General features: G+C 67.5%; 54 protein-coding genes and 3 pseudogenes (1 of these 57 cut by a window edge). 27 read left to right on the forward strand and 30 right to left on the reverse strand.

The genetic code is table 11. From position 1 onward, the window contains the following. Positions 1-2,053, reverse strand: a 2,053-nt coding sequence (locus tag VMD50_RS03530) for a glutamine synthetase III family protein (RefSeq protein ID WP_325424908.1), incomplete at its 3' end; no start/stop codon positions are given. A 252-nt stretch (positions 2,054-2,305) separates the two neighbouring features. Here VMD50_RS03530 and VMD50_RS03535 point away from each other — a divergent pair. Then, positions 2,306-2,974 (forward strand): annotated as a pseudogene (locus VMD50_RS03535) (DUF2293 domain-containing protein); the annotation flags it as partial. A 53-nt stretch (positions 2,975-3,027) separates the two neighbouring features. On the opposite strand, the pseudogene VMD50_RS03540 reads toward VMD50_RS03535, so the two are convergent. Then, a pseudogene (locus VMD50_RS03540) lies at positions 3,028-3,135 on the reverse strand (PIN domain nuclease); the annotation flags it as partial. An 88-nt stretch (positions 3,136-3,223) separates the two neighbouring features. Here VMD50_RS03540 and VMD50_RS03545 point away from each other — a divergent pair. Continuing rightward, the gene (locus VMD50_RS03545; protein WP_325424910.1) at positions 3,224-4,474 is read left to right on the forward strand and encodes an HNH endonuclease signature motif containing protein; all 1,251 of its coding nucleotides are present in this window, start codon (positions 3,224-3,226) and stop codon (positions 4,472-4,474) included. 692 nt (positions 4,475-5,166) lie between these two features. Here VMD50_RS03545 and eccA read toward each other — a convergent pair. From eccA to VMD50_RS03610, 13 genes and pseudogenes are all read right to left on the reverse strand, one after another. Continuing rightward, the gene (gene eccA, locus VMD50_RS03550; protein ID WP_325424912.1) at positions 5,167-7,017 is read right to left on the reverse strand and encodes a type VII secretion AAA-ATPase EccA; all 1,851 of its coding nucleotides are present in this window, start codon (positions 7,015-7,017) and stop codon (positions 5,167-5,169) included. 8 nt (positions 7,018-7,025) lie between these two features. Then, a complete protein-coding gene (gene eccE, locus VMD50_RS03555) occupies positions 7,026-8,609 on the reverse strand; it encodes a type VII secretion protein EccE (RefSeq protein ID WP_325424914.1) in 1,584 nt (527 codons plus the stop codon). Next, positions 8,606-10,276: a type VII secretion-associated serine protease mycosin gene (gene mycP, locus VMD50_RS03560; RefSeq protein WP_325424916.1), complete on the reverse strand. Its 1,671-nt coding sequence runs from the start codon at positions 10,274-10,276 to the stop codon at positions 8,606-8,608. Before mycP ends, eccE begins: the two co-directional genes overlap by 4 nt. Continuing rightward, positions 10,261-11,790 carry a type VII secretion integral membrane protein EccD gene (gene eccD / locus VMD50_RS03565; protein ID WP_325424919.1) on the reverse strand — a complete coding sequence of 510 codons (1,530 nt, stop codon included), beginning with the start codon at positions 11,788-11,790 and terminating at the stop codon, positions 10,261-10,263. The genes mycP and eccD overlap by 16 nt, the downstream gene beginning before the upstream one ends. Further along, positions 11,787-12,815, reverse strand: coding sequence for a MinD/ParA family ATP-binding protein (locus VMD50_RS03570; RefSeq protein WP_325424920.1), 1,029 nt, complete (start codon positions 12,813-12,815; stop codon positions 11,787-11,789). Before VMD50_RS03570 ends, eccD begins: the two co-directional genes overlap by 4 nt. A gap of 127 nt (positions 12,816-12,942) precedes the next feature. Beyond that, positions 12,943-13,773 (reverse strand): ESX secretion-associated protein EspG, encoded by an 831-nt coding sequence (locus VMD50_RS03575; protein ID WP_325424922.1) that lies wholly within the window; start codon positions 13,771-13,773, stop codon positions 12,943-12,945. Positions 13,774-13,890: 117 nt separating this feature from the next. Next, positions 13,891-14,178 (reverse strand): WXG100 family type VII secretion target, encoded by a 288-nt coding sequence (locus VMD50_RS03580; protein ID WP_325424924.1) that lies wholly within the window; start codon positions 14,176-14,178, stop codon positions 13,891-13,893. A 34-nt stretch (positions 14,179-14,212) separates the two neighbouring features. Continuing rightward, positions 14,213-14,536 (reverse strand): WXG100 family type VII secretion target, encoded by a 324-nt coding sequence (locus VMD50_RS03585; protein WP_067879691.1) that lies wholly within the window; start codon positions 14,534-14,536, stop codon positions 14,213-14,215. Between the two features lie 127 nt (positions 14,537-14,663). Continuing rightward, positions 14,664-15,860: a PPE family protein gene (locus VMD50_RS03590; protein ID WP_325424930.1), complete on the reverse strand. Its 1,197-nt coding sequence runs from the start codon at positions 15,858-15,860 to the stop codon at positions 14,664-14,666. 9 nt (positions 15,861-15,869) lie between these two features. Further along, on the reverse strand, positions 15,870-16,169 hold the full coding sequence (locus VMD50_RS03595) for a PE domain-containing protein (RefSeq protein WP_325424932.1): 300 nt from the start codon (positions 16,167-16,169) through the stop codon (positions 15,870-15,872). A gap of 323 nt (positions 16,170-16,492) precedes the next feature. Then, a pseudogene (locus tag VMD50_RS03600) lies at positions 16,493-16,657 on the reverse strand (integrase catalytic domain-containing protein); the annotation flags it as partial. Positions 16,658-16,991: 334 nt separating this feature from the next. Beyond that, on the reverse strand, positions 16,992-17,441 hold the full coding sequence (locus VMD50_RS03605) for a hypothetical protein (protein WP_325424934.1): 450 nt from the start codon (positions 17,439-17,441) through the stop codon (positions 16,992-16,994). A gap of 5 nt (positions 17,442-17,446) precedes the next feature. After that, the gene (locus VMD50_RS03610) at positions 17,447-18,604 is read right to left on the reverse strand and encodes a 3-ketosteroid-9-alpha-monooxygenase, oxygenase component (RefSeq protein ID WP_325424936.1); all 1,158 of its coding nucleotides are present in this window, start codon (positions 18,602-18,604) and stop codon (positions 17,447-17,449) included. A gap of 109 nt (positions 18,605-18,713) precedes the next feature. Between VMD50_RS03610 and VMD50_RS03615 the strand changes: the two genes are divergently transcribed. Then, on the forward strand, positions 18,714-19,238 hold the full coding sequence (locus VMD50_RS03615) for a gamma carbonic anhydrase family protein (protein ID WP_325424938.1): 525 nt from the start codon (positions 18,714-18,716) through the stop codon (positions 19,236-19,238). Here VMD50_RS03615 and VMD50_RS03620 read toward each other — a convergent pair. The 4 genes from VMD50_RS03620 to VMD50_RS03635 are packed head-to-tail and all read right to left on the reverse strand — an operon-like array spanning position 19,235 to position 22,919. Continuing rightward, the gene (locus tag VMD50_RS03620) at positions 19,235-19,645 is read right to left on the reverse strand and encodes a nuclear transport factor 2 family protein (RefSeq protein WP_325424940.1); all 411 of its coding nucleotides are present in this window, start codon (positions 19,643-19,645) and stop codon (positions 19,235-19,237) included. The two genes, VMD50_RS03615 and VMD50_RS03620, sit on opposite strands and share 4 nt — an antisense overlap. A gap of 2 nt (positions 19,646-19,647) precedes the next feature. After that, positions 19,648-20,844, reverse strand: coding sequence for a thiolase domain-containing protein (locus VMD50_RS03625; protein WP_325424942.1), 1,197 nt, complete (start codon positions 20,842-20,844; stop codon positions 19,648-19,650). Continuing rightward, positions 20,844-21,908: a thiolase domain-containing protein gene (locus VMD50_RS03630; RefSeq protein ID WP_325424944.1), complete on the reverse strand. Its 1,065-nt coding sequence runs from the start codon at positions 21,906-21,908 to the stop codon at positions 20,844-20,846. Before VMD50_RS03630 ends, VMD50_RS03625 begins: the two co-directional genes overlap by 1 nt. Before the next feature lie 15 nt (positions 21,909-21,923). Next, the gene (locus VMD50_RS03635) at positions 21,924-22,919 is read right to left on the reverse strand and encodes a Zn-ribbon domain-containing OB-fold protein (protein WP_325424946.1); all 996 of its coding nucleotides are present in this window, start codon (positions 22,917-22,919) and stop codon (positions 21,924-21,926) included. 75 nt (positions 22,920-22,994) lie between these two features. Here VMD50_RS03635 and VMD50_RS03640 point away from each other — a divergent pair, with 75 nt between their 5' ends. The 3 genes from VMD50_RS03640 to VMD50_RS03650 are packed head-to-tail and all read left to right on the forward strand — an operon-like array spanning position 22,995 to position 25,985. After that, entirely contained in the window at positions 22,995-24,026 is a 1,032-nt protein-coding gene (locus tag VMD50_RS03640; protein ID WP_325424948.1) for an LLM class F420-dependent oxidoreductase, read from the forward strand. Between the two features lie 43 nt (positions 24,027-24,069). Beyond that, positions 24,070-24,786, forward strand: coding sequence for an acetoacetate decarboxylase family protein (locus VMD50_RS03645; protein WP_325424950.1), 717 nt, complete (start codon positions 24,070-24,072; stop codon positions 24,784-24,786). Positions 24,787-24,788: 2 nt separating this feature from the next. Further along, positions 24,789-25,985, forward strand: coding sequence for a cytochrome P450 (locus tag VMD50_RS03650; RefSeq protein WP_414685993.1), 1,197 nt, complete (start codon positions 24,789-24,791; stop codon positions 25,983-25,985). A gap of 61 nt (positions 25,986-26,046) precedes the next feature. Here VMD50_RS03650 and VMD50_RS03655 read toward each other — a convergent pair whose 3' ends face one another. Then, the gene (locus VMD50_RS03655; protein ID WP_325424954.1) at positions 26,047-26,886 is read right to left on the reverse strand and encodes a hypothetical protein; all 840 of its coding nucleotides are present in this window, start codon (positions 26,884-26,886) and stop codon (positions 26,047-26,049) included. A 101-nt stretch (positions 26,887-26,987) separates the two neighbouring features. Further along, a complete protein-coding gene (locus VMD50_RS03660; protein WP_325424956.1) occupies positions 26,988-27,809 on the reverse strand; it encodes a crotonase/enoyl-CoA hydratase family protein in 822 nt (273 codons plus the stop codon). A 64-nt stretch (positions 27,810-27,873) separates the two neighbouring features. On the opposite strand from VMD50_RS03660, the gene VMD50_RS03665 reads away from it, so the two are divergent. The 4 genes from VMD50_RS03665 (at position 27,874) to VMD50_RS03680 (ending at position 32,790) form a co-directional block, all read left to right on the forward strand. After that, entirely contained in the window at positions 27,874-29,526 is a 1,653-nt protein-coding gene (locus VMD50_RS03665) for an acyl-CoA synthetase (RefSeq protein ID WP_325424958.1), read from the forward strand. An 18-nt stretch (positions 29,527-29,544) separates the two neighbouring features. Continuing rightward, positions 29,545-30,312 carry a fructosamine kinase family protein gene (locus VMD50_RS03670; protein WP_325424960.1) on the forward strand — a complete coding sequence of 256 codons (768 nt, stop codon included), beginning with the start codon at positions 29,545-29,547 and terminating at the stop codon, positions 30,310-30,312. Positions 30,313-30,418: 106 nt separating this feature from the next. After that, positions 30,419-31,243, forward strand: coding sequence for an amidohydrolase family protein (locus VMD50_RS03675; RefSeq protein WP_325424962.1), 825 nt, complete (start codon positions 30,419-30,421; stop codon positions 31,241-31,243). Then, positions 31,240-32,790, forward strand: a complete 1,551-nt coding sequence (locus VMD50_RS03680) for an acetolactate synthase large subunit (RefSeq protein ID WP_325424964.1) — start codon at positions 31,240-31,242, stop codon at positions 32,788-32,790. Before VMD50_RS03675 ends, VMD50_RS03680 begins: the two co-directional genes overlap by 4 nt. Here the strand turns inward: VMD50_RS03680 and VMD50_RS03685 are convergent. Genes VMD50_RS03685 through VMD50_RS03700 form a run of 4 tightly spaced genes read right to left on the reverse strand, consistent with a single transcriptional unit; the run spans position 32,756 to position 37,380 of the window. Beyond that, positions 32,756-33,487, reverse strand: a complete 732-nt coding sequence (locus tag VMD50_RS03685; protein WP_325425042.1) for a serine hydrolase — start codon at positions 33,485-33,487, stop codon at positions 32,756-32,758. The two genes, VMD50_RS03680 and VMD50_RS03685, sit on opposite strands and share 35 nt — an antisense overlap. Positions 33,488-33,501: 14 nt before the next feature. After that, complete coding sequence (fadD17, locus tag VMD50_RS03690; protein WP_325425044.1) at positions 33,502-35,019, reverse strand: long-chain-fatty-acid--CoA ligase FadD17; 1,518 nt, start codon at positions 35,017-35,019, stop codon at positions 33,502-33,504. Positions 35,020-35,073: 54 nt separating this feature from the next. Further along, positions 35,074-36,171, reverse strand: a complete 1,098-nt coding sequence (locus tag VMD50_RS03695; protein ID WP_325424966.1) for an acyl-CoA dehydrogenase family protein — start codon at positions 36,169-36,171, stop codon at positions 35,074-35,076. A gap of 27 nt (positions 36,172-36,198) precedes the next feature. Further along, positions 36,199-37,380, reverse strand: a complete 1,182-nt coding sequence (locus tag VMD50_RS03700; protein WP_325424968.1) for an acyl-CoA dehydrogenase — start codon at positions 37,378-37,380, stop codon at positions 36,199-36,201. Between the two features lie 216 nt (positions 37,381-37,596). On the opposite strand from VMD50_RS03700, the gene VMD50_RS03705 reads away from it, so the two are divergent. The 12 genes from VMD50_RS03705 (at position 37,597) to VMD50_RS03760 (ending at position 49,456) form a co-directional block, all read left to right on the forward strand. After that, positions 37,597-37,788 (forward strand): ferredoxin, encoded by a 192-nt coding sequence (locus tag VMD50_RS03705; RefSeq protein WP_325425046.1) that lies wholly within the window; start codon positions 37,597-37,599, stop codon positions 37,786-37,788. 13 nt (positions 37,789-37,801) lie between these two features. Beyond that, positions 37,802-38,716: a 3-oxoacyl-ACP reductase gene (locus VMD50_RS03710; RefSeq protein ID WP_325424970.1), complete on the forward strand. Its 915-nt coding sequence runs from the start codon at positions 37,802-37,804 to the stop codon at positions 38,714-38,716. A gap of 237 nt (positions 38,717-38,953) precedes the next feature. Beyond that, positions 38,954-39,718, forward strand: a complete 765-nt coding sequence (locus tag VMD50_RS03715; protein WP_325425048.1) for an MlaE family ABC transporter permease — start codon at positions 38,954-38,956, stop codon at positions 39,716-39,718. 16 nt (positions 39,719-39,734) lie between these two features. Then, positions 39,735-40,577: an MlaE family ABC transporter permease gene (locus VMD50_RS03720; RefSeq protein ID WP_325424972.1), complete on the forward strand. Its 843-nt coding sequence runs from the start codon at positions 39,735-39,737 to the stop codon at positions 40,575-40,577. 19 nt (positions 40,578-40,596) lie between these two features. Then, positions 40,597-41,799, forward strand: a complete 1,203-nt coding sequence (locus VMD50_RS03725; protein WP_325424974.1) for an MCE family protein — start codon at positions 40,597-40,599, stop codon at positions 41,797-41,799. After that, complete coding sequence (locus tag VMD50_RS03730; protein ID WP_325424976.1) at positions 41,799-42,851, forward strand: MCE family protein; 1,053 nt, start codon at positions 41,799-41,801, stop codon at positions 42,849-42,851. Before VMD50_RS03725 ends, VMD50_RS03730 begins: the two co-directional genes overlap by 1 nt. Beyond that, positions 42,841-43,905, forward strand: coding sequence for a virulence factor Mce family protein (locus VMD50_RS03735; RefSeq protein WP_414685990.1), 1,065 nt, complete (start codon positions 42,841-42,843; stop codon positions 43,903-43,905). The genes VMD50_RS03730 and VMD50_RS03735 overlap by 11 nt, the downstream gene beginning before the upstream one ends. Further along, a complete protein-coding gene (locus VMD50_RS03740; RefSeq protein WP_325424978.1) occupies positions 43,902-45,356 on the forward strand; it encodes a virulence factor Mce family protein in 1,455 nt (484 codons plus the stop codon). Before VMD50_RS03735 ends, VMD50_RS03740 begins: the two co-directional genes overlap by 4 nt. After that, positions 45,353-46,519 carry a virulence factor Mce family protein gene (locus VMD50_RS03745; protein ID WP_325424980.1) on the forward strand — a complete coding sequence of 389 codons (1,167 nt, stop codon included), beginning with the start codon at positions 45,353-45,355 and terminating at the stop codon, positions 46,517-46,519. Before VMD50_RS03740 ends, VMD50_RS03745 begins: the two co-directional genes overlap by 4 nt. 11 nt (positions 46,520-46,530) lie before the next feature. Beyond that, positions 46,531-48,255 (forward strand): virulence factor Mce family protein, encoded by a 1,725-nt coding sequence (locus tag VMD50_RS03750; protein WP_325424982.1) that lies wholly within the window; start codon positions 46,531-46,533, stop codon positions 48,253-48,255. Between the two features lie 11 nt (positions 48,256-48,266). Beyond that, positions 48,267-48,974: a mammalian cell entry protein gene (locus VMD50_RS03755; RefSeq protein ID WP_414685992.1), complete on the forward strand. Its 708-nt coding sequence runs from the start codon at positions 48,267-48,269 to the stop codon at positions 48,972-48,974. Next, positions 48,974-49,456, forward strand: a complete 483-nt coding sequence (locus VMD50_RS03760; RefSeq protein WP_325424986.1) for a mammalian cell entry protein — start codon at positions 48,974-48,976, stop codon at positions 49,454-49,456. The genes VMD50_RS03755 and VMD50_RS03760 overlap by 1 nt, the downstream gene beginning before the upstream one ends. Before the next feature lie 25 nt (positions 49,457-49,481). Here VMD50_RS03760 and VMD50_RS03765 read toward each other — a convergent pair whose 3' ends face one another. From VMD50_RS03765 to VMD50_RS03775, 3 genes are read right to left on the reverse strand one after another with little or no spacing between them, the layout of a single operon-like run. Then, on the reverse strand, positions 49,482-50,060 hold the full coding sequence (locus VMD50_RS03765; RefSeq protein WP_325424988.1) for a hypothetical protein: 579 nt from the start codon (positions 50,058-50,060) through the stop codon (positions 49,482-49,484). Positions 50,061-50,118: 58 nt separating this feature from the next. Then, on the reverse strand, positions 50,119-51,612 hold the full coding sequence (locus VMD50_RS03770; RefSeq protein ID WP_325424990.1) for an alpha,alpha-trehalose-phosphate synthase (UDP-forming): 1,494 nt from the start codon (positions 51,610-51,612) through the stop codon (positions 50,119-50,121). Next, the gene (locus tag VMD50_RS03775; RefSeq protein WP_325424992.1) at positions 51,613-51,777 is read right to left on the reverse strand and encodes a hypothetical protein; all 165 of its coding nucleotides are present in this window, start codon (positions 51,775-51,777) and stop codon (positions 51,613-51,615) included. Positions 51,778-51,883: 106 nt separating this feature from the next. Here VMD50_RS03775 and VMD50_RS03780 point away from each other — a divergent pair, with 106 nt between their 5' ends. The 4 genes from VMD50_RS03780 to VMD50_RS03795 all read left to right on the forward strand — a co-directional run bounded on the left by VMD50_RS03780 (position 51,884) and on the right by VMD50_RS03795 (position 55,360). Continuing rightward, positions 51,884-52,558 carry an ABC transporter ATP-binding protein gene (locus tag VMD50_RS03780; protein ID WP_414685994.1) on the forward strand — a complete coding sequence of 225 codons (675 nt, stop codon included), beginning with the start codon at positions 51,884-51,886 and terminating at the stop codon, positions 52,556-52,558. Between the two features lie 5 nt (positions 52,559-52,563). Next, a complete protein-coding gene (locus VMD50_RS03785; protein ID WP_325425052.1) occupies positions 52,564-53,361 on the forward strand; it encodes an ABC transporter permease in 798 nt (265 codons plus the stop codon). A gap of 78 nt (positions 53,362-53,439) precedes the next feature. Next, positions 53,440-54,363: an enoyl-CoA hydratase gene (locus VMD50_RS03790; RefSeq protein ID WP_325424996.1), complete on the forward strand. Its 924-nt coding sequence runs from the start codon at positions 53,440-53,442 to the stop codon at positions 54,361-54,363. Between the two features lie 166 nt (positions 54,364-54,529). Further along, positions 54,530-55,360, forward strand: coding sequence for an SDR family oxidoreductase (locus VMD50_RS03795; RefSeq protein ID WP_325424998.1), 831 nt, complete (start codon positions 54,530-54,532; stop codon positions 55,358-55,360). Here the strand turns inward: VMD50_RS03795 and VMD50_RS03800 are convergent. Further along, the gene (locus tag VMD50_RS03800) at positions 55,343-56,233 is read right to left on the reverse strand and encodes an NAD(P)-dependent oxidoreductase (protein ID WP_325425000.1); all 891 of its coding nucleotides are present in this window, start codon (positions 56,231-56,233) and stop codon (positions 55,343-55,345) included. The two genes, VMD50_RS03795 and VMD50_RS03800, sit on opposite strands and share 18 nt — an antisense overlap. A 46-nt stretch (positions 56,234-56,279) precedes the next feature. On the opposite strand from VMD50_RS03800, the gene VMD50_RS03805 reads away from it, so the two are divergent. After that, positions 56,280-57,071, forward strand: coding sequence for an SDR family NAD(P)-dependent oxidoreductase (locus VMD50_RS03805; RefSeq protein ID WP_325425002.1), 792 nt, complete (start codon positions 56,280-56,282; stop codon positions 57,069-57,071). Positions 57,072-57,083: 12 nt separating this feature from the next. Here VMD50_RS03805 and VMD50_RS03810 read toward each other — a convergent pair whose 3' ends face one another. Then, positions 57,084-57,205, reverse strand: partial view of an LCP family protein gene (locus VMD50_RS03810; protein WP_325425003.1) — the end only. 1,447 nt of this gene lie beyond the right edge of the window; 122 of the gene's 1,569 nt are visible here — the last part of the coding sequence; the start codon falls outside the window, past its right edge; its stop codon occupies positions 57,084-57,086.

Here is a 57,205-nt window from a genome sequence, read left to right on the forward strand (position 1 = left end):
GCTTCGCCTCGTCGAGGGGCGACGCCGCCGAATGATCGGACAGCGCCTCCTTCAGCGTCGCCAGCGCCGCGACCAGACCGTCAAGCGGGGCCGAAACGGCCTTCAGGGCGGCCGTGTTCGGCTCTATCCCCGCGGTCTTCAACGTCGCGACGTTCTGCGCCAGCTCGGTCTGGTAGCGGATCGCGGCCGGCAGGACGACCGTCGTCGCGATCTCCAGCGTCAGCTTGGCCTCGACCGCGATGGTCAGGGCGTACTGCTCCAGGCGCACCTCGTAGCGGCTGTGCAGCTCGCGTTCGTTGAAAACGCCGTATTTCTCGAAGACTTCGACCGCTTCCGGCTTGATCAGCTCCGGTATGGCATCCAGCGTGGTCTTGAGATTCGGCAAGCCCCGCTCGGCGGCCTCGATCTGCCAGTTCTCGGAATACCCGTCCCCGTTGAACACCACCGCACCGTGTTCGGTGATGACATCGGTGAGCAGCTTCTGCACTGCGACATCGAAGTCCTCACCGTCTTCGACAGCCTTCTCCAGGGTCGATGCCAGGTAGTCGAACGAGTCGGCCATGATCGTGTTGAGCACGATCATCGGCACGGCAACCGTCTGGCCGGAGCCGGGCGCGCGGAACTCGAACCTGTTGCCGGTGAAAGCGAAGGGGCTGGTGCGGTTGCGATCGCCCGGGTCGGTCGGCAGCGGAGGCAGGGTGTCGACACCGATGATCATGGTGCCCTTACCTTTTGACGACGTTGCCGCACCTTTGGTGATCTGCTCGAAGACATCGGCGAGCTGCTCACCGAGAAAGATCGAGATGATCGCCGGCGGTGCCTCGTTGGCGCCCAGGCGATGATCATTGGTGGCGGACGCGACCGAAACCCGCAGCAGGCCGGCGAACTTGTGCACGGCGCGGATCACCGCCGCGCAGAACACCAGGAACTGGGCGTTCTCGTGCGGGGTGTCGCCCGGGACCAGCAGCGAGCCCAGTTCGGCGTTGCCCACCGAGAAGTTGACGTGTTTACCCGATCCGTTCACGCCCGCGAACGGCTTCTCGTGGAACAGGCATTCCATGCCGTGCTTTCTGGCCAGCGTCTTGAAGACCGTCATCAGCAGTTGCTGGTGGTCGGAGGCGATGTTGGCCCGTTCGAACATCGGCGCCACCTCGAACTGGCCCGGGGCCACCTCGTTGTGCCGGGTCTTGGCCGGGATGCCCAGTTTGAACAGCTCCCGCTCGGTGTCCATCATGAAGCCGAGAACGCGTTCGGGCACAGCTCCGAAGTAGTGGTCGTCGAACTCCTGCCCTTTGGGCGGTTTGGCACCGAACACCGTGCGACCGGCGTTGACCAGGTCCGGTCGGGCCAAGAAGAAGTGCCGATCGACCAGGAAGTACTCCTGTTCCGGCCCGCAGAACGACACGACCTTGTCGGGGTCCTTGTGACCGAACAGCCTCAGGATGCGCTCGGCGTGGATGCCCATGGCTTGCTGGCTGCGCAACAGCGGCGTCTTGTAGTCCAGCGCCTCACCGGTCATGGACACGAAAACCGTTGGGATGCAGAGGGTGTTGCCGTTCGGATTCTCCAAGACGTAGGCCGGGCTGGTGACGTCCCAGCCGGTGTAGCCGCGCGCTTCGAAGGTGCTGCGCAGCCCGCCCGAGGGGAAGCTGGACGCATCGGGTTCCCCCTGGATGAGGGTTTTGCCGGCGAACTCGGCCAGCGTCTGCCCGTCCGAGATGGGTTCGAGGAAGCTGTCATGCTTTTCGGCGGTCAGGCCGGTCATCGGGTAGAAGACGTGGGCGTAGTGGGTGGCGCCCTTCTCCAGTGCCCAGTCCTTCATCGCCGCGGCGACGGAGTCGGCGATATCGGCGTCGAGCTTGGCGCCCTTCTCGATGGTCGCCGCGACGGACTTGTACACCGATTTGGGCAGCCGCGCTTGCATTTCCGCTTTGGTGAAGACATTCGAACCGAAGATCTCGCCCGGGGGTTCGCCGGGTACGAAGCTGATGGCCGGGGGGACATATGCCTCGACATTGTTGATCGCCTGCAGGCGGACGGCGTTTCCGCTCAATTGAATTCCTATCGCTGAGGGGGCCACGACTTGGACCGACTCACCTTAGGAACGTTCCATTCCAAACTTGTTACGCCGGCGTCAACGGTGGACCCTCAATGGTTGCGAACATGAGACGCTTGCGCGTCCGATTTGGGCGACCCGGGCCCGACTGGTTGGGTACCGCGTCCCGCGGCCGAACGCTATCGTGTTGCACGCACGCCCGCGATGGCAGCAGCCGAATGCGAGAAAGCCTTGACCGAGCCGCGTAACCGTTCACCGAACCTCGTCGTCGTGTCACCCGTGAAGAAGTGGACGTGCGCGTCGTGCCGGGGCACGGGTGACTTTCTGAGAATGGAAGACGGCGGTCCGCTATGCCTGGACTGCGCCGATCTCGGGCACCTCGTCTTCTTGCCGTCCGGGGATGCGGCTCTGACCAGGCGGGCGAAAAGAATCAGTGGCCTTTCGGCAGTTGTTGTGCGCTGGAGCCGTGCGCGCAACCGGTATGAACGGCAAGGGATTCTGGCGGAAGCGGACGCGATCGAACGCGCCGAGCAGGAATGCCTATCCGACGCCGAGGCCCGATCGCGGCGTCAAGAGCGGGATCAGGCAAGGCGCGCGTCCGCGGATGTCCAGTTCCAGGCGGAGTTCGCCACCGCCATCCGTGACCTGTTTCCGCACTGTCCGGCTCACAGGGCCGACGACATCGCACGACACGCGGCGATGCGCGGTAGCGGCCGAATCGGACGCAGCGCGGCCGGGAGGGCGCTTGACCCCGAGGCCGTTCACCTCGCGGTTGCGGCATCAGTCCGGCATCTCGACACAAACTACGACGAACTGCTGATGTCGGGTGTCAACCGGGCGGCGGCCCGAGATCGGGTCCGCTGGTGCGTCGAGGACGTGTTGAACGCTTGGCGAGAAGGAACCCCAACGGTCCATTAGCGATCCGCGAGAGCCACGCCGATGTCGGTGTGTGCGCGAAGTCGTCGCCCTTGGCGTCCCTTGCCGTACATGCGGTAGGCGACTCCGGCGGCGTCGGCCCGGGGGCCATCCACGCGGACAAGGTCGACTGCGGCTCGATGGAGCCACAGGTCCAATTCGCGACTGTCCCGCTTGGCCGATGATGACGGTCGTACCCCGGCGCGGGTTGGGCGGCCGGGATTTGTCGTAGGTGGCTGTGATGATGGGGTTATGTCTTCGACCGCATCGTCTGCCGTGGTGGTGAGCCCTAAAGAGCGCCTGGCGGTGTTGTTTGAGGAGTTGGCGGAGTTGGCCGGGCAGCGCAACGCCATCGATGGGCGCCTCGTGGACATCGTCGCTGAGATCGAGCACGACGAGCTGTGCGGGATGACCGGCGCACGCTCGGTGGCGGCGCTGGTGGCCTGGAAGCTGGGCGCGTCCTCGGCCAACGCCCACACCATCGCCACCATCGCGCGCCGGCGGGCGGAGTTCCCGCGCTGCGCGGCGGGCATGCGGGAGGGTCGGCTGTCGCTGGATCAAGTCGGCGTCATCGCCGCACGCGCCGGGGAGGGCTCCGATAAGCACTACGCACAGCTGGCGCAGGTCGCCACGGTCAACCAGCTGCGCACCGCGGTCAAACTCGAACCGCGACCCCACCCCGAGGCCGGGCCGCCACCGCAGCCTTCGATCACCACGACCCGCAGCGAGCAGGGCAGCTGCTACCGGATCACACTCGATCACCTGGGTGCGGCGAAGTTCGACGCCGCCTTGGCGTCTCATCGGGAGGCGCTGATCACCGAATGGAAACACGACCACGCCGATGGCCAGAGCGGGTCAGATCAGCGGCCCCCGCTGCCGGGCACCCTGGAGGCGTTTTGGCGCCTGGTCGAGACCGGCTGGGACACCGAGGCCACCCGGCGCCCCCACGGCCAGCACACCACCGTGGTGGTCCACCTCGACGTCGAGCGGCGCGCCGCGGCGCTGCACCGGGGTCCGCTGCTGTCCGAGGCCGAATGCCAATACCTGAGCTGTGATGCCACCTGCGAAGTCTGGTTCCAACGCGCCGGACAGCTCATCGGCGCCGGCCGCACAACCCGCGGAATCAACCGGCGGCTGCGCCGCGCGCTTGAGCACCGCCAGCCCAGCTGCGCAGTCCCTGGCTGCGGGGCCACCCGCGGCCTGCACGCCCACCACATCTGGCACTGGGAAGACGGCGGTGCCACCGAATTAGCCAACCTGGTCCTGGTCTGCCCCTATCACCACCGGGCACACCACCGCGGCCTGATCACCATCACCGGAACCGCCACCGCTCTGACCGTCACCGACAGCGCCGGGCGAGTCCTCAGCCCAGCATCGCTGGCGCGTCCACCCACCCAACCCTCACCCGCGGTGCCGCCGTGCCCCGGGCCCACCGGCGAACGCGCCGACTGGTGGTGGTACGAACCCTTCCAACCCCAACCACCACCACCCACCACCAACTAAGTTGGTCAGCAGCTATCGAAGCAACGGGTCGGGGCATACAGCGGATTTCGTTTGCGCCATCCGCTGCCACCGAATCGTGATAATCACGCCCGCACCACCACTGACCCGACACCGCGCCCCCATCACGGTTCCCGCTGACGTGCGCACAAATTCGAGCCAAGACATCCCTGGAAGTTGATTGTCAAGCAGCGGCGGTGTGTCGATGGGCCCATGCCGTGTTTCGGTCGTATCGGGTTCGCGCGTTGAGGCAGCCGTGGAGGACACCGACGAGCCGGTTGGCGACCTGGCAGAGAGCGGCGTTGTGCTTGGTGCCGCGGGCGCGGAGCTGGTCATAGTAGCCGCGGACTTCGGGGTCGTGCAGAATCGCGCAGGAGGCCTGGCTCACCCAGTGGCGGCTGCCAGCAGCCAAGTCTGCCGAACGCTGCCTTGGCTGCTGGCACTTCCCCATCAGTCGGGAAAGGATGCCGGAAGGCTGTCAGCTTCTGGAAGCTTATGCGAGCGCGAGCGGCCTTCAATGAGGTTGGCGCTCAGTCTGGTTCGTGCCGGAGAGCCGCCAGGCCCGACCCCATCCCATTGCAACATTGCTGACGAACTCGCCCACTTCCGGCTAGAGCGGCCCACCTCCGGAAACGGCGCACGGCGCTGCTACGTGCACTGCGTTTTGACCGCGACGGAGTCACCGCTCAGATTCGCTACCAGACGATGGCGGCCATGTCGCGGTTGTCCGAACACACGCTGCGCACCGCGGCCTCGACGTCGGCGGCGGTGATGATCTGCAAATCATCGATGGTCACCGGTCGGCCCGAGCGCTTTTGGGCGACCACTCGGGTATCGCGGAACCCCTCGGCGCGTTCGATGACGTTGCGGGCGAACCGGCCGTTCTGCATGGCGTCGATGCCGTGCTGACCACCGGGCGTGGTGTAGTTGCGGATGGTGGTGGCCGCATCCAGAAACGCGTCCCGGGCGCCGTCGTCGAGCAGGCTGGCCCGCGGTGCGGCGTACCGGTGTCCGATCTCGACGATCTCGGCCGGCGAGTACGACTCGAAACGCAACTTTCGGTTGAACCGGCCAGCCAAACCCGGATTAACTGTGAGGAATTCGTCCACCTGATCCTCGTAGCCGGCCCCGATGAAGCAGAAGTCGAACCGGTGGGCTTCCAACGCGACCAAGAGCTGGTTGACGGCCTCCATGCCGATCATGTCCGGCGTGCCGTCCTGGTGGCGTTCGATCAGTGAGTAGAACTCGTCCATGAAAATGATTCGGCCAAGGGACTTTTCGATCAGATCGTTCGTCTTCGGCCCGGATTCCCCGATGTAATGGCCGCAGAAATCCGACCGGCGGACCTCCCGGATCTCCGGGTGCCGCACGATGCCCATGCCCGCATAAATCTTGCCCAGCGCCTCGGCGGTGGTGGTCTTGCCCGTGCCGGGCGGTCCCACCAGCAGCATGTGGTTGGTCTGCCCCTCCACCGGCAGCCCGTGCTCGAGGCGCATCATGCGGACCTCGAGCTGGTCTTCCAGCGCCGACACCGCCTGCTTGACCGCAGCTAGGCCCACCTGTTTGGCCAGCAGCCGTCGGCCCTCGGCCAGCAGCTCGGCGCGCCGGTCGGCCGCGTCGTCGTCCTCCAGCTGCTCGCGGCTCTTTGCGGTCGAGACGTCCCACTTGTCGGTGCGGCTGGCGATGGTCTGTTCGTCGGTCACGACCAACTGCAGGTTCGGGTCCGCCAGCGCGACCTTGGCGGCGTCGGTCAGCACCCCGTTGATGGTGGCCTTTGACAGCCAGATCTGGGCTCGGTCCTCCTCGTGCAGTTGGCGGTGCACCATCCCCCGCACATACGCCAAGTCGGCGACGAGTAGCGGAATGTCAGCCGGGCCGATCGAGGCCGTCAACACCTCGGCGCCGAACCGGCTCGACGACGTGTTCTGGCCGATCACGTCGACGCGGTCCAGCCAGTCCAGCGCCACCCGGCCCTGCCCGAGATGCGCGGCGGCGTGGGCGGCCAGGCCGCAGATCGATGCGGTCACCGCGGACATGATGATGGCCTGCGGCGGCAGCTCCTCCGCGGCCGTTAGTAACAGGTCGGGCCAGCGCTGCGTGGCGTACATCAGAAACGCCCGGGCCAATTGGTGCCACTGGTAGTTGCCCCACGAATCGAGCAGCTCGTGGTTGGCCAAAAGCCGGTCGGCGTCGGCGTATTCACCGGCGATCGTCAGCGCCGACGACAGCGCCAGCCCCACCTGGGACGCGTCGGTAACGGTGATGCCGATGTAGGGGCCCAGCTGCATCTCGGCGGCCAGCGTCCGGCCGATCCGTGTGGTTTCGCGGTGCAGCCACTCGCGGTGATGGTTGAGCCGCTTCAGCGCGTTCAGGTCGTTGTCGCCGCAGGCGATGCGGCCCAGCCAGGCGTCGGCCATAGACGGATCGGCCTCGGTGGCGGCAATGAACTCCGGCAACGCCGCGACGCGCCCCTGCCGGTCCATGATTGCCATGGCGCGGTCGAAATGCCTACGCGCCGTGAGCAAATCCCCCATCGACTGCACCATCCTCGACGCTAAGTGGCGAATGACATCGCGACAGACTCAAGGTTGACATAGCGGTTCTCCGCACGGAACAGGTCCATGTCGACTAGCCAACTTTCCCCTGCAGCGGTGACTTTCACGGTTGCGCCGCCGACCTGCTCGATGGCCACCTCGAAAGCGTGGCCGTGTCCGTCGGGAAGCGGCGTGCCTGCCGGCGCGATCGTGATCACGGTGGCGGGCCGCGGCGCCGGCGAGATCGCGATGTCGCCACCTTTTGGCTGGGGGGCATGTTCGACCACGCTCACAGTGGTGCGGGGCGCCGGCCGTGAGGAACTGACGACGCTGACCAACGGCATCCGCACGCTGGCCCAGCGCTTCAGGTCACGGGTGTGCACGCTGACCCGCTCGCCGGCACCGGCGGTGCGAATCACGATCCGTTTGGCGATCGCGTCATTGGCGGCCACGAACACCCGGGACAGCTCGCCGGCATCGGTAATCGGGATCATCAGCCGGTCGCCATTGCCAAGCTTGCCCACCAACACCCCCGACGGCCCGATCTCGACGATCAGGTTGTCCGGCAACGGACTTCGACGCAACCCGCGTAGGAAGGGACGCGGACCGCACATGTTGGCCGCCGCCGCGGCGGCCTGCTCGCCGTTGAGGCGGCGCAGGACGACGCTCGGCGGGCTGGGCGCCTGCGTGGGTGTGCGAACGGTGACCGTTGCGGTGCAGGTCCCGTCCGGGTGGACCGTGACGTTCTGGATCACCTCGTCGACGCGCAGCGTCCAGGCCTGAGCGAGCACGCGGGAGTTGATCGCCTCCGTCGGGTAGGCATACGTCGTCATCCATCCGGCCTCCCCGCGGATTGCCTTCCACTTTTGCACCCTGCCCGACACCGCGTCCCAGCCGAGCCGGCGATCGAGCTCGATCAGCTCGGTGGTGGTGGCCACCTTGGCGCGCAATCCCTGGCAGCGCAGCTGCCCGGCGACCCGCTGGGCGGCCGAAATCGCCGTCGCGCCAAGGGTTGTGCGCCACCGCAGCGCCGAGGTGTTCTCGATCACCGCCAGCCGCAGGATCAACCAGGTTTCGCGGCGGCCCGCATAAGGCGGGGTGCCGATCTCGGCGTCATACACCCGCGGATAGTCGCCCACACCGCCGAACCGCGACCCGAACGACACGACGCTGATCGAGTCGAGCTCCAGCCCCAGCGGGTGCTGCAGCATCGGCACCAATTGGACGATGTCGACGACGTTCTCGGTCTCGACGCTCACCGAGCCGGTCACCGTGGTAGCCCGGTGCGCCCTGCCGAGCAGCTGCACCGCCACCACCGCGACGCCGTCTTGGACGCGCACCCCGCCGCCGGATCGGTTGCTGGCCACCGTGATCGGGTCCACCCAGCTGATCGGCCGCCGGCCCCGCAGCGCCAGGACCGCCCACGACCATGCCGGCTGCCCCCGCCACTGCACGAACACCAGCGCGATGCCCACCACGACGGCCGTCGCGGCGCCGACGTACCCGCCGACCGCCCAGCTCGCCAGCGCGAGCAGGAACACCAGCAAGGTCCCGACGACTCGCCGATTGCTGCCCGGGCCAAACCCGGTCAGCCGCGACCTCATCGCGCCCTCCGCAGCCGCATCCCGGTCGCCACCACCAGTACACCGGCGAGCACGGCACCCAGGAACCCGAGGGCGACGTTGCGCGCCCGGTGATCCGGCGGCGCCGGCGGCGCGGGCGGGGAGATCACCCGGCTTTGCGCACCCGGCGGCATCCGGTCGCCGGGCGGGATGTTGAATGTCAGCGCGGCGACCGGATCAACCAGGCCATAACCCACCCTGTTGTCGACGCCGGCCGCGGGGTTGTGCGCCGACTGCACGATCCGGTTGATCACCTGATGTGCGGTCAGCTGAGGGTATTTCGCGCGCACCAGCGCCGCGACTCCGCTGACATAGGCGGCCGAAAAGCTGGTGCCCCAGAAGGGCATGTTCTTCTCACCTGGCCGCGAGGGCGGGTAGGCGTTGACCGGCCCACCGCCCTGCGGCGACAGGCCCATGATGTGGGTCGCGGGCCCCGCCACGCCGACCCAGGGCCCCGACATGCTCTTGTCGATCGGCGCGCCCCCGGCGTCCACGCCGCCCACGGACAACACGTAGTCGGAAAACCAGGACGGCGAGGAGATGACCTTGACGTGGTGCCAGTCGCGGGGATCCGACGGGTCCAGCGGGTCATAGATCGGGTTGTTGTCGCAGCCGCCTTCCCCGTCGTTGCCGGCGGCGGCGACGACCACGGCGTCCTTCGCGGTCACCGCGTACCACAGAGCCGCGCCGAGCGCCCGCTGATCGGTGGAGGACGCGGCCGGCAGGCAGGAGGTCACCGAGATGTTGATCACCTTCGCGCCCATGTTCGCCGCGTGGACGACCGCCCGCGCCAAGGTGTTCAGCGTGCCGGCTTTGACCTTCTCGTCCGAGTTCGGGTCGGCCGGGGCCGGGTTGACCGGCTCGAAGGCCCGCGAGGACTGCCGGATCGAAATGATGGTCGCGTGCGGGGCCACGCCCACCACCCCGTCGGGCGCTCTCGGCGGGGGCGGCGGCACCGCGGGTTCGTCTTCGGTCTGTGGGTCCGGCGGCCCGTTCGAGGGGGCCATCGCGCCGGCCTCCGGGGGCGGGGGCGGTGGTGGCGGCGGAGGCGGGGGAACAAGGGTGATCGTCACCGGGGGTGGCGGCGGCGGGGGCGGTGCCGGCGGCGGGACTTCCACCGGTGGCGGGGGCGCCCCGGCGGCCGGCGGGGGCGCCGCCGGCGGCGGGAATGCGGGCGCGGGCGGGATGGGCCGCGGCATCGGGATAAGTCCTTGCGGCGCAGCGCCAATGATCGCGCCGACGACCGTTCCGTGCGCGTCGCAATCCGACAGGCCGTCCTCGCCCATGATGTAGTCGCCACCGGGCACGACGGGCAATCGCGGATTGGGAGAGATCCCGGTGTCGATGACGGCCACGGCCACGCCGTTGCCGGTGCTGTATTGCCACGCATTGCTGATGTTGAGCAGGTCGAAGCCGGGCGCCATCTGTGACACGTCCGGGGTTTTCACGGTGATCGGCACCGAGCAGCTGTTGGCGCGGCGCATCGGCTGGTCCGGCCGCGGCGGCGTGTCCGGCGGCACCGCCGCCGGATCGACCTTCGGTGGTGAAATGGCTTGGGCGGCAGGAATATTGCTGTTAGCCGCGATCAGGCTCAGGGTTGCGACGACCGTGGCGACCCGGGTGCATACTGGTTTCAGTGGCGAAGCCACGTGAACAGCCCTCCCAGCGCCGCGGCGGCCGGCAGCAACACGATCATGGCCAACACCTCGAGCCATTCCACGGTCAGCCGGATCAATGGCCGGAACCGCGTCGCAGGCACCAGAAGCGCTGCGGCCAAACCCAATGCGGCGAAGGCGACCACCAGCGCAACCGGCCAGACCAGGCCGGTCTCGAGATTTCTCGGCCCGGCCAACGCGTACTTGACTACACCGGCACATACCGCCGCGCACGCGCCGCATACCAGGGCGACCGCCTGGTACTTGGCAGCGAATCCGCGGCCCTGCGTGATGAAGATGCCCACCACGAGGCCGGCCACCACCAGCGCCAACCACGCCCAGTGACGAGCCGGCGCCAGGACGCCCCAGACCGCGACGGGCAGCACGACCGCCACCCCGACGCACAGGCCCACTTGAACCGCGTTGACCAACCGCGCCGAAGCGGCGATCGCGGCGCCGCGGGCGGTGATGTCGGTGAGTTCGTCGTCCTCGTCCTCGGTTTCGTTCGCGCTTACCGGCGATACCGTGTCCACCGGCATCCCCTCGCGGCGCGCGAACAGGTCGCGCCCCGTGATGGATCCGAAGTGCGGGGGCCGCACCCTCGCCACCCACAGCGCGATCGTCGGCGCCATGCGCACCAGCACGAGCACGCCGAACAGCACGCAGATCGACAGCACCTGCACCGACACCGGCCAAAACATCCGGGCGGCGGCCACCCCGGCCGTAATCCCGCACACCGTCACCACCGCGGTCACCGCCGCCGTCTGCCAGCGTTTCCGCGTCGTCGCGCTGATCGCGATGGCGCCCAGGATCACCACGACGAGGCCGATCAGCGCATGGGGGGCGCCCAGTTTCCCGGGCGGCGCGCAGCTTCCCGCAACCGCGACCAAAAGCACTGCTAGCCAAGCGAATCCGCTGAACATGTCGCGGCGCTGCGGCCATCCCGCGAACACCACGACCGCGGCGATCGCGAGGAGCGCCCCGACCCCGCCGGCCACAGCCGCCGGGATCAGGCTGTCGCTGAAGGTGCGTTCGCGCAGGGTCAGGCCCGCCACCGCACCGACCGCAATGGCCGCGATCGCGATCGCGGTGTGGGCGGCGGTCAGCGCCGTCACCGGAGCGAACATCCGGTCCCCGCCGTCGCGGCCGAGCCACTTGCCCATGGCCGCCAAGGCGGTCGACAGCGATTCAAACTGCGGTTCAAATGATTCCCCGTCGACCCGGGGCACCAGCACCAATGTGTCACCGTCTTGGACGCCGAGCTCGTCGAGGCTCTTGTTGATGTCCAGGCGCACCCCGTTGACCTTGTGCAGCTCGTAGCTGCCCGGCGGCAGCGCGATGCCGTCGAAACCCTTGCGCTTCAGGTCGTCGCTGAGCAGCTCGACCATGCCCTCGAAAAAGCCTTCCACAGGTGTTCCCGCGGGGAACACCTGTGAGCACAGGTGCTTGTCATAGGAAATGTTGACCGCGCACCGCGCCGGGAAGGCGACCTTGTGGGCCGACGTCACTGCTGCGCCCTCTCGGTGCCGGCCTCGGGCACGTATTTGTCGGCCAGCCCCGCGGTGATCTCAAACAGCCGCAGCCGCGACTTCTTCTTCAGCTCGTGGACCGTGTCGATGATCCCGCCTTTGGCGAGGTGTGGATCGAACGGCATCACTTCGACGGTCGCGCCGACCTTGGTGAACCGCTCGGTCAAGTAGGCCAGGGCGTCCTTGTCGACGGCGCGGTCGGTGTGGTTGGTGATCACGGTGCTGTGCGACACCAGCTCGTGATAGCCCTGCGCGCTGAGGAAGTCGATGGCACGCAGCACCGGCCGGGACCGGTCCGCGGTAATGCCGGAGACGAACACCAGGGTGTCGGTGTTGTCCAGGACGGTTTTCATGACAGGGTGTTCGAGGTCCGGGGCGGTGTCGACCACCATGACGTTGTGGGTCCGCCTCAGCCGCGCCAGCACCCCGGCGAACATCGCCGGCACCAGCGGCCTGGGCTGGTCGGACGTCCGGTTCCCGGCCAGCACGTCGAGCCCGACCACGTTTTGCCCCAGGTGTTCCCGGATGTCCGCGTAGCCTTGGACGTCTGTGTCGTTGATGATCGCGGTGTAGTCGCCGGGCGGCGACTCGTCGATCCGGTCAGCCAGGGTGCCGAAGCCCGGAACCGCGTCGATCGCGATCACGTTGGTCGGCCGGCATTCGCGGAAGACTCCACCGATGCATGCGGCCATCGTCGATACCCCGACCCCGCCCTTGCCGGACACCAACGTGATCACAAATTGCCGCCGGATGTGACGACGAATGCGTTCCTTTAATTCGCGATAATGGCGTTCGCCCGGTGATTCCCCGAGATTTATTTGGTGGAACGAAAGGTTGTAAATGAATTTCCGCCAGCCCGAGCCCGGTGGAATTTTTCGGGGCGCGGCTAAATCGGTGATACGCATGGTGTCCGATACCGAATCCCGGTGGCGCACCGCGGGCGGATCCCCCCGCCCCAGCCTCTCTTCGTCAAACATATTGGGGTCATTCCAAGGTGTCGTCACGACCGTCGATGCTAACACGATGCGCGATAGGCCGTTTCCGCCTTCACTAAACCGCGAAGCGCATTAGAGCCGGGTCCGGCTTTGTCATTCCCATGATTGGTGTAACGGATGCTTTTGCTTGCGTTGGTCAGACCACGCGCCGGTAGGAGTACCACTCTTCGCCCGCAGGCAGGTTTTTGATGAGCCGCTGCACCGCCGCACTGATGTCGCTGCGCGACCCCGGTGAGAGGACCTGGTAGCGCCGCCCGCCCGAACTAATGCCTTCCACGCACAGCCGGCCGGCAGCGGTGTCGACGATGGCCACCGCCGACTCCCCGATCGCGAGGCGAGCCGTTTTGTCCGGGCCGACACCGGCCTGCACCGCCACGATGGCCGCGGAGGCGGACCGCGCCGGGTCAGCGGCCATAGTGACGATGTGCAGCTGGTCGACATCCAAGCGCTGTCTGAGCAGAAACGCTTTCAGGCTGGCGGCGTCATGCGCCGACTCCAGCAGCTCGTTGGTGTCCACGGTGACCGGCCGGAGCGGCGCGGCTTCGGCCACCCCGCACAGCCGCTCGACTTGCCCCACCACGAGCTCGGTGGCCGTGGCCGCCTCGCTGGCGGTGCCGGCCGGATAGAGCCGCACCAGGTCGCCGTGGCGTTCCAAAACCACCCACCACGTCGCGAACCGGCAGATGGCCGCCCGCGTCGGGTCCCGGCCCGGCACGTTGATGTGCAGCAGCAAGCCCAGATCGCGCCGCAAGAGCACGGTCAGCCATTCCCGGATCATCGGGTCGGCGTTGCCGGTCGCGTCGAGCGCACCGCAGGCTGTCAGTTCTGCGACCACCGGGTGGCGCAGCGCCAACTCCGGGGTCTCCAGCCGAGGCAGCAATGGCCGGAGGCCCAGCTCGGGGCACAGCTGCTCCACCCCGGTTACCGCCTGCAATACCCACAGGCCGTCGATTGTCGTTGTCAGCACGCCACTTTCACCTCAGGCAGGTCGCCGGACACACCCAAGGTGGGGCACATGCATGGCATTGGCGCCCCACCTTGGTCTCAGCCCCTGGACGCGAAAGTTGCACTGGGGCACACGATTTTAGAAAAGGTGGCTGATGTTGTTGTCGGTCTGGATCGCCGCGTCGAGCACGTGACCGGTAGTCTGACCGTGCTGGCGCACAGTGTCGATGAGGCCCTGCAAGCCGGACAGCATTTGGTACTGCGCGTCGAAGAACCCCGTTGCACCGTGGCCCGCGAAGAACTCCTGGAGAGAGTTGGTCTTGTTCGCAACATCGGCGTGAATGGCGTCGAGCTGACCGGCGCGGGAACCGACATCGGTCGCGAAGTCGGCCACGGGGCCCGGGTTGTAAGCGATGGGGCCTGTCATGGTGATTCCTTTCTGAAGCGAAATGGGTTGGCAATTAAGCGAGGTTTTGCGCAGAGCCGCCGAACAGCGCGCGGAACGCGTGCTGCGAGTCGGCCTCATGGGCTTCCATCAGGGCCGCGGCCTGCTTGAGGCCCTCGGCCAGGCGGGTGCCGCCCGTCAAGACCTTGTTGAGGTCATTCGAAACTTCGGACGCCGTCATATGCGAGGCGACGACCGCGTCACCGGACCAGGTCGACGGGTTCATGACGTTTTCTTGGTTGGCCAGGTAGCCCTGGGCGATCGCAATCGCATGTTCCATGTGCGCTTGAATCGCATCGCTGGTGCTTCGCAGCACGTTTGCATCGACAACAATTGACACGGTTGATTTCTCCTTATCCGGTTAGGCGTGTTCCCTTTATTGTGTTGTTCCCGTTGATTTCTCGGGGGATGCGTCGAAGTGTATGGCGGCCGTTCCGATGTGTCGATTCACCCTCTGAGCAGCCCTTTCAGACTCTTTCATCGACCACGCGCACCGTGCCGGTCCGGTCGGACTTCTTGTGGGACCCGCCCGGGCCGCCGGCCGCTTGGCCCACCGGCATGCCGCCCACTCCGGTGCCGCCCGCCGTCGTTGTGGTTGTCGGGGACCGCACCGAGTCGGCGCCCAGCGCCCCACTGGGGCGTAGCCCCACCGGGCGGCCGCTGCCGCCGGGCTCGAACGCGCTGACCGGGCGAGTGAAGGTCGTCGCGGGCACACCGCTGCCACCGAGCGAGGCTCCGCCGCCGCCGACGCCGGCCGCCGCACTTGGCGCTGCGGATACCGCACTGACGGCCGAGGCCGGTGCCCCGGTGCCCGCACCCAGTGCGCCCGGGTTGGCGAACATCCCCATCATCGACTGCAGCGGCTGCATCGCGCTCATTGGTGCCTGCATCAGCTGCGAGGGAGCCTGCAGCGCCTGCGGGACCGCGCCCACCATCGACTGCAGCGGCTGCATGAAGGTGCCCAGCTGGCCGCCCATGTCCTGACCGCCCGATGCCGCCTGACCGGCACCCGTCGTACCCGTCTGAACTCCCTGGAATGCGGCGCGCATCCCGTCGCCGGCCGCGGCGTCGCCGGCCGCCTGGCCGACCGTCGCCGCCGCCTCCGCCGAGGCGGCCGGCGAGGCGCCCATGGTCGCCAACGGGGGCGGGATCGCCAGGCTTTCGGCCAGCCCGGCCAGGATGGCGCCGTAGCTGGCGCCGACTGCGGAGTTGTTGGGCCACATCACGCCGAAGTACTCCGTGTCGAGCGAGATGATTCGCGGGGTCAGCGTCCACAGCACGCTGGGGTTGGCGATGTTGTCGGCCGCCTCCTCGTCGCGGTTGGCGTTGCACTCGGGCGCCGGACGCATGGCGGCGTTGGCCGTCTCGTAGGCCGAGATCGCCGCCGCGACCACCGCGGGCTTGACGTCCACCCAGCCGGCCAACCCGTGCAGCGACGCGTTGAGTGCGGTGGCGCTCGCGGCCGAGCCCGCCGACCCCACCCCTAACCAGCTTGCGGAGGTTACGGCGGTGTTGATCATCGACGCGCCGGCCGAAGCATGGTGACTGGCGCCCAAGGCAGTCCAGGCAGCTTGATTGGCCAACATGGTGGCGACCCCGGTCCCGGTCTTGAGCAGAAGGTCGTTGGCTTCGGGTGGACGCGCCGCCCACCCTGGGTCGGGCATAAGGGCGGCTTACAACCCGAGCGTCAAGGCGCGGGCGGCCTCAGTGGCGGTGTAGACGCACGCCGCGATGCTCTGCGTTCCGGCGAACAATCCGCGCTGGACGGCGTGCTCCTGGACCACGCCCAAGTAGGAACCGCCGCACGCGTTCAGGGCCGTGGCGAAAAGAGCCGAGTCAGGGTCGTTGCCCATCGGCGTGGTACCCAGCAATGCCGGCGCGGCCGCCGCGGCCGTACCCTCGACTTCCGCGCTGACGGCGGATTCGGCTCCCGCTGAGCTCAAAACAGCTTCCGGCGGTACGACAAAGGACATGTTTCCCTCCGAGCGTTCTCGCAGCCGATCCCTGCGAATCTCGGCCAGTGTAGTGCCTGAGCGCAGATCGCGTATTCACAATTGTTATCCGCAGATCTCGCCGGTATCGAATTCGTCGACTGCGACGATTTCGGCTCAATTGCACTTGCGCCGAACTATTGCCACTGACGTCCCAGCCATCGCTGTTGCCACTCCTGCAACGGCGGTCACAACCGACGCGTTGACTCAGCAAAAATGCCCGTGTAGCGCTTTCGTTGCCTCATCTGTAAATGCCCGCGTGCGGCGTGTGGGCGCGGGCGGTGGGGTGGGGGCTGCGCGAACAATTCTGCGAATGTGTCATAGCGGTGGTAGCCGACGATGGTGCACACAGCGGTCCAGTTCTTCTGCTCGACGTGGCAGCCGTCGTTTTTGTTGCCCCGCCGCGAGCGGGTGAATGTGATGTGATTCGCGCGGCACCAGTCGAGCAGGTGAAAGTTGATGAACTCCGATATCGCCACGGGCCTTACCGATGACCTTTTGACCGTGACCACCGTTAAAGCAGGACCCAGGAAGAAAGCCCGGCTCAAGCGCCCACCACGACGCAGACACCGAACCAAACCCCGCGGGCATCTTCAAATGAGGCAACGAATCCGACGAACTGTCGCGGGCACATTGACATCAGGCAATGGGCCGTTTGCCCGGCTATGAGCGACAGCTCGCCGTCGTTGCCCGGTTGTCACTCACTGGTGGACAAACCTCATACCCGGTCCCCGGGCAGAGGCGCATGCGGCGGATGTGATCAGCCGCCGCTCGGCATCGACGCTTTCCGCGTCCATGACTGACTCAGTCGTGGTCCGGGTGGTCCAGGTAGCCCTCGGCGGCGGCGTGCTCGATGCTGTCGCTCAGCTTCGGGCAGGCGCGCGCACGCGCGGTATCCCCGCCGGACTCGCGTATTTCGGTGAAGTACGCGCAACGCTGCGTCGCCCGGGTGTTCCACTGCACCGCGGTGTGACCCGGGCCCAGCCTCCTGACGGTTACCGTGACGTGGCAGAACCGGCAATCCACCGGCAGCAGCCCCGACGTCAGATAGCGCTCGCGATCGGCGCGGCTCGCCTCGGCGACCGCCGCCGCGCGTTGCGGGTCGCTGGCGAAATCCCTTGACTTGGACCAGAAGTCACTGCCACCGTCTTCCCCGCGGGGACGCTCCTCGTGGTCGTGATGGTCGCCGTGCAGCAACAACATCGACCGGGCGAGCCGATCGACGTCGGGGACCGTCGGCTGATCGTCGCTCATGGTCGCTAGTGTTGCTCCGCCGGCACGTCTTCGTTCTCCCGCGCCTTCAGATTCTCCTCGACCTCGGCGTTCCAGTACTCGTTGGCCCGGGTGGTGTCGACCTCGATCTCGAAGCGCTCCACCATTTCCGGCATGATGTCGGCCACGTCGACGTAGAACTGCTGGTACCAGCGACGCAGCTGGTACACGGCGCCGTCCTCCTCGACCAGCAGCGGGTTGTCGATGCGGGTCTTGTGCTTCCAGATCTCGACGTCTTGCAGGAATCCCTTGCTGACGCCCTCGGTGAACACCCGCGACAGCTTGTCGGTCATCTCTTCGTCCATGCCCTTGGGCTTTTCGACGATGACACCCCACTGCAGCACGAAGGAGTTCTGGGTGACCGGGTAGTGGCAGTTGATCAGGATCGACTCGGCCTTGTAGCCGCCGTAGCTGTTGTGCAGCCAGTTGATCATGAACGACGGCCCGAAATAGGACGCCTCGGAATCCAAATGCGCTTCGCCGTAAGAGGTTCCGAGATCGTCCACGTCGGGCCGGCCGACATTGTGCAGGTATTGCGAGGCGATGTGGCCCTCGAAGACGTTCTTGAAGTACGTCGGCAGCCCGAAATGGATGTAGAAGAAGTGCGCCATGTCGGTGACGTTGTCGATGATGTCGCGGCAGTTGGAACCCTCGATGAGGATGCGGTTCCACCGCCAGTCGGTCCATTCGTCGCTGGCTGCCTCGGGAATCTGCGGGATCCTGACGGCCGGGTCCGGTGGATTGCCCTCGTGGTCGTGCCAGACGAACAGCAACCCCCCGCGGACGTCGGTGGTCCACGAGCGGGTGCGCGCCGTCTTGGGGGTTCGCTTCGCGTACGGGACCAGCTTGCAACGGCCGTCACCGCCCCAGCGCCAGTCGTGGAACGGGCAGGCGACCTCGTCGCCCTTGAGGGTGCCCTCGGACAGGTCGCCGCCCATGTGCCGGCAGTAGCCGTCGAGCACCTTGAGGTCATTGTGGGAATCGGCGAAAACCACCAGCTTGGTGCCGAAAGCCTGCACCGCGTGCGGCTTGCCGTCCTGGAAGTCCTTTGCGACGCCCAGGCAATGCCAACCGCGGGCGTACCTGGTCGGCAAGGCGCCGGGATCGATCTCCCGGATGCCGACCGCCTTGGTGTCGGTACTCACCTGTCACCTCCAAGTAGTTCCTAACTAGAACACGTTACAGTTTTGGGTCCCGGTGGGCAACGAAGGCTGCCCTGGCCACGACGTATTGACGCTGGGGTATATCTAGACGATGCCGCTGTTTGCTTTCGAGGGTCGATCGCCGCGGATCGATCCCACCGCGTTCGTGGCCCCGACCGCGACCCTGATCGGCGACGTCACCGTGGAGGCGGGCGCATCGGTCTGGTTCAACGCCGTGCTGCGCGGCGACTACGGGCCCATCGTGGTGCGCGAGGGCGCCAACGTCCAGGACGGATCGGTGTTGCACGCGCCGCCGGGCATCCCCGTCGACATCGGGCCAGGGGCGACGGTGGCGCACATGTGCGTCATCCACGGGGTGCACGTCGGTCCTGAGGCGCTGATCGCCAACCACGCAACGGTTTTGGACGGCGCGGTGATCGGCGCGCGCAGTCTGATCGCGGCCGGGTCCTTGGTGCTGGCCGGCACACAGATTCCGGCCGGGATGCTGGCGGTCGGGTCGCCGGCGCAGGTGAAAGGACCGGTCGCCGGAACCGGCGCCGAGATGTGGATCAACATCAACCCGCAGGCCTACCGCGAGCTGGCGCAGCGGCACATGGCGGGGCTGGAACCGATCTAGGGTTCGCCGACCTTTCGCGCGCTCGCGGCCGCGCGGTCCATCTCCCAGTACGCCCGCAACGCGACCAGCTTTCCCTCGTCATCGGCCCTATAGGTGAACACGCCTTCGGCGGTGACCTGGTAATCGCCCGTCGTGATGAGGATGTGCCCGACGTTGGCTTCCTCGTTGCCGCACTGATAGGTGTCGCGGAAGACGAATTCGATACGGTCGGTCGGGGCGATGGCGAGGTCCCAGAACGCCGAGATCGCGTCGCGCCCGCGGTGGCCCTTGCCTTCGGGGTCGAAAGCCGATGGCCCGATGGGGTCTTCGACGATGGCGTCGTCGGCGAACACCGCCAGCCAGGCTTCCTTGTCGCGAGCCTCGACCGCCGCGCGGGAACGCGCGCCGGCCTCGTGCGCATGGTGCATGCTCAGGCCTTCTCGGGCTTGGCAGGCTTGTCAGAGCCGACCACCCACATCGAGTAGTACTGTGAGCCGCCGCCGTAGGCGTGCCCCAACGCCTTTCGCGCGTTGGGCACCTGATGATCCCCGCCCTTGCCCATCACCTGGATCGCCGCTTCGGCGAAGCGGATCAGGCCCGAGGCCCCGATCGGGTTCGACGACAGCACTCCGCCCGACGGGTTCACCGGCAGCCGCCCGCCGATCTTGGTCTCGCCGGCCTCGGTGAGTTTCCAGCCCTCGCCCTCCGGGGCAAACCCGAGATTTTCCAACCACATCGGCTCGAACCACGAGAACGGCACGTAGATCTCCGCGGCGTCGATTTCGTCGATCGGGCTGGTGATGCCGGCGGCCTTCCACAGCGCGGCGGCCGCGTCGCGCCCGGCCTGCGGGCTGACCTGGTCGCGGCCGGAGAACTGGAGCGGCTCGGTGCGCAACGCGGTGGCATGGATCCAGGCGACCGGATTTCCCTGCGCCAGGCGGGCTTCGGCGATCTCCTCGTCGCCGATCACCACGGCGCAGGCGCCGTCCGACGACGGGCAGGTCTCGTCGTAGCGGATCGGGTCCCACAGCATCGGCGACTCCATCACCTTCTCCAGGGTGATGTCGGGCTGGTGCAGGTGGGCCAGCGGATTGCGCGCGCCGTTGAGCCGGTCCTTGACCGCGACCATGGCGCCGATGTTCGTCGGAGCACCGGATCGCCGGATGTACGACCGGACGTGCGGGGCGAAATAACCGCCCGCACCGGCGCCGACGGGCTTGATGAAGGGGATCGGAATCGACAACGCCCACATGGCATTTGATTCCGATTGCTTTTCCCAGGCCATCGCCAGCACGCGCCGGTACTTCCCCGACTGCACCAGGCTGGCGGCCACCACCCCGGTGGATCCGCCGACGGAACCCGCGGTGTGCACCCGGATGAGCGGCTTGCCGGTGGCCCCCATCGCGTCGGCCATGAACAGCTCGGGCATCATGACGCCCTCGAAGAAGTCGGGCGCCTTGCCCACCACGACGGCGTCGATGTCGTCGAACGTGGAACCGGAGTCACCCAGCGCCCGGTCGATGGCCTCGCGCACCAGGCCGTTCATCGAAACGTCCTGCCGCTTGGCGACGTACTTCGTCTGCCCGGTACCCAGTACCGCGGCGAGGTGTGCCCCTGCACCGGCCATCAGTTCTTTCCTTCCATGACCGCGACCAGGTTCTGTTGCAGGGCGGGCCCGCTGGTGGCGTGCGCAAGCACCCGCCCGGCCGAACCGTTCCAGATGTGTTGTGCCGCAAAGCCGATGCGCTCGAGGCCGGCGACGAACATGGGGTTGGCCGCCAGTGCGCCGCCGGACGGATTGACCTTCGTCGCCCCCGGTATGCTGATCGCCTCCGCGAGGATCAGGTGCTGGTGGGTGAACGGCGCGCAGATCTCGGCCACGTCGAGATTGCGGGTGTTCCCACCTGTGGCCGCCTTGGCCGCGGTGCTGGTCGACGGAGATTCGGTGAGATCCCGCACGCCCAGCGACGGGGATTCGATGCGGTGTTCGATGCCGGTAATCCAGGCCGGGTTTTCGCGCAACTCGCGCGCCCGGTCGTCGGCGGCGAGCACGATCGCGGCGGCGCCGTCGGTGATCGGGGCGATGTCGTGCCGGCGCAGCGGGTCGGCGAAGAACGGCCGCTCGAGCAGTTCGTCCAGGCTGACGGGAGGTTGCACGGAGTCCACCCGTTTTGCGCACGCGAAGGAATCGAACGCGACGCGCGCCATCTGTATGTCGGTCCACTTGCCGGTGTCCAGGCCGACGCGGGCCTGTAGCCCGGCCATCGACACCGAGTCCGGCCACAGCGGCGCGACGGTGTAGGGGTCGGTCTGCCGCGACAAGACGCGACGCAGGATTCCGGCGGAGGACTTGCCGAAGCCGTACACCAGCGCGGTGTCGACCTCGCCGGTCAGAATCTTGATGTAGGCCTCGTAAAGCGCCCACGCCGCATCCATCTCGACGTGCGATTCGTTGATCGGGGGGACCGCGCCGATGGAGTCGATCGCCGAGATGAACGAAAACGCCCGTCCCGCAAGGTAGTCGGACGAGCCCGAGCACCAGAAACCGATGTCGGCCTTGGTGATGCCGAGCTCCTCGTAGAGCTGGGCGAAGCACGGCATCAGCATCTCGACGCCGTTGGTGGTGCCGTCGGTGCGGCGGACATGCGGGGCGTGGGCAAAGCCGACGACCGCGACGTTGCGAGCGCTCATGTGCAAGTAAGCCCTTTACAGGTGGTGCTTGTAGGTGTCGTAGTCGGCGTCGGGTTCCCCGGTCGGCCGGAAGTACTCGATGTTGTCGATGCCAAATCCCCACTCCTCGCGGGGTTTCCACACCGCCTCGACGCGCATGCCCATCCGCACGTCATGCGCGTCGACGTCGGCGACCAGATGCAGGAACGGGATGTCGGCGCCGTCGAGCAGCACGTAGGCCGCCACGTAGGGCGGCTTGATGCGCTGGCCCTGGAACGGGATGTTGATGATCGCGAACGTCGTCACCGTGCCCTTGTCGGGCAGTTCGACGAATTCGGTGGTCGGCTGGCCGGTGGCCGGGTCGGCCCCGTGCGGCGGGAAATAAACCTTGCCGGCCTCACCGGTGCGCGCCCCCAACAGCTTCCCCTCGGCGATGGCGCGCAAATACGCGCTCTCCTCGTGCGAGGCGGTGTGCTGAATCGTCAGCGAGATCGGCGTGACGATCATGGTGACCGGTTCCCGCTCCCCCTCGGGCGATTCCGGGACCGGCTCGGCGTCGTCACCCAGCTTGAAGTAGGCGATGTCGGTGATGGCGCCGACCGGCTCGTCGGCCCAGTGCACGTGCACCCGGGCTCCGGTGCGGATCGCGTCGGATTCGCCTGCGTCCACGGCGTGCATCAGCAGCGTGTCGGCGCCGTCCAGCTTGATCAGCGCCCACGCGAACGGCCGGTCCAGCGGCTGACCCTCCAGCGGCTCGGGCTGCCAAGTCCAGGAGGCGACGGTGCCGACGGACGACACCGGTACCATCTCGCCCAGCGGCTCATAGGTAACCGGGTCATATTCCGCCGGCGGGACATGCACCCGGCCATCCGATCCGCGCACCCCGAGGATGCGGCGCTCACGCAACGCGGTGAAGAACTTGCCGAGCGTGGGGCCCACCGAACGGGTGTAGTCGAAGGACAACGTCAGTGGCGCGGAGAGTGGTGGCTCAGGGTGATCGATCAGGGTCGGGCTGCTCGAGCTGGCTGTCACGCCTTCGAGTAGAACAGGTTCTAAGAATCGTTTCAAATTTTTTCGGATCGGGACGGCCTAAGGAAGGCGGAGGCCATGAAGCTTGGGTTGCAGCTGGGGTATTGGGGCGCTCAACCGCCGGACAACACCGGGGAACTCGTCGCCGCGGCCGAGGCGGCCGGATTCGATGCCGTGTTCACCGCCGAGGCGTGGGGATCCGACGCCTACACGCCGCTGGCCTGGTACGGATCCTCGACGTCGCGGCTGAGGCTGGGCACGTCGGTGATCCAGCTGTCCGCACGCACGCCGACGGCCTGCGCCATGGCCGCCCTGACGCTCGACCACCTGTCCGGGGGCCGGCACATCCTCGGGCTGGGCGTGTCCGGCCCGCAGGTGGTCGAGGGCTGGTACGGCCAGCGGTTCCCCAAGCCGCTGGCCCGCACCCGCGAGTACATCGACATCCTGCGGCAGGTGTGGGCGCGGGAGAAGCCGGTGACCAGCGACGGCCCCCACTACCCGCTGCCGCTGACCGGCCCCGGGACGACCGGGCTGGGCAAGGCGCTCAAGCCCATCACCCATCCGCTGCGCGCCGACATCCCGATCATGCTGGGCGCCGAGGGCCCGAAGAACGTCGCGCTGGCCGCCGAGATCTGCGACGGCTGGCTGCCGATCTTCTACACGCCGCGGATGGCCGACACCTATAACGAATGGCTCGACGAGGGATTCGCCCGGCCCGGCGCGCGGCGCAGCCGCGAGGACTTCGAGATCTGCGCGACCGCCAACATCGTCATCACCGACGACCGCAGCGCCGCGTTCGCGGCGATGAAGCCCTATCTGGCCCTCTACATGGGCGGGATGGGCGCGGAGGACACCAACTTCCACGCCGACGTCTACCGCCGGATGGGCTACGCCGAGGTCGTCGACGACGTGACGAAGCTCTTTCGCAGCAACCAGAAGGACAAAGCCGCGACCATCATCCCCGACGAGCTCGTCGACGACGCCGCTATCGTCGGCGACATCGACTACGTCCGTAAGCAGGTCAAGGTCTGGGAAGCCGCGGGCGTCACCATGATGGTGATCTCCGGCCGCAGTACAGAGCAGATCAACGAAGTAGCCACGCTCATCTAGGCCGTCCTTGCCAGGGGATTAGAACGCGTTCTAGATTGACCGGATGACAGCCTCGCAGCACACCATCGCGGGCAGGGTGCTCACCATGCCGGTCGAGATCCGCAAGGCGACCCAGCACATGGCGATGTTCTCGGTGGACGCCGATGCCGCCCAGCACCTCATCGGCTATAGCGGCCTGCAGGTCTGCCGCTACCTGCCCGGGCGCGCGATCGTCGTCTTGATGCTGATGCACTACATCGACGGCGACCTGGGCCAGTACTACGAATTCGGCACCAGCGTGATGGTGAATCCTTGCGGGTCGAGCGCGAGCGGACCACGCGCACTGCAGTCGGCGGGAGCCTTCATCCACCACCTGCCCGTCGACCAGGCGTTCACGCTGGAAGCGGGAACGAAGATCTGGGGCTACCCGAAAGTCATGGCGGACTTCACCGTTCGGGAGGGCCGTGAATTCGGTTTCGACTGCACCGTCGACGGTCAACTGGTCATCGGCATGGAATTCCAGCGCGGCCTGCCGTTCCGGCTGACCCCGCGCCACCAGGCGCAGCGCAGCTACTCGTACCGCGACGGAGTCACCCGCGAGACGGCCTTCGAATACACGCTTGACGGCGTGCGCACCCGACTCGGCGGCGTGCGCGTCCGGCTGGGCGATCACCCCTACGCGAAAGAGCTGGCGTCGCTGGGCCTTCCGAAACGCGCGCTGCTTTCCAGCTCCGCTGAGAACGTGCAGATGACATTCGGCGACGCCCAGGAGATCTCATGACGATGACCTCGACGACGAGACCGGACGTCGACCTGACCGACGGAGCTTTCTACGCGGGTGACTCCCGCAGCGTCTACCGCTGGATGCGGGAGCACGAGCCGGTGTTTCGGGACCGCAACGGGCTGGCCGCGGCGTCGACGTACCAGGCGGTGATCGAGGCCGAGCGCAACCCCGAGCTGTTCTCCAATGCCGGCGGCATCCGACCCGACCAGGACGGCGTCGAGATGATGATCGAGATGGACGATCCGCAACATCTGTTGCGCCGCAAGCTCGTCAACTCCGGTTTCACCCGCAAGCGCGTGAAAGACCAGGAGTCCAAGATCGTTTCGCTGTGCGACACGCTGATCGACGCCGTGTGCGAACGCGGCCAGTGCGACTTCGTCTGGGACCTCGCCGCACCGCTGCCGATGGCGGTCATCGGCGACATGCTCGGGGTGCGCCCCGAGGAACGCAAGATGTTCCTCAAGTGGTCCGATGATCTGGTCAGCTTCCTGAGCAGCACTGCGGCGCAAGAGGATTTCCAGGTCAGCATGGATGCCTTCGCCGCCTACACCGAATACATGATGGGGATGATCGCGGCCCGCAAGGAGGAACCGACCGACGACCTGGTCAGCGTCCTCGTGCACGCGGAGGTCGAGGGATCACGCCTGGAGGACCACCAGATCGTCACCGAGGTGCTGCTGCTGCTGATCGGCGGCGACGAGACCACCCGTCACACGCTGTCCGGCGGAACCAGGCAGCTGCTGCTGCACCCCGATCAGCACCGGCGCCTGGTGAACGATTTGGGATTGCTGCCCAACGCGATCGAGGAGATGCTGCGCTGGACCGCGCCGGTGAAGAACATGGCGCGCACGATCACCGCCGACACCGACTTCCACGGCGCCCGGTTGAACAAGGGCGAGAAGATGATCCTGCTGTTCGAGTCGGCGAACTTCGACGAGAGGGTCTTCGACGATCCGGAGAGCTTCGACATCGAGCGTTACCCGAATAACCACCTCGCCTTCGGCTTCGGCACGCACTTCTGCCTCGGCAACCAGCTCGCCCGGCTGGAGCTGTCGATCATGCAGACGCGCCTGCTGCAACGGCTGCCGGACATGCGGCTGGCCTCCGACGCCGAACTGCCGCTCCGGCCGGCAAACTTCGTGTCCGGCCTCGAGAAGATGCCGGTGGCGTTCACCCCGGGCGCGCCTTCGCCCTGACTTTGTCCCTTCACCGAGCGTGAAACTGCCGCGAAATGCCGGCACGAAACTCGCGACAGTTTCACGCTCGGCGGTCCCATGCCGCTGATACCCGGCCGATGACCCCACCTGGAGTGTCTTCAGCCGTAACCCGGACGTCGATCCAGCCCAATTCTGCAATCGCTTCGGCGCGCCGGATGTCCTGGTTGAACCGCCGTCGGTCTGTGCGGTGGTGGTCGCCCTCGTAGTCCGCGGCGACCTTCACCTCCTCCCAGCCCATGTCGAGGACGGCGATCAGCTGGCCGTATCGGTCATGCACGGGTATTTGAGTGCGCGGACGTGGGAAGCCGGCCCGAATGAGTAAGAGGCGCAGCCAGGTTTCGCGAGGCGACTCCGCGCCGGCATCCACGAGATCCAGCGCGGCGAGCGCCCGCCGGATGCCTCGGCGCCCCCGGTAGCGCTCCGCAAGTAGCTCGACGTCTGCCATCTTGAGGCGGGTCGATCGGGCGAGGGCATCAATCAGCGCGACCGCCCTGTCTACTGGATAGCGCGACGCCAGGTCGAGGGCGGTGCGTACCGGCGTCGTCACCGCCATCCCCTTCAGCGTCGCGACCTCGTCGTCCTCGATGCGATCCGCCCACGTGCGGATCTGCACGGGCGCGTGCCGATTGTCGTAGATGAGTTCGGCGGGTGCCTTTCCATCGATCCATTTGGCGCCGTGCAACGCCGAGGCCGAGCGGCCAGCGATGACGCCTCGCCGCCGCGACCATAACCACGCCGCCTCGGCGCGCACCACGGCGGTGATCTCGGCATCCCGCGGTACGTACACGTCGCGGTGAAGCGCGACGAACCTGCTGCGCAGGGCATACGGCGTGACACGACCGGATGCGACGGCCTCACTACCTATGATTAGCGGTCCCACGCGCAGGAGTGTGCCGGGTAGGACCGACACTTCACCGAGTGTGAAACTGCCGAGAGAAAAATGCGGAAACTCGCAATAGCTTCACGCTCGGCGGCGGAAGGTCAGCGGTTTTTGAACTGCGGCTTGCGCTTCTCGGCGAACGCCCGCGGGCCTTCCTTGGCGTCGTCGGACAGGAACACCTTGATACCGATCTGGGTGTCGATCTTGAAGGCGTCGTTCTCGTTGAGGCCCTCGGTTTCGCGGATCGCCCGCAGGATCGCCTGCACGGCGAGGGGACCGTTGTTCTCGATCAACTCCGCGATCTCCAGCGCCTTGGTCAGCGCTTGGCCGTCGGGCACCAGATAGCCGATCAGGCCGATCTCCTTGGCCTCGGCGGCGGTGATGTGCCGGCCGGTCAGCAGCAGATCGCACGCGACGGTGTACGGAATCTGCCTGACGAGCCGCACGGCCGAGCCGCCCATCGGGTACAGGCTCCACTTGGCCTCGGAGATGCCGAACTTGGCGCTCTCGCCGGCGACCCGGATGTCGGTGCCCTGCAGGATCTCGGTGCCCCCGGCGATCGCGGGTCCCTCGACGGCCGCGATCAGCGGTTTGGTCAGCCGTCGACCCTTCAGCAGGGCGTCGATCCGTGACGGGTCGTAGCTGCCGTCCTTGAACGACTCACCCGGGGGCTTCTTGGTTGCCGCCTTGAGATCCATGCCGGCGCAGAAGTAGCCACCGGCCCCGGTGAGGATGCAGCAGCGGATGTCGTCGTCGTTGTCGACGCGGTCCCAGGCCTGCACCATGATTTCCATCATTTCGGTGCTCAGCGCGTTGCGCGCGTGCGGCCGGTTCAACGTGACGATCAGGGTGTGACCGCGCTGTTCGACGAGCGCATCCGGTTCCGAGGGGCCCGTTGATTCGTTTGCTGGAGCCTGAGCCACGGCTACCGCCTTTCGGTCGACGTCGGGGGCGAGCTTGTCAAGAAATGTAACACGTTCTAATTTGGTGGCCGTGGCCCTGAATATCGCCGACCTTGCCGAGCACGCCATCGACGCTGTGCCTGACCGTGTCGCCCTCATCTGCGGCGACGAGAAGCTGACCTACGCCCAACTGGAGGAGAAGGCCAACCGTCTCGCGCACTACCTGATCGACCAGGGCGTCAAGAAGGACGACAAGGTCGGGCTGTATTGCCGCAACCGCATCGAGATCGTGATCGCGATGCTCGGCATCGTCAAGGTCGGCGCCATCCTCGTCAACGTCAACTACCGCTACGTCGAGGGCGAGCTGCGCTACCTGTTCGACAACTCCGACATGGTGGCGCTGGTGCACGAGCGCCAATACTCAGACCGGGTCGCCAACGTGCTGCCGGACACCCCGAACCTCAAGACGATCCTGGTCGTCGAGGACGGCTCCGACGCCGACTACCAGCGCTACGGCGGTGTCGAGTTCTACTCGGCGATCGCGCAGGGCTCACCCGAGCGTGACTTCGGCGAGCTTCTAGGTAATCGCAGCGCCGACGACATTTATCTCTTGTACACCGGCGGCACCACCGGCTTCCCCAAGGGTGTGATGTGGCGCCACGAGGATATCTACCGGGTGCTGTTGGGTGGGACCGACTTTGCCACGGGCGAATTCGTCAAGGACGAGTACGACCTGGCCAAGGGCGCGAGCGCCAATCCGCCGATGATCCGCTACCCGATTCCGCCGATGATCCACGGTGCCACCCAGTCGGCGACCTGGATGTCGATCTTCTCGGGCCAAACCACCGTGCTGGCACCGGAATTCAACGCCGAAGAGGTATGGCGCACAATCCACGAACACAAGGTGAACCTGCTGTTCTTCACCGGTGACGCCATGGCGCGGCCGCTGCTCGACGCGCTGGACAAGGACCACGGATACGACCTGTCGTCGCTGTTCCTGCTGGCCAGCACCGCGGCGCTGTTCTCGCCGAGCATCAAGGAGAGGCTGCTGGAGCTGCTGCCCAACCGGGTCATCACCGACTCAATCGGTTCCTCCGAGACCGGTTTTGGTGGCACCAGCGTCGTCGCCGCGGGTGCGCCACACAGCGGTGGCCCCCGCGTCACCATCGACCACCGCACCGTCGTGCTCGACGAGGAGGGCAACGAGGTGAAGCCGGGCTCGGGCGTGCGCGGCTTCATCGCCAAGAAGGGCAACATCCCGGTCGGCTACTACAAGGACGAGAAGAAGACGGCCGAAACCTTCAAGACCATCAACGGCGTTCGCTACGCCATCCCCGGCGACTGGGCCCTGGTGGAGGAGGACGGCACGGTCACGATGCTCGGCCGCGGCTCGGTGTCGATCAACAGCGGCGGCGAGAAGATCTATCCCGAGGAGGTCGAGGCCGCGTTGAAGGGCCACCCCGACGTCTTCGACGCCCTGGTGGTCGGCGTGCCCGACCCCCGTTACGGCCAGCACGTGGCGGCCGTGGTGCAGCCCCGGCCCGGTTGCCGGCCGTCACTGGCGGAGCTGGACAGTTTCGTGCGCTCCGAGATCGCCGGATACAAAGTGCCGCGCAGCCTTTGGCTCGTCGACGAGGTAAGGCGTTCGCCCGCGGGCAAACCCGACTACCGCTGGGCCAAGGAGCAGACCGAGGCCCGCCCGGCCGACGACGTGCATGCGAGCCACGTGACGACCTGATGCGCCTAACCTAGCCGCGTGACCGACTTCGTCAAGGCGCACCCGGACGCGCCCACCGGCTACTTCGCCTGGGAGGCGGCGGGTTTGCGGTGGCTTGCCGGCGTCGACGGCGGTGTTCCCTGCGCGGAGGTCGTTTCCGTTGGCGCAACGAGCCTGACCCTGCGGCGGCTGGGATCCGCGAGCCCGAGCGCCGAGGCGGCGGAGGCGTTCGGCGCCCAATTGGCCGTCACGCACGACGCGGGCGCCGCGGCGTTCGGCGCGGGGCCCGAGGGGTGGGACGGGGCCGGGTTCTTCGGGCCGCTCTCCCGGCCCCTGCCGATGTCGCTGCGGCGGCATCGACGCTGGGGCGATTTCTACGCCGACGAGCGGCTGGCCCCGATGGCCGGGCTGGCGGCGGAGCGGCTCGGCGCGTCGACCCGGGCGGCGATCGACGCCGTCGCGGCGCGGTGCCGGGCGGGCGACTTCGACGACGATGACCGGCCGGCCCGGCTGCACGGCGATCTGTGGAGCGGCAACGTGATGTGGACGCCCGGCGGGGTGGTGCTGATCGACCCGGCCGCGCACGCCGGTCACCGCGAGACCGACCTGGCGATGCTCGCGCTGTTCGGCTGCCCGCACTACGACGCCGTCCTCGTCGGCTACCAGCGCGTCCGACCGCTGAAACCCGGCTGGCGCAACCGCACCGGGCTGCACCAGCTTTTCCCGCTGCTGGCCCACGTGGTGCTGTTCGGCGGCGGGTACGCGCGGCAGACGGACGCCGCCGCCCGCGCCGCGCTGGCCGCCTGACCGGCGTCTACTGCTGGATTGCCCGCCTCTCCCCCGCGAGCGGGAGGTGCCCCCACCTCTCGCCGCTTCGCGGCGCGCATCGTCGGCGGGCTAATGTCGAGGCGCGATGACGATCGATGTCTGGATGCAACACCCGACGCAACGGTTCCTGCGCAGCGACATGTTGGCCTCGCTGCGGCGCTGGACCGGCGGGTCGATCCCCGACGCCGACATCCCGATCGAGGCGACCATCGCGGCGATGGACTCCGCCGGGGTAGGCTTCGGCCTGCTGAGCGCCTGGCGCGGTCCGAATGGCCAGGACTTGGTCTCCAACGACGAGGTCGCCGCGTGGGTGCGATCCCACCCGAACCGCTTCGCGGGCCTGGCCGCGGTGGACCTCGATAGCCCGATGCAGGCGGTCCGCGAGCTGCGGCGTCGGGTGAGGGAAGGGTTCGTGGGTCTGCGGGTGGTGCCGTGGCTCTGGAACGCGCCGCCCACCGACCGCCGCTACTATCCGCTGTTCGCCGAATGCGTGGAGTCCGCCGTGCCGTTCTGCACTCAGGTCGGTCATACCGGCCCGCTGCGGCCGTCGGAGACCGGACGCCCGATTCCCTACATCGACCAGGTGGCGCTCGACTTTCCCGAGCTCGTCATCGTGTGCGGCCACGTCGGCTATCCGTGGACCGAGGAGATGGTCGCCGTCGCCCGCAAGCACGAGAACGTCTACATCGACACCTCGGCCTATACGATCAAGCGACTTCCGGACGAGCTCGTCCGCTTCATGAAAACCGGTACCGGACAACGCAAAGTCCTGTTCGGCACCAACTACCCGATGATCACCCCCACGCACGCTCTGGCGGCCCTGGATGAACTCGGACTCAGCGATGAGGCGCGCCGAGACTTCCTGCGCGGCAACGCCGAACGTGTCTTCGGACTGGAGGCAAACAGGTGAACGGCGCTCAGGCCCTGATCAACACCCTGGTCGACGGCGGCGTCGACGTCTGCTTCGCCAACCCCGGCACGTCGGAGATGCACTTCGTGGCGGCACTCGACGCCGTTCCCCGAATGCGGGGCGTGCTGGCGCTTTTCGAGGGCGTGGCCACCGGCGCGGCCGACGGCTACGCCCGCATCGCCGACCGGCCCGCCGCGGTGCTGCTGCACCTGGGCCCCGGATTGGGCAACGGCCTGGCCAACCTGCACAACGCGCGGCGCGCGCACGTGCCGATGGTGGTTGTCGTCGGCGACCACGCCACCTACCACAAAAAGTACGACGCCCCACTGGAATCCGACATCGACGCGCTGGCCGGCAGCGTCTCGGGATGGATGCGCCGCACCCAGGAGAGCGCCGACGTCGCGTCCGATGCCGCCGAGGCGATCGCCGCCAGCCGGTCGGGCTCGCAGATCTCCACCCTGATCCTGCCCGCCGACGTGTCCTGGTCCGACGGGGCGCAGCCCGCCGCCACCGCGCCAGCGCGCCCGGCCGGCGCCGACCCGCAACTCGCGCTTGTGGCGCTCGAGGTGCTGCGCTCCGGTGAGCCCACGGTGCTGATGATCGGCGGCGACGCCACCCGTGGGCGAGGGCTGGCGGCCGCCGCGCGGATCGCCCAGGCGACCGGGGCCCGGCTGCTGTGCGAAACGTTTCCGGCGCGGCTCGAGCGCGGCGCGGGCGTTCCTGCGGTGGAGCGGCTGGCCTACTTCGCCGAGGCGGCCACCGCGCAGCTGAACGGCGCCAAGCATCTGGTGCTGGCGGGCGCCAAGTCGCCGGTGTCCTTTTTCGCTTACCCGGGCATGCCCAGCGACCTGGTGCCGGCCGGCTGCGAGGTGCACGTCCTCGCCGAACACAGCTGTGCCGCAGACGCTTTGGCCGCGCTGGCCGACGAGGTGGCACCCAATACGGTCGCGCCGGTGGCGGCGGCGTCGCGCCCGCAGCTGGCGACGGGTGCACTGACGTCGGCGTCGGCCGCCGACGTGATCGGGGCGTTGCTGCCCGACGGCGCGATCGTCGTCGACGAGTCGAACACGTCCGGCGTGCTGCTCCCGCAGGCCACTGCCGGTGCGCCGGCTCATGATTGGCTGACGCTGACCGGCGGCGCGATCGGCTACGGCATCCCGGCCGCGGTGGGTGCCGCGGTGGCCGCACCCGGTCGTCCGGTGCTGTGCCTGGAATCCGACGGGTCCGCCATGTATACGATCTCGGGGTTGTGGACGCAGGCGCGCGAGAAACTCGACGTGACCACCGTGCTCTATGACAACAGCGCCTACGACATCTTGCGCGTTGAGCTGCAACGCGTCGGCGCCGGGTCGTCTCCCGGTCCCAAGGCGCTTGATCTGCTCGACTTATCCCGTCCTACAATGGATTTCGTCAAGATCTCCGAGGGGATGGGTGTTCCGGCGCGTCGCGTCACGACCGCCGAGGAGTTCGCCGACGCCCTGCGCGCCGCCTTCGCCGAACCCGGGCCGCACCTTATTGACGCCGTGGTGCCGTCACTGATCGGCTAGCTATCGCGGGAAGCTGGCCGACGAGCCAGTCCGTCATCGAGTCGAGGACGTCAACCGCGGCCTCGAATGCGTTTGCTTCGGCCGCCAACGCCACACCCACGTGTGCGGGGTGCGCTGGGAGGACGCCGAACTGCCGGACCAAGTAGCCGTCGGTCAACCCGGGTCCCCAACCACCCTTGGCCGCAAAACCTTTCGCGGCCAGGCCCCAGCGCTGGCCCGGGGTGAGGCGGTGCATCAGGTCGATGACCGTCGCCGCGTCACCGATGCCGGGCAGCGCGGCGGCGAATCGCGCCTGCCGATCAAGCTGCCATTGCGTTTGGCCGAACGCCGTGAAACCCGGGCGGCGTCGTTGCGATTCGACCACTGTGGCCGTGTCACCGCCTTCGTTGACGACGGCTTGCACCCGTTCGGCAGCCTCCGCCGGCTCGCCCAGCTGAGACCACAATCGCTCCGACGCCTGATTGTCGGATTCGGTGATGGCTCTGACGACCAGGTCCCGGGCGCGTGGCCGATCACGACGCAAGGCCGCGATGGCCAACGGCACCTTTATCGTCGACCACGCGACCCCCGAAGACCAGCTGCCCAACGAGAACACCTCGGTGAGAGCGGGACGGGCAATCGCGATGCCGACGGTCGCCGGCACGTTGGCGGCGAGCTCGTCGAAGCTCGCTTTCAGCTGCGGCGGCGGGGGAGTCATGTCGTGAAAGAACGCTACCGGCGAATCGGCCACACGGGATCACTGCAGTCGACACCCTGCGCCGACAGCTGGCGCTTGAGCACCTTGAAAGTCACCGTCCGCGGCAGCTCCGCGCTCACCCGAACGTACGACGGCCATTGCTTGGGCCCCAGGTCGGGCTGCTCGGCCAGGAACGCCCGGAACTTTTCGGGATCGAACTGCGCACCGGCGGCAAGCACCAACGCGGCCATCACCTGGTCGCCGACTCTCGCGTCCGGCACCGCGTACACCGCGACCTCGGTGGCGTCCGGATAGCGCAGCAGCACGCGCTCGATCGGTGCCGCGCCCAGGTTCTCACCGTCAACCCGCATCCAATCGCCAAGCCGCCCCGCAAAATACGCGTAGCCGCCCTCATCGCGATAGGCGAGGTCGCCGCTGTGGTACATGCCGCCGGCCATCCGCTCGGCCTCGGCCGCCCGGTCGTTGTAGTACCCCTCGAAACGGCCCGGCCCGGCGGTGTTCACGATCTCGCCGACCACGCCCACCGCGCACGGCTTACCGGTGCCGGGATCAACGATCTGGACCCCCTCCGGCAGCGGCCCCAACGCGCCCGGCGGGGTGTCGGGGGTCCGGGCGATGGCCACCCCACCCTCGGTCGAGCCGAACCCGTCCTGGACGACGCACCCAAACCTGCGGGCGAAACGCTCGATGTCGGCGGGCACGCCCTCGTTGCCGTACACCGCCCGCAGCGGGTTGTCCGCATCGTCGGGTCGCTCGGGTGTGGCGAGCACATAGGACAAGGGCTTGCCGACGTAGTTGGCGTAGGTGGCGCCGTAGCGGCGGACATCGACCAAGAAGTTCGACGCCGAGAATTTGCGCCGCAACGCCATTGAACCCTGGCACGCGGCGGCCGCCGCCCAGCCGACCAGCACGGCGTTGGAATGAAACAACGGCATCGACACATAGCAGACGTCGTCGCGGCCCAGATCGAAGCGCTGTGCCATCGTGACGCCGGCGATCGCGACCTTGCCGTGGCTGCACTTCACCGCCTTCGGCTCGCCGCTGGTTCCCGACGTGAAGATCAGCATGAACAGGTCCGCGGACGATGCCGACTGAAAACGAAGCCCCGCATCCCCAACCGGAAGGTGTGTGGCCACCGCGTCGGCCCACGCGCCGGAATCGACGTTCACATGCTCGATATCGCCCAGTGGTGCAGCCGATTCCGAATCGGCCAGCACCAATTGGCAGTCGGCGTGCGCGATATCGCGGGCCAGGGCCTCGCCACGGCGCACCGGGTTGAGCCCCACCGGCACGATCCCGGACATCCCCGCCGCGACCAGCATCGCCGAGAAGAAGGGGGTGTTCTCCAGCAGCACGCCGACATGCGGCGGCTTCGCCGGGTCGAGGCGGTCGCGCAGGGTCGCCGCGATCGCGGCGCCGTGCCGGAGGTGATCGCGCCAGCTGGTGAACGAGTCTTCGAAATAGACACCACGGTCGTCGATCTCGGCCAGCGGGACCAACAGCTTGGTGACGGTCGGGTCGGCGGGAATCACGAAGCCCACTTGGCCCCCGCGGGTTTCACGGACCGCATCGTCGCCGGGCGGCCCTCAGGCGGGCGTTTCCGCGAGTTCGCGGCCAATCCGGCGCAGCTGACCGGTGGCACCGCGCAGCGAAAACTCGATTTCCTTGGCGGCCAAGAAGTAACGATGCACCGGGTGATCGGTGTCGACGCCAACGCCGCCGTGCACGTGTACGACGGTGTGCGCCACCCGGTGCCCGGCATCGGCGGCCCAGAACGCCGCGCTGGCCACGTCGATCTCGGCGGGGATGTCCTCCGACACGCGCCAGGCCGCCTGGGTCAGCGTCAGCCGCAACCCCTTGACGTCGATGTAACCGTCGGCCAGCCGCTGCGCCACCGCCTGGAAGCTGCCGATCGGGCGGTCGAATTGCTCACGGGTGCGGGCGTATTCGGCTGTCAGCTGCAGACCCCGCTCCAGCACGCCGAGCTGAAAAGCGCTGCGGCCCAAGGTGATGAGGGTGTCAAGCCAGACGGCGACGATCCCGTCGCCGACCCTTCGCCCGGGCTCGACCTGCGTCCCGTCCAGCCTGAGGTGCCCGACGCTGCCCAGGCCGGTGGTCTGCATCGCCGTCACCGTGACCCCGGGATCGTCGGTGGTCACCAGGAAAACGGCCGCGCCGGAATCGGTTTCGGCCGGAACCAGGAACGCGTCGGCAACGGGGCCGAAGCCGACCTGCGTGCGGGTCCCGGTCAGTCGGTAGCCGTCACCCGTGCGGGTGGCCTGTACCGCCCCCTCGCCCATGTCGCCGTCGAGCGCGACGGTGAGGATCTTCTCGCCCCGGACCGCCGGCGCGCCCCAGCCCTGCTGCAGTTCCTCCGAGCCGAACCGGGCCAACGCCCCGGCGGCCAGCACGACCGACTCCAGGTAGGGCACCGCGGCCAGCTGGTGGCCCAGCGCAACCAGGATGGCCACCTGCTCGAGGACGCCAAAGCCGTCGCCGCCCACTGATGTGGGCGACGCACTGGTCAAGATGTCGGCATCGACGAGCTTGCGCCACAGCTGCTGGTCGAATCGTTGCTCGAGCTTGTCGAGCTCACGCTGGTGTTCCGGCGTGCAAACCGCGTCGACGATGGTCTCGACCAAACCGCCGAGGTCTTGTGCGGCTTCTGTCGTGGTGAAGTCCATGAATTCTCGTCCTTATATAGAGGAAGCTCAGCGGTTGGCTCGGGGCAGTCCCAGCGCGACCATGCCGATGATGTCGCGCTGCACCTCGTTGGTGCCGCCCCCGAAGGTAAGGATCAGGCACGCCCGGTGCATCCGCTCGACCCGGCCGCGCAGCAACGCCCCCGGCGAATCCGGGCGCACGGTCGCCGCGGTACCCAGCACCTCCATCAGCAGGCGGTACGCCTCAGTGGCCAGCTCGGTGCCGAACACCTTGGCCGCCGAGGCATCGGCCGGCGACAAGGTTTCACTCGCCGCCGACGCCAGCTCCCAGTTGATCAGCTTGAGCACCTCGGCCTTGGCATGCACGCGGGCCAGGTTGAGCTGCACCCACTCCGAGTCGATGAGCCGGGCCCCGCCGGCGTCCTTGGTGTTTTGCGCCCATTCCCTGACCTCGCGCAGGGCCACGATGATCGGTTGCGCCGACACCAACGCGACCCGCTCGTGGTTGAGCTGGTTGGTCACCAGCTTCCAGCCGCCGTTCTCCTCGCCGACCAGGTTGGTCGCCGGCACGCGCACGTCGGTGTAGTAGGTGGCGCTGGTGTCGGGCCCGGCCATGGTGTGCACCGGCGTCCAGGAGAAGCCTTCCGCGGTCGTCGGCACCACCAGCATCGAGATCCCGCGGTGCTTCTTGGCCTCCGGGTTGGTGCGCACCGCCAACCACACCCAGTCGGCGTACTGGATCAGGCTGGTCCACATCTTCTGGCCGTTGATCACGTAGTCGTCGCCGTCGCGGACCGCGGTGGTGCGCAGGTTGGCCAGGTCCGTGCCGGCGCCGGGCTCGGAATAGCCGATCGAGAAATGCAGGTCCCCGGCCGCGATCTTGGGCAGGAAGAACTTCTTCTGTTCGTCGGTGCCGAAGGCCATGATGGTCGGCGCCACGCTGTTGATGGTCAGGAACGGCACCGGCGCGCCGGCGATGGCCGCCTCGTCGGTGAAGATCAGCGAGTCCATCGGCGAGCGGTCCTGCCCGCCATACTCCTTGGGCCAGTTCAGGGTCAGCCAGCCGTCCTTGCCCATCTGCGAGACGACCTCGCGGTAGGCGTTGCCGCTCCCGATTTCACCCTGTGTCGAGCTCAGCGCCTCGCGGCGCTCCGGCGTCATGAGGGTGGCGAAGTACGACCGCAGTTCGCGACGCAGCTCCTCCTGTTCAGGGGTATAACTGATGCGCATTGCAAGCCGTCCTTGTCGTTAAGCGTCAATTATCGATCGAATGCCACGTCACGCGGCGCGGCCCGACCAACGGCTACCCGTTCGCCTCCCCGGTTGTAACACGTTCTAGTCTTGGAATCCAGCGACCGTTTCCCCTGACGCGGCGGGGTCCTATGGTGGACCTACATACCGATGGGGCGAGTGCTCAGGTTGAAGGCCAGGTTCAAGGAGGGTGCCGTGCGGGTGATCGTGGATCGTGACCGGTGTGAAGGGAACGCGGTGTGCATGGGAATCGCACCCGACCTGTTCGACCTGGACGATGAGGACTACGCCGTCGTGAAGATCGACCCGATTCCGTCCGATCGAGAGCAGCTGGCCGAACAGGCCATCGCCGAGTGCCCCCGCGCTGCGTTGTTGCGCCAGGACTAGAGGTATTCATAAATTGACTAGCAGGACAAACGCGACCGATCTGTCCGGAAAGGTCGCGGTGGTGACCGGCGCTGCCGCGGGACTGGGTCGCGCCGAGGCGCTCGGCTTAGCACGCCTCGGCGCCACCGTCGTCGTCAACGACATCGCCGGCGCGCTGGACGCCTCCGACGTCATCGACGAGATCAGCGCCGCCGGCGTCAAGGCCGTCGCGGTGGCCGGTGACATCAGTCAGCGCGCGACCGCCGACGAACTGGTGGCCACCGCCGACGGACTCGGCGGCCTGGACATCGTCGTGAACAACGCCGGCATCACTCGCGACCGGATGCTGTTCAACATGTCCGACGAGGAATGGGACCTCGTCATCGCGGTGCACCTGCGCGGGCATTTCCTGCTGACCCGCAACGCGGCCACCTACTGGCGCGCCGAGGCCAAGGATGCGGGCGGGAAGGTCTTCGGCCGTATCGTCAACACCGCCTCTGAGGCCGGCCTGGTGGGGCCGGTGGGGCAGGCCAATTACGGCGCGGCCAAGGCCGGCATCATCTCGCTCACCCTCACCGCCGCGCGGGCGCTGGGCCGCTACGGGGTGTGCGCCAATGCGATCTGCCCGCGGGCCCGCACCGCGATGACGGCCGATGTCTTCGGGGCGGCACCCGAGGTAGACGACGGCGGCATCGACCCGCTGTCGCCGGAGCACGTGGTCAGCCTGGTCACCTTTTTGTCATCCCCGGCCGCCGCGGAAGTCAACGGTCAGGTGTTCATTGTCTACGGCCCGCAGGTGACACTGGTTTCCGCGCCGACCGCGGAGCACAGGTTCAAGGCGGACGGTCCGGCGTGGGAACCCGGCCAATTGAGCGGCGCGCTCCAAAAATACTTTGCTGGGCGCGATCCGGAGCGGAACTTTTCCGCCGTCGGCCTGATGGAGCAATAACCGTGTAAACGCACATTATAGGGGGGAATCCGTGAGTAGAACATGTGTCAGATTGCAGCGAAGGCAACACCTCTGACCTGCACAAATTAACGGTTCGGATACAGAAATGCTGTTCATTGACACCGTGAACTTCTTCTGGGTTAATATGATCCGGCTCACTCTGGGCCGCGAGCGACCGAAGACAATGCAAAGGCGATACACAGCCTTCGCCGCGAGCAGCAAAGGGGGGTGGCCGAGCTGATACAACAGCTTGCGGTTCCCGCCCGCGCTGTCGGCGGGTTCTTCGAGATGATGATCGAGACCGGCCGTGAGACTTTTCGCCGGCCGTTTCAATTTGGCGAGTTTCTCGAACAGACGTGGATGATCGCCCGCGGGTCGCTGGTTCCGACGCTGCTAGTCTCCATCCCGTTCACCGTGCTGGTGGCGTTCACCCTCAACATCCTGTTGCGCGAGATCGGCGCGGCCGACTTGTCCGGCGCCGGAACGGCATTCGGCACCGTCACCCAGTTGGGCCCGGTCGTCACGGTGCTCGTCGTGGCCGGGGCCGGTGCCACCGCGATCTGCGCCGACCTGGGTGCCCGCACCATCCGCGAAGAGATCGACGCGATGCGCGTGCTCGGCATCGACCCGGTCCACCGGCTGGTGGTGCCGCGGGTCCTCGCGTCCACGGTCGTCGCGCTGCTCCTCAACGGCCTGGTGTGCGCCATCGGCCTGTCGGGTGGTTACGCGTTTTCCGTCTTCCTCCAGGGCGTCAACCCGGGCGCGTTCATCAACGGCCTGACCGTGCTCACCGGGCTGCGCGAGCTGGTGCTCGCCGAGGTCAAGGCGCTGCTATTCGGCGTGATGGCCGGGCTGGTCGGGTGTTACCGCGGCCTGACCGTCAAGGGCGGCCCCAAGGGCGTCGGCAACGCGGTCAACGAAACCGTCGTCTACGCGTTCATCTGCCTGTTCGTCATCAACGTCGTCATGACCGCCATCGGCGTGCGGATTACGGCCAAATGAGGCGAATGAGCAGCCGATGAGCTACGACGCCACCCTCCGGTTTCGCCGTTTCATGTCGCGGCTGCAGGGCCCGGTTGACGACTTCGGCGAGCAGGCGTTGTTCTATGGCAAAACCGTGCGCCATGTCCCCCAAGCGGTCACCCAGTACCGGAAGGAGACCATCCGGCTCATCGCCGAAATGACGCTGGGCGCGGGAGCACTCGTCATGATTGGGGGCACGGTCGGGGTCGCGGCCTTCCTGACCCTGGCCTCCGGCGGCGTCATCGCCGTGCAGGGGTACTCGTCGCTGGGCAACATCGGCATCGAGGCGCTGACCGGGTTCCTGTCGGCGTTCCTCAACGTCCGCGTCGTCGCGCCGGTGATCGCGGGCATCGCGCTGGCGGCCACCATCGGTGCCGGCGCCACCGCCCAACTGGGCGCCATGCGGGTGGCCGAGGAGATCGACGCCGTCGAATGCATGGCGGTGGAGTCGGTGTCCTACCTGGTGTCGACCCGGCTGATCGCCGGCCTGATCGCGATCATTCCGCTGTATTCGCTGTCGGTCCTCGCCGCGTTCTTCGCCGCCCGTTTCACCACCGTGTACATCAACGGGCAGTCCAAAGGCCTGTACGACCACTACTTCAATACGTTCCTCATCCCGTCGGACCTGTTGTGGTCGTTCCTGCAGGCCATCGTGATGGCCATTGCGGTCATGCTGATCCATACCTATTACGGCTACAACGCCAGCGGCGGCCCGGTCGGCGTCGGCATCGCGGTGGGCCAGGCCGTGCGGACCTCGCTGATCGTCGTGGTCGTCATCACCTTGTTCATCTCGCTGGCCGTGTACGGCGCGTCGGGTAACTTCAACCTCTCCGGTTAAGGGGGACCACCGAAGAAGCATGGCAGAAGGCGGACCTGGACGCACATCTGTTCGGCTGGCAGCGGCGCTGCTGGCCAGTTTGATTTTGGCCTTCGCCGCCCTGACTTACCTCTCGTACACAGCGGCTTTCACCTCGACCGACACCGTCACCGTCGCGGCGCCGAGGGCGGGGTTGGTGATGGACAAGGGCGCCAAGGTCAAATACCGCGGCGTCCAGATCGGCAAGGTCACCGGCATCGACTACTCCGGTGACCAGGCGCGGCTCACCCTGGCCATCAACAGCGACCAGATGCACTTCGTCCCCTCCAACGCGACGGTGCACATAGCGGGCAACACCATTTTCGGCGCCAAGTCGGTGGAATTCATTGCACCCCAAGCGCCTTCGCCGACATCCCTGCGCCCCGACGCGCATGTGGAGGCCTCGGCGGTGGCGCTCGAGGTCAATACCCTGTTCCAGTCGCTCATCGACCTGCTGCACAAGATCGACCCGGTGGAGCTGAACGGGACGCTGAGCGCGCTCTCCGAAGGCCTCCGCGGCCACGGCGACGACTTCGGCTCGCTGCTGTCGGGACTGAACACGCTGGCGCGCCAAGCCAATCCGAAGCTTCCCGCGCTGCAGGAGGACTTTCGCAGGGCCGGGATCGTCACCAATACCTACGCCGACGCCGCCCCCGACCTGAACACCGTCTTCGATAACTTGCCGACGATCAACAGGACGGTCGTCGGCCAACAGAAGAACCTCAACGACACGCTGCTGGCGGCGATCGGCCTGGCCGACAACGCGTACGACACGCTGGAACCCGCCGAGCAGAATTTCATCGACGCGATCAACAGGCTGCGCGCCCCGACCAAGGTGGCCCACGATTACTCGCCCGAATTCGGCTGCCTGTTCGCGGGAATCGAGCGCGGCATCAAGGAATTCGCCCCGCTGCTCGGGGTCCGCAAGGCGGGCCTGTTCACGTCGTCGAGCTTCGTCTTGGGCGCGCCAGCGTATACGTATCCGGAGTCCCTTCCGATCGTCAACGCCTCCGGGGGTCCGAACTGCCGGGGCCTGCCCGACATCCCGACCAAGCAGACCGGCGGGTCGTTCTACCGGTCGCCGTTCCTGGTCACCGACAACGGCAACATTCCGTATGAGCCGTTCACCGAGCTGCAGTTCGACGCGCCCTCGACGCTGCAGTTCCTCTTCCACGGCGCCTTCGCGGAACGGGACGACTTCTGATGGCGGCCAAGGGGATGCCGTCGCACCGGTCGATGCTGATCAAGGTCTGCATCTTCGCGGTGGCTATGCTGCTGGTGAGTGCGTCGCTGGTGATTGTGTTCGGTGACTTCCGGTTCGGGCCCGAAAGCACTTACCACGCAACGTTTACCGACGTGTCGAAGCTGAAGGCCGGCCAGAAGGTGCGCATCGCCGGCGTGCCGGTCGGTGCGGTGTCGGGCCTGAAGCTCAACCCCGACAACACGATCGACGTGAAGTTCGGAGTCGATAGCCGCTACACGCTCTATTCGTCGACGCGCGCGGTCGTCCGGTACGAAAACCTGGTCGGCGACCGCTATCTGGAGATCACGTCGGGCCCGGGGGAGCTGCGTAAGCTGCCGCCCGGCGGCACGATCAACTCCCAACACACCCAGCCCGCACTGGATCTCGACGCGCTGTTGGGTGGGCTGCGGCCGTTGGTCAAGGGCCTGGATGCCGACAAGGTCAACACCATCAGCAGCGCGGTCATCCAGTTGTTGCAGGGCCAGGGCGGGGCGTTGTCCAACGTGCTGGCCGACACGAGCGCGTTCTCGTCGGCGCTGGGCCAGCGCGACCAGCTCATCGGAGACGCGATCACCAACCTCAACACGGTGCTGGGCACCGTCGACCAGAAGAGCGCGCAATTCTCCGCCAGCGTTGACCAGTTGCAGCAATTGATCACCGGGCTGGCCCAGAATAAAGACTCGATCGCGGGGGCCATCCCGCCGCTGGCGTCGACGACCACGGATTTGACTGAGCTGCTGAAGAATTCGCGCCGCCCGCTGCAGGGCATCCTGGAGAACACCCGGCCGCTGGCCACCGAGATCGACAACCGCAAGGCCGAGGTGGACAACGACATCGAGCAACTCGGCGAGGACTACCTGCGGCTGGCGGCGCTCGGGGCCTACGGGTCGTTCTTCAACATCTACTTCTGCTCCGTGACGATCAAGATCAACGGACCGGCCGGCAGCGACATCCTGCTGCCGCTTGGTGGCCAGGTGGATCCGAGCAAGGGGAGGTGCGCTTTTGTCAAATAGTCCAAGGCGCGAACGCGACCCTCTACGCACCGGCATCTTCGGTGTGGTGCTGGTGGTTTGCGTCGTGCTGATCGCATTCGGGTACGCGGGGCTGCCGTTCTGGCCGCAGGGGAAGGTTTACGACGCCTACTTCACCGACGCCGGCGGCATCAATCCTGGCAACGCCGTTTACGTGTCGGGCTTCAAGGTCGGCAAGGTGGCGTCCGTCGGCCTGGCCGGGAACAGCGCCAAGGTGACCTTCAGCGTGGATCGCCACGTCGTCGTCGGCGACCAGTCGCTGGCCGCGATCCGCACCGACTCCATCCTCGGCGAGCGCTCCGTCGCGGTGACCCCGGCGGGCACCGGCAGGGCGACCACCATTCCGCTGAGCCGGACGACGACGCCGTACACGCTGGCCGGCGCGCTGGAGGACCTGGGTAACAACGCCAACAACCTGAACAAGCCGCAGTTCGAGCAGGCCCTGAACGTGCTCACCGACACGCTGCACGACGCCACCCCCGAGTTGCGCGGCGCGCTGGACGGGGTGACTTCGCTGTCCCGCACGCTGAACCGCCGCGACGAGGCGCTGCAAAGCCTGCTGGCTCATGCGAAGTCGGTGACGGGGGTGCTGTCGCAGCGCGCCAACCAGGTCAACAAGCTCGTCGATGACGGCAACGAGTTGTTCGCCGCGTTGGACGAGCGGCGCGCCGCGATCGGAGAGTTGATCTCGGGCATCGGCGGTCTCTCACAGCAGATTTCCGGCTTCGTCGCCGACAACCGCAAGGAGTTCGGCCCGGCGCTGAGCAAGCTGAACGTGGTGCTGGCCAACCTCAACGAGCGCCGCGACTACATCACCGAGGCACTCAAGCGGCTGCCCACCTACGCCACCGAGTTGGGTGAGGTCGTCGGCTCCGGGCCCGGGTTCAACGTGAACGTGTTCAGCGTGTTGCCCGCGCCGATGGTTGCGATGGTGTTCGACTTCTTCTACCAGCCGGGCAAGCTGCCGGCCAGCCTCGCGGACTACCTGCGCGGGCTGATTCAGGAACGCTGGATCATCAGGCCGAAGTCGCCATGACGAAGCGGGTCGCCGGCAGCCGGGGGCTGCGCTACGGCATCATCATCGCGCTGTTCGCGATGGTGGTGGCTGGCGTGTATGTGCTGTCGTCGCAAGGGAATAACCGGACCGTCATCGGCTACTTCACCTCCGCCGTCGGTCTCTACCCCGGCGACCAGGTCCGCGTCCTGGGCGTGCCGGTCGGTTCGGTCGACACGATCGAGCCGCGGCCTTCCGACGTGAAGATCACCATGTCGGTGGCCAAGGACGTGAAGATCCCCAGGGATGCCCGGGCCGTCATCATCTCGCCGAACCTGGTGTCGGCGAGGTTCATTCAGCTCACCCCGGCGTATACCGGCGGGGCCGTGTTGCCCGACGGCGGCAGTATCGACCTGAACCGCACCGGGGTGCCGGTGGAATGGGACGAGGTCAAGGAGTCCCTGACCCAACTGGCCGTTCAGCTGGGCCCGACGGGATCGGTGGGGGGGTCGATGCAGGGGCCACTGGGCCGGGCGATCAACCAGGCCGCCGACACGCTCGACGGCAAGGGCGAGTCGTTCCACAACGCGTTGCGCGAGCTCTCGCAAGTCGCCGGGCGGCTGGGGGATTCGCGCAGCGACATATTCGGCACGGTCAAGAACTTGCAGGTGCTGGTCGACGCGCTGTCGGCCAGCAACGAGCAGATCGTGCAGTTCGCCGGGAACGTGGCCTCGGTGTCGCAGGTGCTCGCCGACAGCTCGCGGCATCTGGACAACACCCTGGGCACGCTCAACCAGGCGCTCTCGGACATCCGGGGATTCCTGCACGAGAACAACTCGACGATCATCGATACGGTCAACAACCTCAACGACTTCGCCCAGACGCTGAGCGACCAGAGCGACAACATCGAGCAGGTGCTGCACGTGGCCGGGCCCGGGATCGCCAACTTCTACAACATCTACGACCCGGCGCAGGGCACCCTGAACGGATTGTTGTCGATACCCGAATTCGCCAACCCCGTTCAGTTCATCTGCGGTGGCTCCTTCGAGACCGCCGCCGGGCCGAGGGCACCGGACTACTACCGGCGCGCCGAGCTCTGCCGTGAACGGCTCGGCCCGGTGCTGCGCCGGCTCGCGGTGAATTACCCACCGGTCATGTTCCACCCGCTCAACACGATCACCGCGTACAAGGGCCAGATCATCTACGACACCCCGGAGACCCAGGCCAAGGCCGCCACTCCGGTACCGCAGCTGACCTGGATACCGGCTCAGGGTGCGCGCCCGGCGCCGCCCGCCCAGAATCCGTCCGATCTGCAGGCCCTGCTGGTCCCGACGGCCCCGCAGGCCGGCGCTCCTCAGGGACCGCCGCCGGCCGGCGCGAACCCCGCTCCACCGCCGGGCCCCGGGCCCGGCAACGCGTTCGGTCCGCTGCCCGGCCCCCCGCCCAGCCCGGCGCCCGGCGCGCCGGCGGCCGACCTGGGCGGCGGCGGATGAAACGAATCTGGTTGCGCGGCGGCGTGTTAGCGGCGGGCGGAGTGCTGCTGGCCGGTTGTCAATTCAACGGCCTGAACTCCCTGGCGATGCCCGGCACGGCCGGCCACGGCAGTGGCGCCTATTCGGTCACCGTCGAGATGCCCGACGTGGCGACGCTGCCGCAGAACTCGCCGGTTATGGTCGACGACGTTACCGTCGGCAGCGTTTCGGGCATTTCGGCCGAGCAGCGGGCCGACGGATCCTTCTATGCCGCGGTGAAGCTGGCGCTGAACAAGAACGTGGTGTTGCCGGCCAACGCGACTGCGACGGTGGCCCAGACGTCGTTGCTGGGTTCGATGCACATCGACCTGGCACGCCCCAAGGACAAGCCGGCGACCGGGCGGCTCAAGGACGGCTCGAGGATCACGGAGGCCAACACGGGCCGCTATCCCACGACCGAAGAGGTGCTTTCGGCGTTGGGCGTCGTCGTCAACAAGGGCAATCTCGGTGCGCTGGAAGACATTACCGACGAGACCTATCAGGCCGTCGCCGGTCGCCAGGACCAGTTCGTCGACCTGATCCCCCGGCTCGCCGAGTTGACGGCGGGGCTCAACCGGCAAACAAACGACATCATCGATGCGGTCGACGGGCTGAACCGATTCTCCGCGACCCTGGCGCGCGACAAGGACGACCTGGGCCGGGCGCTGGACACGCTGCCCGAGGCGCTTCGGGTGCTCAACAAGAACCGGGACCACATCGTCGACGCGTTCGCCGCGCTGAAGAAGCTGGCGATGGTGACCTCCCACGTGCTGGCAAAAAGCAAGGTGGACTTCGCCGAAGACCTCAAGGGCCTGTATTCGGCACTCAAGGCCCTCAATGACAACCGCAGGAATTTCGTCACGTCGCTGCAGCTGCTGCTGACGTTCCCGTTCCCCAACTTCGGCATCAAGCAGGCGGTGCGTGGCGACTACCTCAACGTGTTCACCACCTTCGACCTCACCCTGCGCCGGATCGGTGAGACGTTCTTCACCACCTCGTATGCACTAGACCCGAACATGATGCACATGAGCGAGGTCCTCAACCCGCCCGATTTCTTGACCGGCGAATTGGCCAACCTGTCGGGGCAGGCGGCCGACCCGTTCAAGATTCCGCCCGGCGCGGCTTCGGGTTCTGAGGGGCAGTAGGGGCGGCGCAGATGATCGACAAACTCACCAAGGTCCAACTCGGCATCTTCGCGGTGATCACCGCCATCACGCTGAGCGTGATGGCCGTCTTCTACCTGCGACTGCCCGCCACCTTCGGCATCGGGACGTACCACGTCAGCGCCGATTTCGCCGCCGGGGGCGGGCTGTACAAAAACGCCAACGTCACCTACCGCGGAGTCGCGGTCGGCCGGGTAGAGTCGGTGGGCCTCAACCCCAATGGCGTCACCGCCGAAATGCGGCTCAACAGCGGCACACCCATACCGTCGAACGTCACCGCCACCGTGAAGAGCGTCTCGGCCGTGGGTGAGCAGTACATCGACCTCGTGCCGCCGGGCAAGCCGGCATCGACCAAGCTGCACGACGGATCTCGGATCGACCGGCAGAACACCCGGATCGGCCAGGACGTCGCCGACCTGTTGAAGCGGGCCGAGGCGCTGGTCAACAGCCTCGGCGACACCCGGTTGCGCGAGCTCCTGCACGAGACGTTCACTGCCGCCAACGGGTCCGGTCCCGAGCTGGCCCGGCTGATCGAGTCCGCCCGGCTGCTGGTGGACGAGGCCAACGCCAACTACCCGCAGGTCTCGCAGCTGATCGACCAGGCCGGCCCCTTCCTGCAGGCCCAGGTCCGCGCGGGCGCCGACATCAAGTCGCTGTCTGACGGGTTGGCGCGGTTCACTTCCGAGGTGCGGCAGGCCGACCCGCAGCTGCGCCAGACGTTGGCCACCGCGCCCGGCGCAACCGACGAGGCCAGCACCGCCTTCTCCGGAATCCGGCCGTCGTTCCCGGCGCTGGCCGCCAGCCTGGCCAACCTGGGCCGCGTCGGAGTCATCTATCACAAGTCGATCGAGCAGCTGCTGGTGGTGTTGCCGGCGCTGTTCGCGGCGATCACCACGGCCGCCGGTGGCGCCCCGCAAGACGAGGGCGCCAAGCTGGACTTCAAGCTCGACCTCAACGACCCGCCCCCGTGCGCCGTCGGCTTCCTGCCCCCGCCGCTGATGCGCACGCCGGCCGACGAGACGCTGCGCGAGCTCCCGAAAGACATGTACTGCAAGGCCGCCCAGAACGATCCCAGTACCGTGCGCGGCGCCCGCAACTATCCATGCCAGGAGTTCCCCGGCAAACGGGCCCCCACGATCCAGCTGTGCCGTGACCCGAATGGTTACGTTCCGGTCGGCCGCAACCCCTGGCGCGGTCCGCCCGTTCCCTACGACACCCCGGTGACGAACGGGCTGAACGTGTTGCCGCCCAACAAGTTCCCGTACATCCCGCCGGGCGCCGAACCCGATCCCGGCACGCCCATCGTGGGGCCGCCCCCTCCCGGGGTGGTGCCCGGGCCCGGGCCGTTGCCGAACCACCAGCCGGCATACGATCCGCCGCCCCCCAACGACAGCGGGCCGCCGCCGGGCAACCCGTCGTGGATGCCGCCGGGGGTGCCGCCGGTGCCGCCGACCCTTCCCTACCCGAAGTGGCTCCCCCCGCCGGCGCCGCCGGAGGGGATCAATCCCCCGCCGGCCGGTCCGGGACCGGAGAAGCCATGGGGGCCGCCGCCCGGCCCCCAGCCGCAGGCCAGCGGGCCCGCCTACACCACCTATGACCAGCACACCGGAGCCTTCGTGGACCCGGCGGGCGGCACTGGTATCTTCGCGCCCGGCACGAGCGGCGCGTCCGGCGCCGAGAACTGGGTGGACCTGATGCTTGATCCAAGGCCGATGTAGTGGACTCCGTAGTGACAGCAGAACAGACGACGACGCAGCGCGTCCGCCGCAGGGCCTCGCGCGCGGCCGGACCCGCCAGAAGCGAGTCCAACGGGGCCGCCACCGCCCGGGTCGACCTCCCGGCCGCGCCCGAGCAGCCGCCGAAGCCCGCCGCCGACAAGGCGAAGACCCTCAAGCCGGTCAAGCCGCCGCCACGGCGCCGGCCGCACCGGACCCTGGTGCTCCGGACCTCCTTTGCCGCGGCGCTGCTGGCGGTCGGAGCGCTGGCCGGCTGCCTGGCCGCGCTGATCGTCCAGCAGCGGCACGCCGAGGAGCGGCAGGCTCGCGACCAGCGCTTTGTCGACACCGCCACGCAGACCGTGGTCAACATGTTCAGCTACAAGCAGGACAACGTCGACGAAAGCGTGAACCGGTTCTACAACGGCACCAGCGGCCCACTGCGCGGCATGCTCGGCGCCAACAACAACATCGACAACCTCAAGGCCCTGTTCCGCTCCACCAACGCCACCTCGGAAGCCGTCGTCAACGGCGCCGCACTGGAGGGCATCGATTCGGTCACCGACAACGCGTCGGTGCTGGTGTCGGTACGGGTGACGGTCGCCGACATCGACGGAACCAACAAGCCGTCCATGCCGTATCGGCTGCGGGTCATCGTGCACGAGGACGAGCAGGGACGGATGACCGGCTACGACCTGAAATATCCCGACGGGGGTAACTGATGCGGTGGCTGATCGCCGCCGCGGGTTCCCTCCTGGTGGCGGCGTTCGTCGGCCTTTCCGCGGCGGGCGGCTGGTTCTACTGGGAGCGGGTGCAGACGCGCGGCGAGTCGGCGGCGCGTGCGGTGTTGCCGGGGCTGGCGGCCAGGGAGATACCCGAGGTCTTCGCCTACGACTACCAGACCGTGGAGCGCAGCCTGTCGGCCGCGTACCCGTTGCTGACTCCCGACTATCGCCAAGAATTCCAGAAGAGCGCCAACACGCAGATCATTCCGGAGGCGAAGAAGCGCGAGGTGGTCGTGCAGGCCAATGTCGTTGGCGCAGGCGTGATGTCGGCCAAGCGCGACTCGGCATCGGTGATGGTCTACATGAACCGCACCGTGACCGACAAGTCGCGGCAGCCGCTCTACGACGGCAGCCGGTTGCGGGTCGACTTCAAAAAAGTCGGCACGCAATGGCTCATCGCCTACATCACGCCGATCTAGCGCCGGCGCCCGAGTTCGCGCCGGCTCAGAAGCACATCGCAATGTTGTTGCAGCGCAACGGATAACGCTCGACCGGGCTGGGTGCGGGCCCGGCCATCTGCAGCGAGAACGGTTGCTTCTTCATGTCGGACTGCATCCCGCAGACGGGACCGTGGAGGATGGTGTGGGTACCGGTCATGGTTTCGTCGCTGAACGCGTACGTTTCGGTGGTCGGCGCGGTGCCGCCGCCCGGACACGACACGCCGTCCGCCTTGTCCACCTTGAAGGTCCACAGCATGCTCGACATGCGAGCCCTGCCGCTGAAGTTCTGCAACTTGTCCGCGGCGCTGATCCGTTCTGGCGTCGAACTCACGATGTTCAGAGCGCAGTTCATCGCAAAGACGATCGGGTCCGAATAGTCATTCATGTTCCGGGTTCCGGACGGCTGATCGCACAGTGCCGAAATCGTCCAGGTGACGCCCGATACGCCCGCCTCGTTGAAGGTATAGTTGCCATCCGCCGGTGGTCCGATGGCGCTCGCCGGGTCGCCGGACACCAACGCGATCCCCAGTGCGACGACCGAGCAGATGCCGGCGCCGGCGGCCAGCCCGCGACGGAGTTTCACAGTGCCCCTCCCTTCACGCTGCATCGAGTATCACAGCGTTTCGGCCGCGACACCACGGCTACTTGGCGTCGTGCGGATGCGGCTCGGCGAGAGCGTCGAGGAATGACCGCGCCCAGCGGTCCACGTCATGGGCGAGCACCTGGCGGCGCATCGCGCGCATCCGGCGCCGGCCCTCCTCATCCGTCTGGTTGAGCGCCGCTTCGATCGCGTCCTTGACCCCTTCGAGGTCGTGCGGGTTGACCAGGTACGCCTGCCGGAGTTCTGCGGCGGCGCCGGTGAATTCGGACAGGACGAGCGCACCGCCCAGATCGCTGCGGCAGGCGACGTACTCCTTGGCCACCAGGTTCATCCCGTCGCGCAGCGGGGTGACCAGCATGACGTCGCTGGCCACGAAGAACGCGATCAGTTCGTCGCGAGGTACGGGGCGATGCAGGTAGTGCACCACCGGATGACCGACCTCGGCGTATTCGCCGTTGATGTGGCCGACCTGGCGTTCGATGTCGTTGCGCAGGATCTGGTAGCTCTCCACTCGTTCGCGGCTCGGCGTGGCGAGCTGCACCAGCACGGTGTCGTCGCGCTTGGCGCGGCCCTCGGCCAGGAGCTCGGAGAAGGCCTTCAGGCGAACGTCGATGCCCTTGGTGTAGTCCAGCCGGTCGACCCCGAGCAGGATCTTGCGGGGGTTGCCCAGCTCGGCGCGGATCTCCCGCGCGCGGCGCCTGACGTCGCGGTGGCGGGCCGCCTGGTCGAGCGCGGTGGAGTCGATGGAGATGGGAAAGGCGCCCACCCGCACGGTGCGGGAGTCCAGCTCCACCTCGCCGAACCGCGACCGCACGCCCACCGATCCCCGGGACGTGTTGGCGCCGATCAACTGCCGCGCCAGGAACAGGAAGTTCTGCGCACCGCCGGGCAGATGGAAGCCCACCAGATCCGCGCCGAGCAGCCCCTCGACGATCTCGGTGCGCCACGGCATCTGCATGAACAGCTCCACCGGCGGGAACGGGATGTGCAGGAAGAATCCGATGGTCAGGTCGGGCCGCAGTTCGCGCAGCATCTTGGGGACCAGTTGCAGCTGGTAGTCCTGCACCCACACGGTTGCGCCCCGGGCCGCGGCGCGTGACGTGGCCTCGGCGAAGCGGCGGTTGACGTCGACGTAGCGGTCCCACCATTCGCGGTCGTAGATGGGTTTGACGATGACGTCGTGGTACAGCGGCCACAGCGTGGCGTTGGAGAAGCCCTCGTAGTACTCGGCGACGTCGTCGCTGGTCAGCCGCACCGGATGCAGGTCCAGGTCATCCTGCACGACCGGCTCGTAGTCCAGTTCGCCGTCGTCATCGGCCACTCCCGGCCAGCCGACCCAGGCCCCGCGCCGGCGACGCAGCAGCGGTTCCAGGGCCGTGACCAGCCCTCCGGGGCTGCGTTTCCACGCCGTGGTGCCGTCGGGGAGCCGCTCGAGGTCGACCGGCAGCCGATTGGCAACCACCACGAAGTCGGAATCGCCGAGGCGGTCGGAGTTCGACGTCTTCTTCGAGGACTGGCCGCCAGCGGGTGCCATTTAGGTGTCGAGCTTGGCCGGTCCGATACCGAGCATGGACAAGAAAACGCGGCACTCGTCGGCGTCGTTCGCATACGCGGCAACGACCCGCCTGGCCTGGCTCGCGGTGCTGTCGGCCAGCGGCTCCACATCGCCGAGTTCGGCAGGATCAGATTTCGTAGGCATGACACAACTGTAGGCGACGTTTGATCGGGGTCGCCGCCGTCTCACCGGCAACGGGTGCCGAAAGGCCCACCTGGTGGGTACACATGTCGCTGGCGGGCGAGGAGGCGTGGTGGACGAGGAGACGGTGTTCGACTTCGTCGACGTCGTCGTGGAGCGGGGCGGTGTGCGGGCTCTGAACGGCTTCACCGCCGCCGTTCCCGGGCGGGGCGTGACGGCGGTATTCGGGCCGTCGGGATCGGGCAAATCGACACTGCTTCACCTGTGCAATCGGCTGGAGGTGCCGACGAGTGGGCGGGCGTCCTTCCGGGGCGAGGACATTGCCGGCGTGGACCCGTTGTGGTTGCGGCGCCGGGTGGGCATGTGCTTTCAGCGGCCGACGCCGTTCGCGGGCACGGTGGCCGACAACCTGCGGGTCGCCCACCCGGGGGCGTCCGAGGCGCGGATGCGGGAGACGCTGGCGCGGGTCGCGTTGACCGGATCGTGGCTGGACCGCGACGCGACCGCCCTGTCGGGTGGGGAGGCACAGCGCATGTGCCTGGCCCGCACGCTGATGGCGCAACCGCAGGTGCTGCTGCTCGACGAACCCACCTCCGCCGTCGACGCCGAGGCCGCCGCCGTGATCGAAGGCGCGGTTCGCGATCTGGCCGCCGACGGAATTCCCGCCCTGTGGGTGACCCACGACGCCGCGCAAGTCGAGCGGGCCACCGACCGGATCTTACGCATCGAGCGGGGCGTCGGTCTGGGGCTCGGCCCGGTGGCATCCAGGGAAGAGGGGCGGTGACCGGGATGAACGGTCACGTCGGCTGGCTGGGGCTGGCGACGTCGCTGATCCTGGTCGCGTTCGCGGCGGCCGTTTCCCTGTGGCAGCGGTTGGGCCTGGAGCGCCAGCTCGTGTGGGCGGCGGCCCGCGCGCTGGCCCAGTTGCTGCTCGTGGGCGGCGCGCTGACGCTGCTCTTCGCGCCGGGCCGTTCGCTGTGGTGGTCGTGGGCGTGGACCGCCGGCATGGTCGCCTACGCCGGAGACGTCGCGCGCCGGCGGGCGCCGGAGGTGCCCCGGCTGGGCCCGCTGACCATCGCGGCCTTCTCGGCCGCGGCGGTGATCACCCTGAGCGTGATCTTCGGGCTGCGGGTGTTCCCGTTGCAGCCCCGCACCCTGGTCCCGATCGCCGGAATGATGGTCGGCAACTCCATGACCGCCACGGTGCTGGTGGCCCGGCGGCTGGTCGACGAGCTGCGCGACAAACGCGACGAGGTCGAAGCCAGACTCGCCCTGGGGCAACCCTCCCGCCAGGCCGCGTCGCCGTACCTGCGGATCGCGTTGCGGTCGGCGATCTCCCCGCAGATCGAAACCACAAAAGCGACCGGGCTGGTATTCCTGCCGGGCGCCATGACCGGACTCATACTCGCCGGCGTGCACCCACTGCAGGCCGTGGTGGTGCAGGCCGTGGTGATGTTCCTGATCCTCGGCTCGGTTGCCGCCACGACCGTCGTCGTCGCCCTTGGCCTGATCCGGCTGGTGTTCACCCGAGACCACCGGCTGCTGCCGCTCGACCGGCGATCCGACGGCGCCGCATCCCGTCGCTGAGCGGCCACCACCCCGCGGCGAACCGCTTACACACTGGCCGTAATGTGTAAACACTGGATCTGACAGAAGGTGGGCGGAATGACACTCTCCGACCAAGCGGGGGCACAAGCCGGTTCTCAGGCGGCCAATGAGCTGGTGACGTACGAAACCCTCGACGACGGCCGCGTCGCCCGGATCTGGCTCAACCGGCCCGAGGCCCACAACGCGCAAAGCCGCGGCCTGCTGATCCAGCTCGACGAGGCGTTCCTGCGGGCCGAGGCCGACGACACCGTGCGCGTGGTGATCCTGGCGGCGCGCGGCAAGAACTTCTCCGCCGGGCACGACCTGGGCTCGGAGCTGGCGATCGCCGAGCGGCAGCAGCTTCCGAGCTTCCGCATCAACGGCGGTACCCGCGACCCGATTGCGGAGAAGATCTACCTGCAGGAGTGGCACTACTTCTTCCAAAACACCTGCCGCTGGCGGGATTTGCGCAAAATCACCATCGCCCAGGTGCAGGGCAACGCGATTTCCGCGGGGCTGATGCTGATCTGGGCATGCGACCTGATCGTCGCCGCCGACAACGCGAAATTCAGCGACGTGGTCGCCGTGCGCCTGGGAATGCCGGGCGTCGAATACTATGCCCACCCTTGGGAATTCGGTCCCCGCAAAGCCAAGGAGCTGCTGCTGACCGGCGACGCGCTGGACGCCGACGAGGCCTATCGGCTGGGCATGGTGTCGAAGGTCTTTCCGGTCGACGAACTCGCGGACAAGACCCTGGAGTTCGCGCGGCGCATCGCGGAGCGGCCCACCATGGCGGCGCTGCTCATCAAGGACTCGGTCAACGCCGCCTCCGACGCCATGGGATTCACCGAGGCGCTGCGGCACGCGTTCCACATCCACGAACTGGGCCACGCGCACTGGGCCGCCTACAACGAGAACAGGTACGCGGTCGGCCTGCCGCCCGACGTCGAGGATTGGCGGGACGCCAAGCCGACGCAGATCGCCCGCCGCGATACGCCTTAGCGAAGCGCATTAGCAACAGCTGCCCCGAGGCGAGGCATCCGCCCCAGCTGCCTCTGGCGGAGGTGGTAACCGCTGCGTCGACCGCCCCGGCCAGAGACCGGTGTGGCTGGTGTGACGGCTCCCCTATGCTAGAACCCGTTTCAGTTTCGGCGTGAAGGGGCGTGGCGTGCAGCTTTCTTTCGAGAACCGGACGTACTTGGTGACCGGCGGCGGCAGCGGTATCGGCAAGGGGGTCGCGGCCGGGCTGGTGGCATCCGGGGCCTCCGTCATGATCGTCGGCCGCAATCCCGATCGGCTGGCGGCCGCCGTCAAGGACGTCGAAGTGCTCAAGGCCAACGGCTCGATCCGGTACGAACCCGCCGACGTCACCAACGAGGAGGAGGCCGCCCGTGCGGTCGACGCGGCGACGGCGTGGCACGGCCGGCTCCACGGTGTGGTGCATTGCGCGGGCGGGTCGGAGACCATCGGGCCGATCACCCAGGTCGACTCGGAGGCCTGGCGGCGCACGGTGGACCTCAACGTCAACGGCACCATGTACGTGCTCAAGCACGCCTCCCGCGAGCTGGTGCGCGGCGGCGGCGGTTCGTTCGTCGGGATCTCGTCGATCGCGGCCAGCAACACCCACCGGTGGTTCGGCGCCTACGGCGTCACCAAGTCGGCCGTCGACCACATGATGCAGTTGGCCGCCGACGAGCTCGGCCCGTCCTGGGTGCGGGTCAACAGCATTCGCCCGGGCCTGATCCGCACGGATCTCGTTGTGCCCATCACGGAATCACCCGAGCTGAGCGCGGACTACCGGCACTGCACGCCGCTGCCGCGGGTGGGGGAGGTCGAGGACGTCGCGAACCTGGCGATGTTCTTGCTCAGCGACGCGGCGAGCTGGATCACCGGGCAGTGCATCAACGTCGACGGCGGCCACATCCTGCGGCGCGGCCCCGACTTCTCCGCGATGCTGGAACCCGCATTCGGCGCCGAGGGGTTACGCGGAGTCGTCTGAACTTCCGGCATCCCGGGCGGCGAGCGCACCGAGCGCCGACCAGTCCAGGTGCCCACCGCCGGTTGCCACCAGGGTGAGGAAACGGTCGCGCAGCAGGCTGGCCACCGGCAGCGGCACCTGCAGCTGCTCGCCGGCGGCAAGCACCAGCCGGACGTCCTTGAGGCCGAGGCTCGCCGCGAACCCGGCCGGCTCGAATTCCCGCCGCGCGATCAGCCCGCCGTAGGTCCGATAGGCCGGCGCGGCGAACAACGTCGACGTCAGGATGTCGACGTACTGCCGGCGGTCGACGCCGGCCTTCGACACCAGCGCCACGGCCTCGGCGATCGTTTCGATCGCCGACGCGAGCAGGAAGTTGCCGCTGAGCTTCACCAGGTTGGCGGTGTGCGGCTGCCCGGCCACCACAAACGTGCGCTGGCCGATCGCGTCGAACAGCGCGGACAACCGCTGCAGCACCTCGGGTGCGCCGGCCGCGATGACGAAAAGCTTTGCGGCAGAAGCGGCTTCGGGCCTACCGAACACCGGCGCGGCGGCATACCGCTGGCCGGCTTCCGCGTGCGCGGCCGCAAGGCGCTCCGACAGCGCGACGCTGATGGTGCTCGACGAAACGTGGGTGGCCCCGGCCGGCAGCGAGGCCACGATCCCGTCCCGGCCGAGAGCCACGGCCTCGACCGCCCGGTCGTCGGAGAGCATGGTGAACACGACCTCGGCGCGGCTCGCCTCGGCGACGGTGCGCGCCGCGGTCGCACCCTGTCGCGCGAGGGCCTCGGCCTTGTCGGGGGAGCGGTTGTAGACGGTGAGGCGGTGGCCCGCCTTCATCAGGTTCGCGGCCATGCCCTGGCCCATGTTTCCCAGGCCGATGAATCCGATGTCCATGCATCTACCCTGCCCTATAGGGCGGGCCAAGCGACGGGAGCGGCGGATGAAGCGACTCGAGGGCAAGCGGATTTTGGTGACGGGCGCGGCGTCGGGGATCGGCCAGGCCACCGCGCTGCGGCTACTGGACGAGGGCGCCACCGTGGTGGCCTCCGACATCGCCGAGGACGGCCTGGCCACCACTCGGGCCCGCGCGGACGAGGCCACAGCCGCCGACCGCCTCACCACCATGCCGATGGACGTCGGCAACGAGGATTCGGTGGTCGACGGCGTCTGCCGCGCCGTCCAGACGCTCGACGGCCTGGATTCGCTGGTCAACGCGGCCGGCATTCTGCGCGCCGCGCACACGCACGAGACCAGCCTCGAACTGTGGAATCGGATCGTCGGGGTCAACCTGACCGGGACCTTCCTCGTGGTCCGCGAAGCGCTTCCGGCGCTACTGGCGAATTCGCGCAGCGCGATCGTGAACTTCAGCTCGACGTCGGCCTCATTCGCCCATCCCTACATGGCGGCCTACGCGGCGAGCAAGGGCGGAATCCAGGCCTTCACCCATTCGCTGGCACTTGAATACGCCAAGGACGGTCTGCGGGCGGCGTGCGTGGCGCCCGGCAGCATCAAGTCCGGAATCACCGATGCCACGTTGGGTTACATTCCGAAAGACGCCGACTGGTCGTTGTTCCCGCGGCTCATGCCCATCCTGCCCACGACGGTCGAATCCAGCGGAGCCGGGATGGCGGAGCCCTCCGCGGTCGCCGGCGTCATCGCCATGCTGGTGTCCGACGACGGCGCGTGGATCACCGGCACCGAGATCCGCATCGACGGCGGCACACACGCCTAGCCGGCCGCCCAGCTAGTTAACGCAGGGCACCCCGCCGCCGTCGATCGGTTTCCCTTGATCGGGCGTCGGATAGGTGGTGGTGGTGCCGTTGTAGTAGTACGTGTCGGACTTGCTGGTCGTCGTGGTGGTGGTCG

The sequence above is a fragment of the Mycobacterium sp. genome, from assembly GCF_035506235.1.
GTDB lineage: Bacteria > Actinomycetota > Actinomycetes > Mycobacteriales > Mycobacteriaceae > Mycobacterium.

Coding starts and splice junctions, on each gene's coding strand:
- VMD50_RS03545 (WP_325424910.1), top strand. CDS start 3,224: ATGTCTTCGACCGCATCGTCTGCCGTGGTGGTGAGCCCTAAAGAGCGC.
- eccA (WP_325424912.1), bottom strand. CDS start 7,017: ATGGTGCAGTCGATGGGGGATTTGCTCACGGCGCGTAGGCATTTCGAC.
- eccE (WP_325424914.1), bottom strand. CDS start 8,609: ATGAGGTCGCGGCTGACCGGGTTTGGCCCGGGCAGCAATCGGCGAGTC.
- VMD50_RS03580 (WP_325424924.1), bottom strand. CDS start 14,178: ATGACAGGCCCCATCGCTTACAACCCGGGCCCCGTGGCCGACTTCGCG.
- VMD50_RS03590 (WP_325424930.1), bottom strand. CDS start 15,860: ATGCCCGACCCAGGGTGGGCGGCGCGTCCACCCGAAGCCAACGACCTT.
- VMD50_RS03595 (WP_325424932.1), bottom strand. CDS start 16,169: ATGTCCTTTGTCGTACCGCCGGAAGCTGTTTTGAGCTCAGCGGGAGCC.
- VMD50_RS03605 (WP_325424934.1), bottom strand. CDS start 17,441: ATGAGCGACGATCAGCCGACGGTCCCCGACGTCGATCGGCTCGCCCGG.
- VMD50_RS03615 (WP_325424938.1), top strand. CDS start 18,714: ATGCCGCTGTTTGCTTTCGAGGGTCGATCGCCGCGGATCGATCCCACC.
- VMD50_RS03620 (WP_325424940.1), bottom strand. CDS start 19,645: ATGCACCATGCGCACGAGGCCGGCGCGCGTTCCCGCGCGGCGGTCGAG.
- VMD50_RS03625 (WP_325424942.1), bottom strand. CDS start 20,844: ATGGCCGGTGCAGGGGCACACCTCGCCGCGGTACTGGGTACCGGGCAG.
- VMD50_RS03630 (WP_325424944.1), bottom strand. CDS start 21,908: ATGAGCGCTCGCAACGTCGCGGTCGTCGGCTTTGCCCACGCCCCGCAT.
- VMD50_RS03640 (WP_325424948.1), top strand. CDS start 22,995: ATGAAGCTTGGGTTGCAGCTGGGGTATTGGGGCGCTCAACCGCCGGAC.
- VMD50_RS03645 (WP_325424950.1), top strand. CDS start 24,070: ATGACAGCCTCGCAGCACACCATCGCGGGCAGGGTGCTCACCATGCCG.
- VMD50_RS03650 (WP_414685993.1), top strand. CDS start 24,789: ATGACCTCGACGACGAGACCGGACGTCGACCTGACCGACGGAGCTTTC.
- VMD50_RS03675 (WP_325424962.1), top strand. CDS start 30,419: ATGACGATCGATGTCTGGATGCAACACCCGACGCAACGGTTCCTGCGC.
- VMD50_RS03685 (WP_325425042.1), bottom strand. CDS start 33,487: ATGACTCCCCCGCCGCCGCAGCTGAAAGCGAGCTTCGACGAGCTCGCC.
- VMD50_RS03695 (WP_325424966.1), bottom strand. CDS start 36,171: ATGGACTTCACCACGACAGAAGCCGCACAAGACCTCGGCGGTTTGGTC.
- VMD50_RS03700 (WP_325424968.1), bottom strand. CDS start 37,380: ATGCGCATCAGTTATACCCCTGAACAGGAGGAGCTGCGTCGCGAACTG.
- VMD50_RS03720 (WP_325424972.1), top strand. CDS start 39,735: ATGAGCTACGACGCCACCCTCCGGTTTCGCCGTTTCATGTCGCGGCTG.
- VMD50_RS03725 (WP_325424974.1), top strand. CDS start 40,597: ATGGCAGAAGGCGGACCTGGACGCACATCTGTTCGGCTGGCAGCGGCG.
- VMD50_RS03730 (WP_325424976.1), top strand. CDS start 41,799: ATGGCGGCCAAGGGGATGCCGTCGCACCGGTCGATGCTGATCAAGGTC.
- VMD50_RS03740 (WP_325424978.1), top strand. CDS start 43,902: ATGACGAAGCGGGTCGCCGGCAGCCGGGGGCTGCGCTACGGCATCATC.
- VMD50_RS03745 (WP_325424980.1), top strand. CDS start 45,353: ATGAAACGAATCTGGTTGCGCGGCGGCGTGTTAGCGGCGGGCGGAGTG.
- VMD50_RS03750 (WP_325424982.1), top strand. CDS start 46,531: ATGATCGACAAACTCACCAAGGTCCAACTCGGCATCTTCGCGGTGATC.
- VMD50_RS03760 (WP_325424986.1), top strand. CDS start 48,974: ATGCGGTGGCTGATCGCCGCCGCGGGTTCCCTCCTGGTGGCGGCGTTC.
- VMD50_RS03770 (WP_325424990.1), bottom strand. CDS start 51,612: ATGGCACCCGCTGGCGGCCAGTCCTCGAAGAAGACGTCGAACTCCGAC.
- VMD50_RS03775 (WP_325424992.1), bottom strand. CDS start 51,777: ATGCCTACGAAATCTGATCCTGCCGAACTCGGCGATGTGGAGCCGCTG.
- VMD50_RS03785 (WP_325425052.1), top strand. CDS start 52,564: ATGAACGGTCACGTCGGCTGGCTGGGGCTGGCGACGTCGCTGATCCTG.
- VMD50_RS03790 (WP_325424996.1), top strand. CDS start 53,440: ATGACACTCTCCGACCAAGCGGGGGCACAAGCCGGTTCTCAGGCGGCC.
- VMD50_RS03800 (WP_325425000.1), bottom strand. CDS start 56,233: ATGGACATCGGATTCATCGGCCTGGGAAACATGGGCCAGGGCATGGCC.
- VMD50_RS03805 (WP_325425002.1), top strand. CDS start 56,280: ATGAAGCGACTCGAGGGCAAGCGGATTTTGGTGACGGGCGCGGCGTCG.